A 55,042-nucleotide genomic window follows, 5' to 3' on the forward strand; every position below is an offset into this window, starting at 1 on the left:
AGCTGGATATTGGCGATTGTGTGGTCAATCCGTCCGCCCAACGCACCATATATATGGAACGTGCGCGCGCCATGCCGCCATCCGATCTTCATCGCGGACAGCAGATCGGGATCATCCTTCTCCGTCGGCAACGCGATGGTCCGGTCGTCATGCGTCGGACGCGTGCCGGCGATCGAATCGAAATCGCCCACCAGAAAATCGACGTCGATGCCGAAGGCCTGGGCATGGTCGTAGCCGCCATCCGCGGCGATGACGAAGGCTCCGGACGGAATGGCGGGGGCCTCGTCGTAATAATCGCCTGCGCCGAAAATCACACATGTCTTGGAATTCGTGCTCATGCGAAGATAGTGTACGTGCTCGTCCATACGCTTTTCCGGCATAGCGTATGTATAGTGCATCCGGCGCATCCATCCAGGTCCGGTCTGCAATGATGGCTCCCGAAACACGACACGCGATGTCCGGGTGTGTGGTATTATCTACAAGGCTTGAGAAATCAAGAAAGCGGGATATCCCCACCTGGAAGCCTTTCATGGTCTCGGGTTCAGGCAATCGCCTTTCCACCGATTCGACGGTGAGATGCACTGGCCGCATATGCGGTTTTGCGTGCGCTTTGTTGCGCCTTGGCGATTCATGGACATTCGGGATTTTGGAATACTGCCAATCTGGGGACGTTCCGTTGCATGGAACATGAGGATTGGAGTCATCATCAGCGACGAACCACGTATTAACGACGAGATTCGCGTCTCCCAGGTGCGTCTGATCGGCCCGAACGGCGAGCAGGTGGGAGTCATCGCGACTTCCGTCGCACTGAACCTGGCAAAGGAAGCGAACCTCGATCTCGTCGAGGTGGCGCCCAACGCGAAGCCTCCGGTCGCCAAGCTCATCGATTACGGCAAGTACAAGTACAACGAGAAGATCAAGGCTCGTGAGGCGCGCCGTAACCAGAGCACCGCGGAAATCAAGGAAATCCGCTTCCGCCTGAAGATCGACGACCATGACTTCGAGGTCAAGAAGGGCCACGTTGTGCGCTTCCTGAACGGCGGAGACAAGGTCAAGGTCACCATCATGCTGCGCGGCCGCGAGCAGTCTCGTCCGATTGGCGGCGTCGAGTTGCTGAGGCGTCTTGCCAGCGAGGTGGAGGAGTACGGCACCGTCGAATTCGCCCCGAAGCAGGAAGGCCGCAACATCATCATGACGCTTGCGCCGAAGGGCAAGAAGGTTCACACCCAGTCCGAGCAGCGTCGTCGTGGCGATCAGTCCCGTGCCGAGCGTCAGGCCCGTCAGGCCGCGCGTCTGGCCGCCAAGCAGGAGGCCCAGGCACAGGCGGCAGCCGCAGCCAAGGCAGCCGTGGCGTCCGACAAAACGAAGACTTCCGAATCGAAGTAACAAACAAGGAGGGCAGCAATGCCGAAGATGAAAACTAATTCCGCCGCTTCCAAGCGCGTCCGAGTGACCGGTTCCGGCAAGCTGATGCACGCTGGCTCCGCAATGCGCCACAACCTCGAGCACAAGTCCGCTCGTAAGCGCCGCGAGCTGAAGGCCGACGGTGTTCTGGCCACTTCCCAGAGCAAGAACATGAAGAAGCTGCTCGGTCGCTGAGCATAGCGAGAGCTCATATAACAAAGACTTAACAAGAAAGCTGAGGAATCAAATATGGCACGTGTCAAGCGCGCAGTAAACGCCCACAAGAAGCGTCGCGTCGTTCTCGAGAGGGCTTCCGGCTATCGTGGCCAGCGCTCCCGTCTCTACCGCAAGGCCAAGGAGCAGCTGCTGCACTCCTTTACCTACAACTTCCGCGACCGCAAGGCTCGCAAGGGCGATTTCCGCAAGCTGTGGATTCAGCGCATCAACGCCGCCGTCCGCGCCGAAGGCATCACCTACAACCGCTTCATCCAGGGCCTGCACCTCGCTGGCATCGAACTGGATCGTCGCGCCCTCGCCGAGCTGGCCGTCTCCGATCCGGAGGCCTTCAAGACCATCGTTGAGCAGGCCAAGGCCGCTCTTCCGGCTGACGTGAACGCTCCGAAGGAAGCCTGAGTCTTCCGGCGTTTCGCCTTATATATGTGAGAGAACCCCCGTCCGCATGTCGGACCGGGGGTTCTCACGTATAAGACGTCGAATCGTCATCTTGGTTCGGATGGGCTCGGGTTGATGAGAGTGGTGCAGACCAATATATGGGGGAGGCTTCGATGAATGGCATCGATCAGTTGATCAGGCAGTTCCTCGCGCATATCGACGTGGAACGAGGACTGGCGAAAGCCACGGTATCCGCATACGGCGCCGATTTGCACAAGTACCGTGCTTGGCTTGCCACGCAGGGCATCAGCAGCCTCGGCGAGGTGGATACTCATGACGTGGAACGGTACATCGCTTTTCTTGACGATTCCGGCGAATCGGCGCGCAGCAAGGCTCGTCGGCTCTCAAGCATCCACGAGCTCCATCGATTCGCATTGGGCGAGCATGTGGTCATGGAGGATGTTTCGGCATGCGTCAAGGCGCCAAAGGGCGCGGAAACCCTGCCTGACGTGCTCACCGTGGATGAGGTGGCGAGACTGCTGGACGCGATTCCCGTGTCGCAGAGCCATCCGTCCGGTACGGATTCGCCGGAGGAGCCGGACGATCCGGTGATGCTGCGTGACAAGGCGTTGCTGGAATTCCTGTACGCGACCGGGGCGCGAGTTTCGGAGGCCTGTGGATCGAACCTCGACGACGTCGACCTGGACGAGAAGGTCGCGCGATTGATGGGCAAAGGCTCCAAGCAGCGTCTGGTGCCGGTCGGCGGCTACGCGTGCGAGGCGCTCGCACGGTATCTGCGTGGTGGACGGCCGCAACTTGAGGCGAAGGCGAAAGGTCCAGCCGAACGGCGCGCGCTGTTCCTCAACAAACGTGGCAAACGGTTGTCCAGACAATCGGTGTGGGAGATCATCCGCGCGGCGGGACGGCGCGCGCACATCGACAAGCCTCTGCATCCGCACACGTTGCGCCATTCCTTCGCCACCCATCTGATCCAGGGCGGCGCCGACGTGCGCACCGTGCAGGAGCTGCTCGGACATGCCAGCGTCACCACCACGCAGATCTACACGCACGTGAGCCCGGAGAATCTCATCGAAACGTATCTGACCTCGCATCCGAGGGCGAGATAAGCGTTGCGGGATGTGTTGTTGCCGGTTTCATAGGCGATGATGAGTTAGCATGGAACACAGTGAAATCTTTGACACGAGGATGTTGGTAAGGTAAACGGTATGCCTACGGATTTGCTTGGACGTGATTATGAGACGTTTCCCGCTCCGGAGCCGCTGCAGACGCACGGTCCGGCGAGGGTCATCGCCATGTGCAACCAGAAGGGCGGGGTCGGCAAGACCACCAGTTCCATCAATATCGGCGGTGCGTTGAGCCAATATGGCAGGCGTGTGCTGATCGTCGATTTCGATCCGCAGGGTGCCGCCACGGTGGGACTCGGCATCAATGCCAACGCGGTGGAGGACACCGTGTACACGGCGCTGTTCAATCCGCGCATGGATGTGCATAGCGTGATTCACCATACCGATTTCGAGAACCTCGATATCATGCCGGCCAACATCGACCTGTCCGCGGCCGAAGTGCAGCTGGTCACCGAGGTCGGACGTGAGCAGGTGCTTGCCGGCGTGCTGCGCCAGGTCAAGGACGAATACGACGTGATCATCATCGACTGCCAGCCGTCGCTGGGTCTGCTGACGGTGAACGCGTTGACCGCCGCGGACGGAGTGATCATTCCCGTGGCCGCCGAATTCTTCGCGCTGCGCGGCGTCGCATTGCTCATGCAATCCATCGAGAAGGTCCAGTCGCGTATCAACCCGAGCCTTGAGGTGTATGGAGTGCTGGTGACCATGTACACCAGGACGTTGCATTGCGAGGAGGTGCTGCAGCGCATCTACGAGGCGTTCCAAGGCAAGGTGTTCCATTCCGTGATATCGCGTTCCATCAAGTTACCTGACTCCACGGTGGCGGCCGCGCCGATCACCATCTACGCGCCGAACCACAAGACTGCGAAGGAATACCGTGAAGTGGCCCGCGAGCTGATCGCCAACGACATCGTGGCCTGAATTCCGTTCCAAGCTCCCCATGAGGGGAGCTTTTTGTTTTTTCCACGGCCTTTGTTCCGCTGCGCCCCGCTTCTGCGGATGGATGCGGACAGGACACGCAAGAGACTTATGGTCAAGTTGACCATAAGTGATACACTCATGCCCTGTCGATATTCGGAAGCGATTGGAACAGGGGTATTCCATGATGATGGGCAATGTCTCGGAACGGCGCAAGCAGCCGCCGCAGATCGGCGTGTCCGTAGTCATCCTCGCCTTAGGACCGATGCCGCGGTCCGATGACGGCGGGCGTGCCGAAACCAGACCGTCCGGTGCGGGATCGACGTTGTGGATGCCGCTGGTCAAACGTGTGCGTCAACCGTTCCTCGGCCAATGGGCCCTGCCCGGCGGAGACCTGCGTGCCGACCACTCGTTGGAACAGTCGGCGTATGCCGCGTTGGAATCGACCACATCGCTGCATCCAAGGTATCTCGAGCAGCTGTACACCTTCGGCGACCCCGCGCGCTCGCACGGAGGCCTGCCCATGGTGTCCATCGTCTATTGGGCCTTGGTCGGCGGATCGGACGCGCAGACGGAACCCATCGAAGGAAACAACGTCAAATGGTTTCCCGTCGATGACCTGCCGGAACTCGCCTTCGATCATCGCGCCATCATCGACTACGCCATGAGCCGGTTGCGCGGGAAAATCGAATATCCACAGGTCGTCACGCGTCTGGTCGGAGAACGATTCACCTTGAGCCAGCTGCATGACGTGTATGAGGCGGTCACCGGCGAAGCCATCGATCTGGCGAATTTCCGTCGGAAGATGCTTGCGTCGGGCCAATTGGAGGACACCGGTGAGAAGCTGCGAGTCGGCCGCAATCGTCCTGCCGCCGTGTACCGATACGTGCGAAGCGCTCTTCGGCGGACCACGCCGTGGGATTACGATGCCGACCACTCCGACCTCAAGGAACAGAAGGACGGCGATGACGCGCTGACGGCGTTGACGACCATCTGAAACCGGTACGGCGGATGTGGGAACCGCCGGACATCCATCATCTATATTTCATCAATCCATGGGGGTACCTCCATGGCAAACGGACGACAACAACAAACCAAATGAAGGGAAGGTGCGGTATGGCCGCTACTCTGTCATCGCCATCCGTAGACGAAATCATCGCCCGACTGGGCGCGCAAAGCACATGCGACGCCGGACTGACGCAGGATCCATGGCACTTCGACACCACCAAGCCGAGCTACGGGCCGGGCGCCTCCATGTTCGACCCGTTGCCGAACAACGCTCCCCGGCAGCAGGTGCTGCCCCAGGAATACCGGGACGCCTCCGACGAGGAGCTGCAGGAACGCATCAAAGCGGCCAAATCCCGCCTCGGCGACAAGCTTCTCATCCTCGGCCACTTCTACCAGCGCGACGAGATCATCGTGCACGCCGATTTCGTGGGGGACTCCTTCCAGCTCGCCAAGAATGCGACCGAACGTCCCGACGCCGATCACATCGTGTTCTGCGGTGTGCATTTCATGGCCGAAACCGCCGATATCCTGTCCACTCCGGAACAGACCGTGACGCTGCCGAACCTGTCCGCAGGCTGTTCAATGGCCGATATGGCGAACATCGAACAGGTCGAGGATTGTTGGGAGCAGCTCGGCGAGATCTGCGGCGACAAACCCGACGCAGACGGCAGGCAGCAGATCGTGCCGGTCACGTACATGAACTCGTCCGCCGCCTTGAAGGCGTTCTGTGGACGCCACGGCGGCATCGTCTGCACGTCATCCAACGCGCATGCCGTACTCGAATGGGCGTTCGCGCGTGGCAAGCGAGTGCTGTTCTTCCCGGACCAGCATCTGGGCCGCAACACCGCGCTCGCCATGGGCATGAGCCTTGACCAGATGCCGGTATGGAACCCGTACAAGCCGGCTGGCGGCGCCGAGGACCCATCCGTGTACGCGGACGCGAAGATGATCCTGTGGAAGGGCTTCTGCTCGGTGCATCAGCGCTTCACCGTCGATCAGATTGAACGAGCCCGCAAGGCATATCCGGGCGTCAAGGTCATCGTGCATCCCGAATGCTCGATGGACGTCGTCAACGCGGCGGACGGCACTGGCTCCACCGCGTACATCGTCAAGCAGATCGCCAACGCTCCGGCCGGCTCCGCCATCGCTGTCGGCACGGAAATCAACCTCGTCAACCGTTTGGCCGCGCAGTATCCGGACAAAACCGTGTTCTGCCTCGACCCGGTGGTCTGCCCGTGCTCCACGATGTACCGCATCCATCCGGCCTATCTGGCGTGGGCGTTGGAGAACATCGAACAGGGCAACATCGTCAACCGCATCACCGTGGACGAGGACACTGCACGCGACGCCAAAATCGCATTGCAGCGCATGCTGGAGGTGCACCCATGATCGTTGTGGTCGGAGCGGGCATCGCAGGCTTGTGCGCGGCGCTCGCGGCGGCGGGTGACGAACGTCTCGGCGGCGAGGGACTGGCCGACGGCGGCCGCACGTCTATCGCCGGGAACGGCGGACGTCATTCCCAGGAGGTGCTGCTCGTATGCAAGGACGAGTTCGTCGAATCGAACACATACCACGCCCAAGGAGGCGTGGCCACCGCGATCTTCGATGATGATTCGCCGGCGCTGCATGCGGCCGACACCATGGCAGCGGGCCATGGATTGTGCGACCGCACCGCCGTCGGCATACTGACCGACGAAGGCGCTCGCCGCGTGCGCGAACTCATCGGGGACGGATGGCATGTGGACCGTGATGGTGAAGGCCACGTGCTGCGCGGCCTCGAAGCCGCGCACTGCCGCTCCCGTGTGGTGCACGCCGGAGGGGATGCCACCGGAAAGGTCTTGGAACTCGACGTTTCCGCCATGGTAAAAGCCAATCCGAACATCACCGTGCTCGAGCACGCGTTCCTGAACGACGTGCTGGTGCGCGACGGTCACGTGGCCGGTGTGCGTCTGACGGTGCGGAACGACCAAAACGGCGTCGAGACGCGTGTCGTGGATGCGGACCGTGTGGTGCTCGCCACCGGCGGCGCCGGACGTCTGTACCCGTACACCACCAATCCGTCTGTAGCGACGGGTGACGGACTGGCCGCGGCGATCCGCGCCGGAGCCCAGGTGGCCGATCTGGAGTTCTACCAGTTCCATCCCACGGCCATGGCCGTGGGTGAGCATTTCCTCGTTTCTGAAGCCGTCCGCGGCGAAGGCGCGGTGCTGCTCGATGAGCATGGACACCGTTTCATGACCGACATCGATCCCAAAGCCGAACTCGCGCCGCGCGATGTGGTGGCTCGCGCCAACTTCCGCACCATGCAGGTGCAGGGCGGCAAACCGATCATGCTTGACGTCTCTCCGATGGCCAAGAAGAATCCCGATCTGGCGGAATTCCTACGCCACCGCTTCCCAACCATCGACGCGTACACACGATCCCTCGGCTTTGACTGGAGCAAGGAGCCCATTCCCGTGGCTCCGGCCGCCCATTACTGGATGGGAGGCATCCGCACCGACCTCTTCGGACGATCCAGCATTCCAGGCCTGTACGCGGCCGGCGAATGCGCCCGAACCGGCGTTCAGGGAGCCAACAGGCTCGCTTCGAACTCGCTGCTCGAAGGCATGGTCTACGGATATCGTGCCGGTCTCGCAGCCGCGAATGACGTCGATGATGCTGTGTGGCAACCGCAGGATTTCGACAACAGCGCAATTGAGGGCATGCCGGTCTGCCAACGCCCGATGGAACTGCGCATGCCGGTCGCCGAGACACGGGCGCATGATGTGCGACCGCAGGTATGGGACCGTGCGCGAATCGAAGAAACCATGTGGAAGCATGTCGGCGTGATCCGTGACGGCGAAAGCCTGTCCCAAGGCGTGCGCGAACTTGGCGCCGCGCTCGCCACTGCGAACGCGAAAGACGCTGCGGACACGGCGGAAAACGCCGAACGGCAGACGACATATGCGCAACGGGTCACCACGTGGGAGAACCGCAACCTGCTCACCGTCGGATACGTTGCGGCCGTTGCGGCCGGCAACCGCTGCGAATCGCGTGGCGCGCACACGCGGCAGGATTATCCGACCGCCAATCCGACGATCGCGCATTCCATCGCCTATCGGATGGCGTGACGGCGAAATATCGAAAGGACCATAACCATGCTGACCCGCCAGGTCATTCGCGCGGCCGTCGAAGCCGCGCTTGAGGAGGATGCGCCCAACGGCGACATCACCTGTGAAACCACCATTCCGGCCGAAGCTCGGGGCGCCGCGAGGCTTGTGGCCAGGCAACCAGGCGTGATGAGCGGCCTCGCCGTGTTCGAAGCCGTGTTCGCCGCGCAGAATCCCGAAATCGTCGTGCGCGCGAATATCAAGGACGGCGAACGGTTCGAAGCGGGACAGACCCTTGCTGAAGTCGCTGGTCCCGTGCGTGACCTGCTCACGGCGGAACGCGTGGCGCTGAATTTCACGCAGCGCATGTGCGGAATCGCCACCATGACCTCGGATTTCGTCAAAGCCGCGGCCGAAGCCGTCGGAACGGACGGATATCGAGCCCCGCGCACCTATGCGCGCACCCGCATCGTCGACACGCGCAAGACGACTCCGGGCCTGCGCCCGTTCGAAAAATACGCCGTCACCTGCGGTGGCGGCCATAACCACCGCTATGGCCTGTCCGATGCCGTGATGGTCAAGGACAACCATCTCGCGGCGCTTGCCGAGCAGGGCATCGACATGGCCGGGGCCATCCGTCACATACGCGAACAGGTTGGGCACACCACGCATATCGAAGTGGAGACGGACCGGTTGGAACAGATCGAGGCCGCGCTCGAGGGCGGCGCCGATACCATCATGCTCGACAATTTCTCCCTGGAGGACACCCGCAGGGGAGTGGACGCCATCGCGGGACGTGCCATTGTGGAAGCCAGCGGCAACATGACGTTGGAACGTGTGCCACAGGTGGCCGCCACCGGCGTGGATGTGATTTCCGTCGGCGCGCTCACCCACAGCGTGAGCAGCATCGATCTTGGTCTGGATTGGGACTGACGGGCACCGGAGGACTGATGGAACATCTGTATCTGGACGCGGCTTCGGCCGAACCGGTCGGAACCGACGTCATCAACGCGATGATGCCGTTCCTGACTGAGGCATACGCGAATCCGATGAGCGTGCATGGCGCTGGGAAGACTGCGGCTCGGGCGCTTGAGGCCGCACGCGGGTCGATTGCGGCGGACCTGGGGGCGCGTCCGGATGACGTGATCCTCACCTCCGGCGGTACTGAAGCGGACAATCTTGCGATCAAAGGCATAGCGATGGCCCGCATGCGGCTGCTGCGCGAAGCCTATGGTGAACAGGTGCGTCCGCGTGTCATCGTGTCGTCGATAGAGCATCCCGCGGTGTTGGAATCAGCCCGTTGGATGGAACGTTGGTTCGGATGCGAAGTGGTGGAGATTCCCGTCGACCATCAGGCGCATATCGATGTGGATGCCCTGCGTGAGGAACTGGCGCAAGGGATTCTTGCTGACGGATCCGACGGGGCCGCAGGAATGTCCGCGAAGCCGCGCAACAGCGCCTTGCTGGTGTCGGCGATGCTCGCCAATAACGAGGTGGGCACGGTCGAACCCGTCGATGAAATCGCCCGTATCGCGCACGAATACGGCGTGCCGCTGCATGTGGATGCGGTGCAGGCCGTCGGTCTCATTCCCATCCGTATGCGCGAGTGGGATGTGGACGCGTTGAGCCTGTCCGGGCACAAATTCGGCGCTCCGAAAGGATTGGGCGCTTTGCTGCTTCGATCCAGGGTCCCTGTGGAGCCGTTGATGAGCGGTGGTGGACAGGAACGCTCCCTGCGGTCCGGCACGCAGAATGTGGCCGGAGCCGTCGCATTGGCCGTCGCGCTGCGCGACGCGGACGTGAAAATGCGGGACGCGTGGCGGCGTCTTGCCGCCTCCAGAGACCGTCTCATCGATGCGGTGCTGCGCGTCGAACCCCGGGCGCAACTTACGGGGGATCCTCAACGTCGGCTGCCGGGGCATGCGTCGTTCGTGTTTCCCGGACTGTCCGGCGAGGCGTTGCTGGTCGACCTGGACGCGCGGGGCATCGCCTGCTCATCCGGTTCTGCCTGCGCCGTCGGACGGCACGAGGCACCTGGCACGCTATTGGCTATGGGATATGAGCCGGCGGTCGCGAAATCGGCCATCCGCATGACCTTCCGCGAGCCGCTCGCACCGGAACAGATCAATTGGGTCGCGTCGGTGGTGGAGGAATCCTGCGCCACGTTGCGAGGGGCTTCGGAGGTCAGTGACCCGTCGATCAACATACAGGTGCAACGGGCCGCCGCCTGAACATGGATGGCGAGGTGTCGCAACGCTCCGCTACCATTGGTTCGGTTTGTGTGTAAGGTCGATTTTCCAAGTACCGACAACATGTACGTACCGAACGATTACGCAAGAGAACAGTAATACTAAGAGAGGTTTCGATGGCGGTTCGCGGCGATATTCGAAATGTAGCGATTGTGGCACACGTCGATCACGGTAAGACCACCTTGGTCAACGCGATGCTGGCCCAGTCCCATGTGTTCAACGAGCGTGAGGAAGTCCCGGATCGTGTGATGGACTCCAACGATCTGGAACGCGAGAAGGGCATCACCATCCTCGCCAAGAACACCGCGGTGCAGTACACCGGTCCGCTGGCGGCCAAGTACGGTCATCCGGAAGGCATCACCCTCAACATCATCGATACCCCTGGCCACGCCGATTTCGGTGGCGAGGTGGAACGCGGCATCTCCATGGTCGACGGTGTCGTGTTACTTGTCGACGCGTCCGAAGGCCCGCTGCCGCAGACCCGTTTCGTGCTGCGCAAGGCCCTCGAGGCCAAGCTGCCGGTCATCTTGTGCGTGAACAAGACCGATCGTCCGGATGCGCGTATCTCCGAAGTCGTCGGCGAATCCTCCGATCTGCTGCTCGGCTTGGCCCAGGATGTCATCGAGGAAGGCATCGACCTCGACGAGGACTCCCTGTTCGACCTGCCGGTCATCTACTGCGCGGCGAAGGCCGGTTACGCGTCCGAGAACCAGCCGGAGGACGGCGGTCTGCCGGACAACGACAACCTCGAGCCGCTGTTCGAGGCCATCATCAAGAACATTCCGGCTCCGGAATACGAGGAAGGCGCGCCGTTGCAGGCGCACGTCGCCAACATCGACTCCTCCGACTTCCTTGGCCGACTTGGCCTGGTCCGCATCTACAACGGCACCCTGGAGAAGGGCAAGACCTACGGCCTGAGCCGTGTGGATGGTTCCATCGAGAACTTCCGCGTTTCCGAACTGCTGCGTACGCAGGGCCTGGAGCGCACTCCGGTCGAATCCGCGGGTCCGGGCGACATCGTCGCCGTCGCGGGTGTGAACGATATCATGATCGGCGAAACCATCGTCGACCCGAACGACCCGAAGCCGCTGCCGCTCATCCACGTCGACGATCCGGCCATCTCCATGACCTTCGGCATCAACGATTCCCCGCTCGCGGGCACCGAGGGCAAGGGACACAAGCTCACCGCCCGCATGATCAAGGACCGCCTCGACCGCGAGCTCATCGGCAACGTGTCCATCAAGGTGCTGCCGACCGACCGTCCGGACGCTTGGGAGGTCCAGGGCCGTGGCGAACTCGCGCTGGCCGTGCTCGCCGAGGAAATGCGCCGTGAAGGCTTCGAACTGACCGTCGGCCGTCCTCAGGTGGTCACCAAGACCATCGACGGCGTGGTCAACGAGCCGATGGAGAACACCACCATCGACGTGCCGGAGGAGTACATGGGCGCCGTCACCCAGCTGCTCGCCGACCGTAAGGGCCGTATGGACAACATGACCAACCACGGCACCGGCTGGGTCCGTCTGCAGTTCACCGTCCCGTCCCGTGGCCTGATTGGTTTCCGCACCGCGCTGCTGTCCGCCACTCGCGGCACCGGTATCGCCTCCTCCATCTCCGCCGGCTACGCTCCGTGGGCCGGACAGATCGTGACCCGTCAGAACGGCTCCATGGTCTGCGACCGTCAGGGCATCGCCACCCCGTACGCCATGCAGCGTCTGCAGGCCCGTGGCAACTTCTTCGTCGAGCCGCAGTCTCCGGTGTATGAGGGTCAGGTCGTCGGCATCAACAACAAGCCCGACGAGCTGGACGTGAACATCACGCTGGCCAAGCATATGACCAACATGCGCTCCGCCACCGCAGACGTGCTGGAGACCCTGACCCCGCCGATCAAGATGAGCCTCGAGGAGTCGCTGGACTTCGCCAACGAGGACGAGTGCGTGGAAGTCACCCCGGAATCCATCCGCGTGCGCAAGATCATCCTGAGCCGTGAGGACTGGTACAAGTGGCGCGCCAAGCAGCGTCGCCAGAACAACGCTCAGCAGAACAACAAGTGATTCCAAGCATCGTTCCGACGCTTCGCAGGCACGGCAGCGTGCCATGTGTCTGACTGAGACGATGAGACAAAGAGATACGTGTATCCCACGTATCTCTTTTCTTTTACGCGATGCAAGGAACGTTTGTAAGGAACCTGGGGCATAGTGGAGGATATGACGCAACATATGCAGGAATCGCAACCGAAGACGCAGTCACGGAAAAACGACGATCGCACGCTGATGCCATGGTCACATCGTCTGCCGGCATGGGCGCGTCTTCTGATCGATCTGATCGTCGGCGTCGCGGTCGGCATGATCGGCACCATGGCGCACCGCATGGGCGCGTCGGCGAACATTCCCTACGGACTCGTGCTTGCTTACGTTTTGACGGCCATCGCGACATGGTCCGCCCGTTCCCGTGACGGAGCGACGGGACTCGCCCTGCACCTGATCGGCTCCTCGCTGATGGTCTGGACCGTCATGGCTGGTTACGGTCCCGGCGGAGACGCCATGATTCCCGTCGGCTTCGGCGATTCGGCGTCGCTGCCGTATTTCAGCAACAATGTCGGCTATTTCTGGCTGTATGGCGTGGTGTTGATTCCGCTGGTCATGCTCGCGTTGCCGAAACGGTGGTTCACGATGCCGCCACGCGAAGCGGACGACGCTCCGGAAAATGTGTCGGACGAATCGCAGGAAACGGACAACGCGGCCGACCAACCGGTGGACTAACGCGTCGCACGCCCCAAGGATGCGGTAAGGTGCATAGGTGACCTACAAGGAGGCGAAGGCGTCAATGAGCGTACGAAAGCTGTTCTATCTGGGCCCTCAGGGCACTTTCACGCATCAGGCGGCGGTCGATGCCTCCGAATTGCTGGCCCGTCTTGAGCCGCACGGCTTCGAGCTGGTGCCCATGGACGACGTGCCACAGATTCTCGACGCCGCGCAACGTGGCGACGGTTGGGGTGTCGTGGCATGGGAGAACAACGTCGAAGGCTATGTCGTGCCCAACCTCGATGCGCTGATCGACGCGAGGGACCTCGTCGGATTCGCCCGCATCGGCGTGAACGTATCGTTCGACGCCTACGTGGCGCAAGGGGCCGATTCCGATACGGCTCATGTGGCCACCGCCCATCCGCACGGGCTTGCGCAATGCAAGCGGTTCATCGCCGACCGCCATCTCACGGCACGCCCGGCCTCATCCAACGCGGCCGCCTGCAGGGATCTCAAAACTGGTGAGATCGCCTTCGGACCGGCCATCTGCGGAGAACTGTACGATATCGCCCGCATCGGAACCTCCGTTCAGGACTACCAAGGCGCAGCCACGGACTTCCTTGTGCTCGCGCCGCGTGCGGAAGCCGCACGTCTGCTCGATGAATCGCGCGCCGAATCGGATATCGAATATGAATCAGTGCTTGCCCTCATCCCACTGGCCACTGGTCCGGGCGTGCTCGCCGACTTGCTCGACGTGATTCGCGACGCGGGACTCAACATGACCAGTTTCATCTCACGGCCTATCAAAGGGCGTACCGGCACATACAGCTTCATCGCGACCCTCGATGCGGCCCCTTGGGAGCGGCGTTTCCGTGACGCGCTCGTGGAAATCGCGGAACATGGAGACTGGGCCAAGACGCTTGCCGTATACCCGCGCAGGGAACGACCCAACCCGCCTGTCACATCATGGATGCTGCCCCAAGGCGGCGTGCGGCTGGATGACAGGCATCTGCCGGACCATTGGCAGAATAGTGAAACCGCTGGAAGGGAGCTGATGTGGTGAAGCCGCGCATCGCAATCGTAGGACTCGGCCTGATCGGAGGATCGCTGGCACGTCGGCTTGTGAACGCCGGCTGCGAAGTGATCGCATGGAACCACAACGATCGCCCCTATGCCACGGCCGAAGCCGATGGCATCATATGCAAACCCACGTTGGCGGCGCTCGCCGGAGCGAATCCGGACGTGCTGGTATTGTGCAATCCACTCAAAGCCATGCCCCAGATCCTCGGCGCGTTGAAACCGCTCATCGATCCAGAAACGACCACGCTCACCGACGTGGGCAGCGTCAAAGGCATGGTCCGCGACCAGGTCAAGGCAGTGGGACTCGACGGATGCTATGTCGGCGCGCATCCTATGGCCGGCAATGAACTGTCGGGATGGGAGGCGTCCGATCCCAAGCTGTACGACGGCGCCCTCTGGGCCATCACCGTGGACGACAACACCGAATACCGCCGATTCCTCGCCGTAGCCGACATGATCGTGAACAGATGCGGTAACCGGCTCATCGTGCTCGACGACGCCACGCATGACCGGTGCGCCGCGCTCATCTCGCATATGCCGCACGTCGTCGCCACCGCCATGATCAACGAACTGGTGGCCAATCCGAACCGCAACATTGCGGTGGCGCTCGCCGCTGGATCCTGGCGCGACATGACCCGTGTGGCGTTGACCGACCCGAACCGTACGCGTGCGATGGTCGAGGAGGACGCGGCCAACGTGGAAACACTGCTGCGCGACATGGCCAATAGACTGACGTTGGTGGCCAATGTGCTGCATGACATGGCCGACGCCAATGTCAGACCGACCGAAGGCGACGTGAGGCAGATGGACCGCTTCTTCGCGCAAGGACAGCCGTTCCGCGATTACAAGGCAGCCGTCAAGCAACCGGATTACGCCGAACGGTGCGAAAAGATCAGGTTTGCGATTCCCGAAGACGATTGGCGGCGCACGCTGCTGGAATCCGCTCGCAGAGGCGAGCATATCGTGCGGTTCGAAGGGGATCATGACGTCATCGTCGAAGTGCGTTCCGCCGTGTGACGGCGATTCCACGACAACGTTTTGCAACCGACGTTTCATAGAGGAATCGTAGGAATCATATAAAAAAGACGGACGCTGCCAATCACTGGAAATGCTGTGATCGGCAGCGTCCGTCTTTTGTCTCCACGGCGTTTCCGCTATGGCCGTGGACGTGTCATGGAGCGTTCCGGCACCGGCTTGATCGTCACGATCGCGTCGGCCGGGATGGTGACGCGTTGTTCGGGTCGCGAGCCGTTCGCCGCCGCATCACGCGTCATTTCCAGCTTCTGGCCGTCCCAGGAACGCACGTGTCCCACGTAATCGCGGAATTTCATGCGGTGGTCGGTCGGATCGACGCCTTCCAGAGTACGCGCCACGATGCGTGCTCCTACTGGAATCTCATGGGGAATGGGCATTGCCGCCTCCTTTCGGTGTTCCGTTCCAACTGTTTCACTCGCTCGCCACGGCGTCAAGCACGGGTTGCCTCAACGCGCGGGAGGCGGGGGAGATGCTGGAAACTAGACCCACCACAATCGAAAGCAACAGGAACACCAGAAGCTGCTGCCAAGGAATGGCCAACGTCTCCAATCCTTCGGAAGCGTAGACCGCGCGGATCACCACGCCCGCCGCGACGCCGACGACAAGTCCCATCACCGTGCCGAACACGGAGATGATCGCAGCCTCGATGCCCAGCATGCCACGCACCTGTCCGCGGGATGTGCCGATGGCACGCAGAAGTCCTATCTCCTTGGTGCGTTCCGAAACGCTCAACGCCAAAGTGTTGACGATGCCGAAGATCGCGATGATGATCGACAGCGCCAACAGCGCGTACAGGATCATGAGCATCTGGTTGATCATCGAGCTCATGGTGGATTTGTACTCGTCTCGATCGAACACGGAGATCGTGTAGTACTTCTTGACGGCCTTCTTGATGGCCTTCTTCACCTGGGCCGTGTCGGAGCCCTTCCTGTCGGTGACATAAGCCTGCATGACGAACATGGTCTGCTTGTTGCCGATCTGTTCGGCCAGGTCGTCGTTGATGATCGCGAAATCGCGGTACACGGAATTCGACACGATCGCGCCGATGGTCAATGTCTTCTTGGTATTGACCTTCTTCGTTTTGATCAGTGTCTTCGGGTCGACGTTCTTGGCCTTGGCCGTGTATTGCTCGATTTCCTTGGCCTTGGCCTGCGCTCCGGCCAGATCGCCGGAGGCTGCCAGCTGTTGGGCCTGTGTCTGCAGTTCCTGCGCATGCGCCTTCACCTTGGCCTGGTAATCGGCCTGCGCCTTGGCGGTGGCCTGCTCGTCGACCACCGTGTTCTCGGCGGTGACCTTGACCTTCTGCCCCACATGCCATCCGCGGTCGTCCGCGATGGTTTTGCCGACAAGCAGCTTGCCGTCCTTCAACGCGGATACGGCGTCGCCTTCGGTGGTTTCGGCGGCGAATATCTTGGTGAACAGTTCCGGTTGCGTCGCGAACGTGAACCCGGAAATGGACTTGCCATCGTATTTCACGCCAAGTACCACACGGTTCGACACCACGTGTTTGACGCCGTCGACGTTTTCGATGTCCTTGATCGCCTGGTCGGGAATGCGTCCGCCCGATGCCGACGATATGGCGAAATCGGCTTTGAGTCCGGTATCGATCAGCGAATTGACCGATGCCTTCGCCGACGTGGCCACCACGCCCAGACAGCTCACGATCGCCACGCCCACGAACAGCGCGGCCGCGGTGTTGGACGTGCGCCTCTTCGACCGGGAGATGTTGCGCTGGGCGAGACGTCCCGTCACCGTGAAAATCTTCGACGGCAGCCAGCCAAGCACCGTGCCCGCGGGGGACACGTACGCCGGTCCAGCCACGATCACGCCGATCACGGCCAAGGCGGCGCCGATGCCAAGCGGCCAGCCCACGGAGATGTCGTTGACGGCCTTCCATGGCGTGGGGCCATTGCCGTCGGATCCCGCCAGAGCGCAGGTGAACGCCCAGCACAGGAATCCGAGGATCACCATGACGGTGCCGATGATGCCACGGGCGCGCACCGGTTTCTCCGGATTCACGGTCTCGTTCATCGCTTGGATGGGCGGTGCGAGCGCCGCGTTGCGTGCCGGCAGTGCCGCTCCGATCAGTGTCACCACGAGTCCGACCAGCAGTCCGATGAGCATGTCGGAGACGGATGGGTCGGTGGCTCCCGTCAATGGCATTCCCATGTTTGACAGGCCCGATGCGATGAGTTTGACCATGCCCCAGCCGAGCGCGATGCCCGCGGCCGAACCGACCAGACCCAGCAGCACCGCCTGCACGATCACCGTGGTAAATACCTGCAGGGGGGAAGCGCCGATGGAGCGCAGCAGCGCGTAGCCGCGCATCGATTCACGGACGATCATCGAGAAGGTGTTGGCGATGATGAACGAGCCTACAAACAGCGCGATCACCGCGAATATGAGGATCAGCGGCTGGATGAAGCCAAGCGCGTCCTGCGTGGATTTGGTGGATTCATCACGGTATGCGTCGCCGGTGACGGCATGGGCCTTCGCCGATTTCGGCAGCTTCCGGTTGATGCGGTCGGCCAGCTGTTGCTGCTGCTCGGCGGTCAACGGCGTGGTGGTGTTGCCGTAGACGCTGATGAGGGACGCCTTGTCGGGGTCATCGGATTGCTGATTCGCCTTCTCCTTGGCCGTGGCCGGGTCGATGGCGATGATGATGGCGCCCGCTTGGCTGGCATCGGTGGTGAAGATGCCGCTGACGGTCACGTCACGTGCTCCGTCGGCGTAAACGATTTTCGTCTTGTCGCCGACTTTCAGCTTCGACTGTTCGGCGGCGAAGGAATGCAAGGCGATCTCATCGCCGTTCTTCGGCCAGGTTCCGGCGGTGAATTTCGCGGACCGCCAAGGCTCCGACTTGCCCATGCCCATGGCCACGGTGGGGGATCCGACGGTGGTCACAGCATCGCCGTGCTTGTCAAGAAGCACCACACCGGACAGTCCATACATCACGTGCGCCGAGGAGACGCCGTCGATTTTGGCTATGTCGTCCGCCAGATCGGCGTCGATGGCGTTGTAGCTTTTCGTGGAGCCCATGGACATCGCCGATGAGCTTTTCTTCTCCTGCGAACCCCGTACGTACACGTCGTGGTCCGCATTGGTGGACATCATCTGCGAGACCTGGTTGTCGAGCATTTCTCGGAAGCAGAACGAGCCGACCACGAAGCTCACGCCGAGCGCGATGGCCACGATCGACATGATGAAGCGGCCGAAATGGCTGCGCGCGTCGCGCAATCCTATGCGAATCATGCCTGCTTGCCCTCCGTCTCCGTCGGGGAGACGGCATCCGCGTCATCGTCGCCCGCGAACACCTCGAGAATCTCGTCGTACGTCGGATGTGGCATATCACGGGTGATGTTGCCGTCGGCGAGCACCAGCACACGGTCAGCGAAGGAGGCCGCTCGCGGGTCGTGGGTGACCATGACGATCGACTGTCCATAGTCGCGCACCGAGTCGCGCAGGAAGCCGAGCACCTCCCGGCTGGAACGGGAGTCGAGGTTGCCGGTCGGCTCGTCGGCGAAGATTACGGACGGACGCGCCATGATGGCGCGGGCGCAGGCCACGCGCTGCTGCTGGCCGCCGGAAAGCTGGCTAGGACGGTGGGAGAGACGCTTCTCCAGGCCGACCACCTTGACCACTTGGTTGAACCAGTCGCGGTCGATTGGTCGTTTGGCGATCTGCAGCGGCAGGAGGATGTTCTCTTCGGCGGACAGCGTCGGCACCAGATTGAACGATTGGAAGATGAACCCGATCTGGTTCCGTCGCAGGTCCGTCAGCTGCTTCTGGTTCATCGAGGAGACCTCAAGTCCCTCCACGATCACCCTGCCGGAAGAGGGGGTGTCGAGCCCGGCCATGCAATGCATGAGCGTCGATTTGCCCGAACCGGACGGGCCCATGATGGCGGTCATTTCGCCACGTTTGAACTCAACGTTCACGTGGTTCAATGCCGTCACTTCGTTGTCTTTGGAGCCATAGACCTTGGTCAGGTCGATGGCGCGGGCCACAATCCCATCATCGGGGGTCTTGTCCGTCGTGTGCTGTGTGTCATGGAAGGTATGACGAGCCATGCTACCGCCTATTCATAAGGAATGCCTAATCAATGTAAGTCTATCGGTTCGGGGCATAATGGAAACGTATTGTCCCAAGATCGTCGTCCTCCCAGCACTTGCGGTATTGCGGACGATGTCCAATTTCGTTGGCTGGAAGTTGGCTGGAAGGTTGATGCGTCATGCGTTTCGAAGAGGCGTTGGATGGGTTCGATGCGTATCTGAGGGCCAATCGTGGGCTGAGCGAGAATACGCGCAAAGCGTATAGGAGCGATATCAATGAATGCCTGTCCACGCTGGAAAAGCATGGTTGCAAGGATTTGAACGAGGTCTCCATCGAGGACCTGCGCGTATGGCTGTCTGATTCCTCCAAAGACCATGCTCGCAGCAGCATGGCACGTAAGACAGTGGCGGTTCGGGGGTTCTTCGCATGGGCTCATGATCATGATGTGACGGCTGTCGATCCCGCGGCGATGCTGCGGACGCCGAAAATTCCCGACGTGCTTCCAACTGTGCTGAACGAATCGCAGGCGGAGCGTCTGATGGAACGTGTGGACGAGGATGGCGCGGAGGCGCTGTCGCAGGAACCGGACGCGAAGCGGCGGGCCATCGAGCTGCGGGATGCGGCCATGCTGGAATTGCTGTATGCCACCGGCATGCGTGTGGCGGAATTGGTCGGGCTTGACGTGGCTGACGTTGCGTTCGGCAACCGTACGGTGAAGGTTATGGGCAAGGGGAGCAAGCAGCGCGTCATGCCGTTCGGCGCGCCGGCGGACAGGGCGTTGCGCGCTTGGTTGGAGCATGGTCGTCCGGCATTGGCCGGAAAAGGTTCCGCCGAAGCGCTTTTCTTGGGATTGCGGGGCGGCCGGATCGGCCAGCGCATGGTGCGTGATGTGGTGCATGACCGGGCCAGTGAGGCGGGCGTTCCGGACATCGCTCCCCATGCGTTGCGTCACAGCGCCGCGACACACATGCTCGACGGTGGCGCCGATTTGCGTGAGGTGCAGGAGATGCTGGGACATTCCTCGCTTAAAACCACGCAACGATACACACATGTCTCCATCGAACAGCTGAAGGCACGGTATGGGCAGGCGTTCCCCCGGGCCTGATGATGATGCCATCCAGTATTTTCGCCATCCGCGAACAGACGTCATGCATCCCCGTACACCGGGGTGATTTTCGCGGGATATACGGAATGCAGTGGCACGAAAATATGGCGGCTGATGATGTTCCGTCGCGTCATCGTTTGGAGCCATTTTTTGTGACGAATTGCCTTTGTCCCTCAAATAAGTGATAATGATACTCCGTGAGCAGACATAAGGGGGTATTGGTGCTGCGGCATCCAACCCACTTCTGCTGTGCGCAGGGGCATGCGCCCCAGTATTTCAATGAATAAGGAGAATGATTCTATGAAGAGGAAAGCGTTGGCTCTCGTCGCCACGGCATGCGCATTCGGCATGCTGCTCGGTGGCTGCGGCTCCTCGAACAATTCTGCTTCTTCGGATGGCGGCAAGGACATCATCACCGCCTACAATTCCGAACCGCAGAACCCGCTCATCCCGGGCAACACCAATGAAACCGGCGGCGGCATTCCTGGAGACCTGCTGTTCGCACGCCTGATTTCCTTCGACACGAAGGGCAACGCGAAGAATGAAGTGGCCGAGTCCATCAAGTCCAATGACGATGCCACCCACTTCGACATCAAGCTCAAGGACGGCTGGAAGTTCACCGATGGCACTCCGGTGACCGCCGAATCCTTCACCAAGGCCTGGAGCTACGTGGCCAACGCCAAGAACGCGCAGAAGTGCACCTCGTTCTTCTCCACCATCAAGGGCTATGGCAAGCTGCAGGACGCCAAGAGCCTCAAGGGCGACGAACAGCTCGAAGGCCTCAAGGTCGTCAACGACCACGAGTTCACCGTCGATCTGAACCAGCCTGACTCCGCGTTCGCCATCAAGATCGGTTACCTCGCCTTCGCTCCGCTGCCGGAATCCTTCTACAAGGATCCGAAGGCCTTCGGCGAGAAGCCGGTCAGCAACGGCCCGTACAAGTTCCAGTCCTGGAGCCACAACAAGGAGATCCAGCTCGTCAAGAACCCCGATTACAAGGGCAACGACGTGGCCAAGAACGACGGCGTGACCTTCAAGGTCTACACCGATGACGAGGCCGCATACGCCGACATCCAGGCCGGCAACCTCGACGTGATGCACACCATCCCGGCTTCCGCGTCCAAGACCTTCAAGTCCGATTCCTCCGTCCAGTCTTACAACAAGGCCGGCTCCGTGAGCCAGACGTTCACCATCCCGGCATCGCTGGAGCACTGGCAGACCAACACCGAGGAAGGCCAGCTCCGTCGCCAGGCGCTGTCCATGGCCATCGACCGCAGCGCCATCTGCAAGAAGGTGCTCAATGGTCTGGGCACCCCGGCCGTCGAATTCACCTCCCCGCTCACCCCGGGCTACTCCGCTTCCCTCAAGGGCAGCGAGAACCTGAAGTACAATCCGAAGAAGGCCAAGGAACTGTGGGCCAAGGCTGAGGCCATCTCCCACTATGACGGCAAGCTCACCTTCGCATACAACGCCGATGGCGGTGCGAAGCCGATCTACGATGCCGTGGTGAACTCCGTGAAGAACACCTTGGGCATCGACGTGGCCACCAACCCGATTCCGACCTTCCAGGAATTCCGTGACGATATCACCAACCGTTCCATCAAGGGCGCGTTCCGTACTGGTTGGCAGCCGGACTATCCGTCCCCGGAGAACTACCTCTACCAGCTGTACGACTCCGCCGCGGCCGACGGCAATGGTTCGAACGATGGCGACTACAAGAACGCCGAGTTCGACAAGCTGTGCTCCGAGGCTTCCGCCGCGAAGAGCACCGATGAGGCCAACAAGATCTACCAGCAGGCCCAGGAGCTCCTGCTCAAGGAGCTTCCTGCCTTCCCGCTGTATTACTCCAACGCCAATGGTGTCGCTGCCACTGGTGTGAAGGGCTTCGAGATGGATTGGCAGAACCTGCCGGTCTACACCGAACTCACCAAGTGAGTGCTGCGATAGGTTTCGGCCAATCGTAAGGATTCTGGATAAGGGAGACGGGCTCGTCCCGTTTCCCTTTTTTATTGGGCAAATCGCCTTAAAGTTTCAGAAAAAGAAATGAATTTCAGCCTTTCGACTAGGCTACCGCAACACATAAGTCCGTCATTGCGGTAAACTTACGTGTATTTGATTCCGGTGGGGTTCCTCTACTCATGCCAGTAAGAGCTGGCGTCCGGCCGGAATATGGAATGGAATAAGGAGCAACCAGAAATGGGCAAATATCTTCTGCGCCGCATTCTGCAGATGATTCCAGTGGTTCTCGGCACAACGTTGTTGGTGTATGCTCTTGTTTTCGCCCTTCCGGGAGACCCGGTCAAGGCCATGTTCGGAGACAAGCCCGTCAACCATGCTGTGGAGATGCAGATTCGTGCCGAGTACAATCTCGACAAACCGTTCATCATCCAGTACCTGCTGTTTCTGAAGAACGCGTTGACGCTGAACTTCGGTCAGACGTTCTCCGGCCAGCCGGTCATCGATGAGATCGCGAGCGCGTTCCCGGTCACCATCAAGCTCGGTTTGATGGCTTTCGTGTTCGAGGCCGTGTTCGGTGTCGTGTTCGGTGTGATCGCCGGCCTGAAAAAGGGCAAGTGGTACGATTCCGTGATTCTGATTGTCTCGTTGCTGCTGATTTCCGTTCCGACCTTCGTCACCGGTTTCCTTGGACAGTATTTCCTTGGTGTCAAGTGGCGCATTCTGCCGGTCACCGCCGGCGCCAATCCCGGATTCTTCGATTTGCTGATGCCCGCGATGGTGCTTGGCTCGGTTTCCATGGCTTACATCATCAGACTGTCCCGTACCGAGATTTCCTCCAATATTTCCGAGGACTACGTGCGTACCGCGCGTGCCAAGGGCATGAGCAACAAATCCGTCATGCTGCGCCACGTCCTGCGTAATTCGATGATCCCCGTCGTCACGTACCTCGGCCAGGATTTGGGCGCGCTGATGGGCGGCGCCATGATCACGGAGCAGATCTTCAACATCCACGGCGTGGGATTCCTGACCTATCAGAGCATTCTCAAGGGCGAGGCCAATGTCGTGGTGTCCGTCGTGACGTTGCTGACGCTGATTTTCGTGGTCTGCAACCTGCTGGTCGATTTGCTGTACGCCGCGCTTGATCCGCGCATCCGTTACGCGTGACGGGGGAGGAGTCGTAAACTATCATGACTGATGAGACCAAGATGACCGCCCTTCCCGGGCAGGAACGTTATGTCGCTCCCATTGAGGAGACGCCTTTGCAGACCGTCGACAACGTCGACGATTCCGTGCCCGCCACAAGCATGTGGGCGGACGCGTGGCGAACGCTGCGGAGGAATCCGTTGTTCATCATTTCCGGCTTGCTGATCGTGTTCATCGTGTTCGTGGCGTTGTTCCCCGGCGTGTTCACCAAGCAGGACCCGAATTACTGCACGTTGGAGCATTCCCTCGAACCGGCTTCCGCCGGCCACCCGTTCGGATTCGACGTGCAGGGCTGCGATGTGTACACCCGCGTGGTCTATGGCACGCGTACGTCGTTGAGTGTGGGCATCCTGTCCACCTTGCTGGTGGTGTTGGTAGGCACGCTGGTCGGTGCTATCGCCGGCTTCTTCGGCGGTTGGGTGGATGCGCTGCTGAGCCGCATCATCGATATCTTCATGGCGTTGCCGATGTTGTTGGGCGCCATCGTCGTGCTGCAGATGTTCCGCACCAATTCCTCTATCTGGAAGGTCGTTCTGGTGCTGGCTCTGTTCGGTTGGGTCAGCACGGCGCGTATCGCCCGCGGCGCGGTGATGGAATCGAAGAACTTGGAGTTCAACACCGCCTCGACCGCGTTGGGATCGACTCCGATGCGTAACCTGTTCCGTCACATCCTGCCGAATTCGCTGGCCCCCATCATTGTGGTGGGCACCACCTCCCTCGGTTCCTACATCGTGTCTGAGGCCACGCTGAGCTTCCTTGGCATCGGTCTGCCGACCACCACCGTCAGCTGGGGCGGTGACATTTCCAGCGCGCAGTCCCTGCTGCGTTCCGACCCGATGGTGTTGTTCTACCCGTCCGTCGCGTTGGCAATCACCGTTCTGGCATTCATCATGATGGGTGATGCTGTCAAGGACGCGCTTGATCCGAAGAGCCGCACGGCCTGAGAGTAAGTGAGGAATTCGATGACTGAAATGAATACCGAAGATAAGCTCGAAGCCATGCAGCGCGCCCAAGGGCCGCTTCTGGAGGTCAAGAACCTCCAAGTCGATTTCACGACCGATACCGGTCGCGCGGTGCATGCCGTGCGCAACTCCTCCTTCAGCGTCTACCCGGGACAGTGGGTGGCCATCGTGGGTGAGTCCGGTTCAGGCAAATCCACTTCCGCCATGGCCGTGCTCGGCTTGCTGCCCGGAACCGGCCATGTGGTCGGCGGTTCCATCAAGCTCAATGGTCAGGAGATTTCCGGTCTCAAGCAGAAGGAATACGACAAGCTGCGCGGCTCCAAGATGGGTTTGGTGCCGCAGGATCCTATGAGCAACCTCAATCCGGTGTGGCGTATCGGCACCCAGGTGAAGGAGGCTCTGGTCGCCAACAACATGGACATCGACCATGAGAAGCGTTCGTCGTTGGCCAAGGCTCTGGCCGGTGATGAGGTCGAGCTCAAAGGCAACGACGATGAGACCTTCCTTGGTTCCAAGGAGCTTCCGGAGCTGCTTGCGGCGGCCAAGGAGGCGCTGAGCGGTGTTGGCCTGTCCGGTGACGATCTCGATGCGGCCATGGCGCGCTTCAGCGATGAGTGGGTCCCGGGATCCGAAACCCGTTGGCGCGTGGCCGACGGCCTGATCAAGGCTGGGGTGAAGGACGATGACGCGTGGAGCATCGCCAAGAAGTACGTGGTCGGCTCCACCATGGACGATCGTATCGCCGGGCTGCTGTCCGAGGCCGGTCTGCCCGATGCCGCCACTCGTGCGCGCCAGTTCCCGCATGAATTCTCCGGTGGTATGCGTCAGCGTGCGCTGATTGCCATCGGCTTGGCATGCCGCCCGGAACTGCTGATCGCCGATGAGCCTACGTCGGCTCTCGACGTGACCGTGCAGAAGAAGATCCTCGACCATCTGCACATGCTCACCGACTCCCTGGGCACCGCAGTGCTGTTCATCACCCATGATCTGGGCCTCGCCGCCGAGCGCGCCCAGCACATCGTCGTGATGTACAAGGGCCAGGTCGTCGAGTCCGGTCCGTCGTTGGAGGTGCTGCAGCATCCGCAGCATCCATACACGAAGCGTCTGGTGGCCGCCGCGCCGTCCCTTGCGTCGCAGCGCATCATCTCCGTCAAGGAGCATGGCGGTGACGCCAAGGCGGTGATGGAGCATACGGTCAACGAGGCCTCGCTCAAGAAGGGCGAGCCCATCATCACCGTGGACCATCTCACCAAGGAATTCAAGCTGCCGCGTAAGAAGGAGATGTTCAAGGCCGTCGACGACGTGAGCTTCTCACTGAAGAAGGGCACGACGCTGGCCATCGTGGGCGAGTCCGGTTCGGGCAAATCCACCGTGGCGAACATGGTGCTCCACCTGTTGGAGCCCACTTCCGGCAAAGTGTTCTATCAGGGCCGCGACACCTCCGAGTTCAAGGCGAAGGACCTGCTGGACTTCCGCCGCCACGTGCAGCCGGTGTTCCAGAACCCCTATGGTTCGCTCGACCCGATGTACTCCATCTACCGTTCCATCGAGGAGCCGCTGCGCATCCACGGCATCGGTGACAAGAAGAGCCGTGCCAAGCGCGTGCGTGAGCTGATCGACATGGTGGAGCTTCCGGAATCCGTGATGGGCCGTTATCCGAACGAGCTGTCCGGCGGCCAGCGTCAGCGCATCGCCATCGCGCGAGCCATGGCGCTTGACCCGGATGTGATTGTCTGCGACGAGGCCGTTTCGGCATTGGACGTGCTTGTCCAGGATCAGGTGCTTCGCCTGCTCAACGACCTGCAGGCCGAACGTGGACTGAGCTACCTGTTCATCACCCATGATCTGGCGGTCGTCCGCCAGATCGCCGACGAGGTCGTGGTCATGCAACACGGCAAACTCGTGGAACATGCCACCACCGACGAGGTCTTCGACCATCCGAAGAAGCAGTACACCCGCGATTTGCTGGACGCCATTCCGGGTGGCAAACTGCAGCTCGGACTCGACTGACCGTTTGCCATCCAGAGAACCTCCCTCGTCCATGAGGGAGGTTCTCTTGTATCCGGGCTAGGCTAGGACGCTATGACGATCACGATCACGACTTCGAATGTGAATGGAATCCGCGCGGCGAAACGCAAAGGCATCGAGCAGTGGGCCGCGAAGAACACGCCGGACGTGTGGTGCATGCAGGAGGTACGCGCCCCGCAAAACGAGATCGACCCCATCTTCGACGAATTCGGCTTCGAATATGCCACCGCCGGACGTGTCGCCGACCAAAGCGGACTCGACCGCATGAACGAGATCTGCCGCATCAAAGGACGCGCCGGCGTCGGCCTGCTGTCGGCCCTGCCCGTGGTCGACAAGCGGTATGGACTGCCGGGACTTGAGGAGGACGTCGATTCCGGACGGTGGATCGAAGCGGACGTCAAAACGCCGCAAGGCTACGTCATCACCGTCGTATGCGTGTACGTGCATGCGGGCAACACCGACGACCCGGAGAAGATGAAGCAGAAGTACCGCTTCCTCAACACCATGCTGGAGCGCATGGGCGAACTGCGCGACGAGGCCGCTCACGGTGGCCGGCAGGCCGTATTGTGTGGCGATTTCAACATCGCGCACACGCCGCTCGACATCAAAAACGCGAAAGCCAACGAGAAACACGCCGGTTTCCTTCCCGAGGAACGCGCCTACGTGGACAAATGGCTGGGTGAATTGGAATTCGTGGACGTGATGCGTTCGCTGGCCGGCGACATCCAGGGTCCGTACACGTGGTGGAGCCAGCGCGGACGCGCCTTCGACAACAACGTCGGGTGGAGGATCGACTACCAGTTCGCCACGCCCGAACTCGCCGAATCGGCCCGCGGATTCGTCATCGACAAGGCGTCAACCTACGATATGCGCTGGTCGGACCATGCGCCGCTGAGCATCACCTACGACGTGTGAACGGACGGGCCGGGATGCGCGTGCGGGATGGCACGCCCCGGCTCCCAGCCCATATTAAGCATGGGTGCTAGGCTAGTCACGGTCGCAACCGTAACGAAATGAGGAACATCATGGGACTGTTTGGATTCGGCAAGAAGAGGCATCAGAGCGAGGAAGCCGCTGAAACCGCCGCCGAAGAGAACGACAAGGCCGACGGGGCATCCACCGGGGAAGCGGAGACCGTCTCCACCGACGTCCGGGACATCGTCCTGCCGGAGCCGTCCGACGAATACGTCGGCCGCGGCGACGAGCGCGGTCCATGGGACGTCGATGACGAAAACGTGCCCGATTACGACGAATACCTCGACATGGGCGCCTACTATCTGCCGTTCCTGCAGGGCATCGAACTGCGTGTGAAAGCCAACCGCGCCACCCAGCAGGTGCTCGGCACCACCATCACCTACGGTTCCTCCAGCGTGGAGATCGAAGCCTTCGCGGCTCCGAAGACGCTCGGCCTGTGGGACGATGTCCGCGCCGACCTGCTGGAAGCCAACAAGGACGCCAAGGAGACCGACGGCGTGTTCGGCACCGAGCTGACGCTGCCCGTCGTGGTCAAGGGCGGCCGCAAGGTGGTCACCCGAATCGTCGGCATCGACGGACCGCGATGGATGCTGCGAGGCATCTTCTCCGGCAAGGCCGCCACCGATCCGGACGGCGATGAGGCCAAGGCGCTGAACCAGCTCTTCTCCAACATCGTCGTGGAGCGCGGCGAGGATCCTCTGGCTCCGCGCGATCTGATCCCGATGCATCCGCCGGTCGCCCCCGCCGAACGCAAGGCAGCCAAGGAAGCCGCCGAAGCCAAGGAAGCCGGCAGGAAGATGGACATCCCGGGCCAGCCGAAGGGACCGTTCGATTCCGACCAGCAGGTGGAGGTCAAGACCACGCTGTCCCGTGGCCCGATGTTCTCCGAAGTGCGCTGACGGCGGCACCGACGGAATCGACAGCATGAGCGAAACCGAAACCAAGAAGCGCACCGGCATCGGCGCGCTCGCCGACGCCGGCAGCACCGACGACTTCTCCGTGATCGACGCCATCGGCGGCCCGCGCGGCGTCGTCGAATCGATGCTGCCGGGCGTGGTGTTCGTGGTGATGTTCGTCATCACATCCAACCTGCAGCTGACCATCGGCGTATCCGCCGCGCTCGCCGTATTGCAGGTGATTGTCCGCCTGTGTCAGCGGCAGTCCGTCATGGGAGCCGTCTCCGGACTGCTGGCCGTCGGCATCTGCTTGATTTGGGCGTGGAACAGCCATGAGGCGCGCAACTACTATATGTTCGGCTTCTTGACCAACGCCTTCTACATCGTGTTGCTCACGATCTCGTTGATCGCCCGGGTGCCGGGGCTTGGTCTGGTGATCGAATTCATCCGCACGTTGCCGACCGAGCATTTCCGCGCATGGCTGGCGGATTGGCGGGGCGATCGCGCGCTGAACCGTGCGTACACGATCATCACCGCATTGTGGATAGGGGTGTTCTCCCTGCGATTGGTGGTGCAGGTGCCGTTATACTTGGGCAACCACGTCGGCTGGCTTGGCACCGCGCGTCTGCTGATGGGCATTCCGTTCTGGGCTTTGGCGATATGGGTGTCGTATCTGATCGTCGCCACTCCCATGCACCGGCATAAGACGATGGACGTGGCACAGTCCGAAAGCGTGCCGGAGAAGACATCCGAAACGGAGGAACGACACTGATGGAATCGACCATCCGCATCGAACGGTATGCAGACCAGGGCCGTTGCGTCGGCCACATCGACGGACGGGTAGTGTTCGTGCGATTCGCCTTGCCTGGCGAACTGGTCCGTGTGGTGCTGGACGAGCCGCATGACCGCGAGGACCGTTTTTGGACGGGCGAGGTGGCGGAAGTGCTGGAGGCCAGCGACGACCGCGTCGACCCGGTCTGGCCTCTGGCCGGTCCGCTCGCCATGGGCGGCGGCGTCGGCGGCGCCGATCTGATTCACGTGTCCCTTTCCGGCCAGCTGAAATGGAAGGCCTCGTCCATAGCCGAACAGATGAAAAGACTTGGCCACGTCGACGTCGAAGTGCCGATCGAACGCATGCCCGAGGACGAGGCGGAACAGGGCCTGCATTGGCGCACCCGCATCGAGATGATCGCCGACGACGAAGGCAGGCCATCCATGCGCAGGCGGGGCACCCACGTGCGGGTGCCCATCGACACCATGCCGCTGGCCAGCCGGGCGCTTCTTGAGGTGGCCGAAAAGGAACACGTGTGGGACGGCGGCTTCACGCCCGGATCCCAGATCCGTCTGGCGGTCCCCGAACCGCGCGACGGCGCCGAAATCGCCGGAAACTATGCCGTCCTCGTCGACGGCGAGGTGGCATCGGGCAATCGCGAGCTCGTCGAAAAGGCCACGGTCTGCGGACACGAATTCGAATACGGCGTGGACGCGGGCGGATTCTGGCAGATGCACCGCCACGCGCCTCTCGCATTGACCAACCACGTGATGTCCCTAGTCCACGGCGAGCTTGACGGAGCCGCATCCGCATGCCTGTGGGACCTGTATTCCGGTTCCGGTCTGTTCACGTTGCCGTTGGCCACGTTGAGCGCCGAACGCGTGCGCATGCTGAGCGTCGAAGGCGGCAGAACCGCGGTCAAACACGCGCAGCGCAACTTGAGGGCCATCCACATGGGCAATGTCGACGCCCGCACGGGCGACGTCGCCAAAACCCTCGCCAACGTGCGCAACGACCTGTCCAGACCGGATGTCGTGGTGCTTGATCCGCCACGCGCCGGCGCGCGTGCGAAGGTGTGCGGGCAGGTCGCCGAATCCGGCGCGCGCGCCATCGTATACATCGCCTGCGATCCGGCCTCGCTGGCACGCGACACCGCTACGTTGACGCGGCTCGGATACGCCCTCGCCGACATTCGGGCTTTCGACATCTATCCGTCCACCCACCATGTCGAGACGGTGGCCTTGTTCAGGAAAGACGCGCGGTGAACGGTCACGTGAGGCGCGCGGCCGCCGGCCTCATCGCAGCGGCCTGCATCACCTCCATGCTGTCGGCCTGCACGCCGGGCAATGCCGCGGTGGGGGACACGCAATCCGCCGATGACGCGGTCGCCCACATCACCAAGGACCGCAACAGCCTCAACGTGGCGATGATCGGATCCCAGGACATCCAATCAGACCGTATGGCCATGGAGGCTTTGAAGACGGGCGGTCTCAAACCGGTCTACCTGCCCGTCTCCGGAACCGTCGACGCGCAGGCCACCGCCCGGCAGGGCGTCAAGGACATGACGCAGCGTATGGCCGACATCATCGTCATCGCGGGGATGGACGCGTCCGGCGCGAACCACGACGGCTGGTACGAGATGTTGGACGCGCCAAGACAGGCCGGCATACCGGTCGTGTTGCTCGACCCCATCTCCATGCCGGCCGACAGCGCATTGTTCGCGGCGACGCTCAAAACCAACGATCGCATGACGGATGCCAAGCCGCTCGCCGACGTGGTGGCCGCCATCGCCAACAACGATCCGCATGATCGGGAGATCATCGTCACTACCATGAACCGCAAGACCCGCGGATGATCCGATAAGCATGGGATCCATCCCATCTGATTCCGCTGCTCCGCCGACCGTTTCAGGCTGTGGCACTGTACGTTCCCTGAAAAAACCCTGAATTTTGCCGGAGCGTTACGCAAAAACCCCATGGACGCGGAATCCAAGGCGGTAGGCTGGCAACATGAGTGAAAGCCAATCCATGCCCGAGACCGACGAAAAGGGACTCACCGCCGCCGAAGTCGCCGCCCTTACGGAAAGCGGGCAGACCAACGCCGTCAAATCCTCCACCTCACGTTCGCTCGCCGACATCGTGCGGGCCAACGTCTTCACTCTGTTCAACGGCATCATCTTCGCCGCCATGATCATGGTGCTCATCACCGGTTCATGGAAGGACGCCGTATTCGGCTTCGTCATACTCATCAACACCGGAATCGGCATCGTCACCGAATTGAAAGCCAAGCATACGCTCGACAAGCTGTCGATCCTCGTCGCATCCGACTATCTGGTGCGTCGCGACGGCGAAAACGTCGAGGTTCCGCACAACGAGATCGTGCTTGGCGACCTCATGTGGATCCGTTCCGGCGAGCAGGTGCCCGCCGACGCGCAGATCATACGCACATGGGGATTGGAACTTGACGAATCCATGCTCACCGGCGAATCGCGCACCGTCCGCAAAAACGAAGGCGATGACATCTACTCCGGCTCCACCGCGGTCTCCGGCATGGCTTTGGTGCGCGTCACGGCGGTCGGCGCCCACAGCTACGCCGCCACACTGACCGCGCAGGCGAAGGTCTACAAGAAGACCGTCTCCGACATCAACAAGGGCATCAACACCATCCTCAAATTCATGACCTTCCTCGTCGTGCCGCTGTGCGTGCTGCTCATATGGTCGCAGGTGCACGCCGTCGGAGGCTGGAATGTCGCCGTCGCCACCGGACAATGGCGTTCCGCGGTCGTGTCCGCGGTGGCCGGCGTGGTCGGCATGATCCCCGAAGGCCTCGTGCTGCTCACCTCGCTCAACTTCGCGCTCGCAGCCATCCGTCTGGCACGCAAGAATACGCTCGTGCAGGAACTCGAATCCGTGGAGACCCTCGCACGTGTGGACTGCCTGAACCTCGACAAAACCGGCACCGTCACCGACGGTGGCATCGTGCTTAACGAAGTGCGCATGCTGGATGGTTCCGATGCCGGCGCCGAAGCCGCGCGCGCCGTGAAACAGGCACTGTACGACCTGTCGAACGAAGGACAGCCGAACGGCACGGGACAGGCGATTCTCGCCGGACTCGGCGAACAAGGCTTCACGGCGGGCGTCGTCAGGGAGCGTGTGCCGTTCTCATCGGCCCGCAAATGGAGTTCGATCGACGATGGGGGCGCGGTATGGACGATGGGTGCCCCGGAAGTCGTCATATCCCATCTGCAGGGCGATTACGCCGATGTGCTCAAGCAGGTCAACGATTTCGCGAACGACGGCAACCGTGTGCTGCTGATCGCGCGGCACGACGGATCCGCTCCGGCCGATTACGAAAGCGATCCCGCGATCGATCCCGCTTCACGGCCGGTCGCGCTGGTGCTATGCTCCGAACATATCCGCGACGACGCCGAGGCGACGCTCGCATGGTTCCGCGAGCAAGGCGTCCGCTGCCGCATCATCTCCGGCGACAATCCCGTCACCGTAGGCGCGATCGCAAGAAAAGTGCGGCTTACCGGAGATGCGGAGCCGCGTTTCATGGATGCGCGCGAACTGCCATCCGACATCACGGAGCTGGCGAGGACGCTGGAGGACGTGGACGTGCTCGGCCGTGTACTGCCCGACCAGAAAAAGGCGATCGTCCAGGCGTTGCATCTGGGGGAGCATGTCGTGGCGATGACCGGTGACGGCGTGAACGACGCGCTCGCCATCAAGGAGGCCGACCTCGGCATCGCGATGGGCAACGCGGCCCCCGCCACCAAAGCCGTGGCGCAAGTGGTGCTCGTCGATTCGAGGTTCTCGCACCTCCCCGACGTGGTCGCGCGCGGACGCCAGGTCATGGCCAACATGGAACGTGTGGCCAGCCTGTTCCTCGTCAAAACCGTATATTCCGCGCTGATTTCGCTCGGCGTGGTCCTGACGCAGATCCCCTTCCCGTACCTGCCCCGCCATATCACGTACATCGGCGCCTTGACCATCGGCATGCCGGCGTTCATCCTGGCGCTCGCTCCGAACACGCGCCGTTACATTCCCGGATTCCTCGGACGAGTGGTGCGGTTCGCGCTGCCCGGAGGCATCGCCACGGCTCTGGCGATACTCGCCAATTCGTGGATTCTGCCGATGATCATGGGCTGGGACGTCCGCCGATCCGCCTCGCAGCTGGGCATGCTCCGCGGAGTCAACGCGATCATCCTGCTGATGATGGGCATCTTCGTGCTGGCGCGCGTGGCCCGGCCGCTCAACTCGTGGAGAGGCGGTCTCGTGCTGACGTTCGCGGCGGCGGGCGTGGCGGGCATGTTCGTTCCGCTCGTCGCGAGGTTCTTCGCGCTCATGGTGCCGGCCGGCGAAATGCTCGCGGCGACGTTCGCCGCGCTTGCCCTGTCCGCCATCGTCTTCGCGCTGTGCCTATGGTGCGTTCCGAAAATGGTCGGTATTTTCTCACGTTTCAAGAAGACACGCCAGAGCTGATACGACGTCGCGGTATCGTTGAAACGGATAATCGACTGTTGCAAAGCAGTTCAAGCAGCCATAAAGCTCGGAGGTAGCATGTCTGTGCGCGATGACCAGCTCGACACCCTGAAGGTGGGCGGCAAGGATTACGACTATTACCGTATCGCGGATTTGCCGGGCATCGATCATCTTCCGTATTCGTTGAAGGTTCTCGTCGAGAATCTGGTGCGCAACATTGATGGCGCCAACATCACGGATGATCATGTCAAGGCACTGTTGGATTGGGATCCGGCTGCGCAGCCGAGCCACGAGATTCAGTTCACGCCGTCCCGAGTGGTGATGCAGGACTTCACCGGCGTGCCGTGCATCGTCGACCTTGCTACCATGCGTGACGCGGTCAAGGAGCTTGGGGGAGACCCGGAGGTCATCAACCCTCAGGTCCAGTCGGATATGGTGATCGATCACTCCGTGCAGATCGACAAGTATGGCGTCGCCGATGCCGTCGAGCAGAACATGGACATCGAATACCAGCGCAACGGCGAACGCTACCAGTTCCTGCGTTGGGGCCAGCAGGCCTTCCGCAACTTCCGCGTGGTACCGCCGGGAACCGGCATCATCCACCAGGTCAACATCGAATACCTCGCCAAGGTCGTCATGACCAAGGCGGAACAGAACGGCAACATCCTCGCATACCTCGACTCCTGCGTCGGCACCGACTCGCACACCACCACCGTCAACGGTCTGGGCGTGCTCGGATGGGGTGTGGGCGGCATCGAAGCCGAAGCCGCCATGCTCGGACAACCGATTTCCATGCTCGTGCCGCGCGTCGTCGGCTTCAAGCTCACCGGCTCCATCCCCGAAGGCGTCACCGCCACCGACGTGGTGCTCACCATCACCGACATGCTGCGTCAGCACGGCGTGGTCGGCAAGTTCGTCGAATTCTACGGCGAAGGCATCGCCTCCGTACCGCTGGCCAACCGTGCGACCATCGGCAACATGGGTCCGGAATTCGGTTCCACCTGCGGCATCTTCCCGATCGACGGCGTCACGCTCGACTACCTGCGTCTGACCGGTCGCTCCGAAGAGCAGATCGCCCTCGTCGAAGCCTATGCCAAGGCCAACAAGCTGTGGGGCGACACCACCGACCCGAACTACGTGGAACCGCAGTATTCCGAATACCTCGAACTCGACCTCGGCACCGTCGTGCCGTCCATCGCAGGCCCGAAGCGTCCGCAGGACCGCATCAAGCTGAGCGAATCCAAGACGAAGTTCGAAGCCACCCTGCCGGATTACGAGACCGACAAGACCGTGCAGAAGCCAGTCGCCGTCTCCACCGACTTCCGTGGCGACTTCGACATCAAGAACGGTGATGTGGCCATCGCATCCATCACCTCCTGCACCAACACCTCCAACCCGTCCGTCATGATCGCGGCCGGCCTCATCGCCCGCAACGCGCACGCCAAGGGACTCAAGCCCAAGCCGTGGGTCAAGACCTCGCTTGCACCAGGTTCCCAGGTCGTGGCCGACTACCTCAAGGCCGCCGGCCTGCAGGATGACCTCGACGCGCTTGGCTACCAGCTCGTCGGCTTCGGCTGCGCCACCTGCATCGGCAACTCCGGCCCGCTGCTGTCCGAAATCTCCGAAGCCATCAACGCCAACGACTTGACCGTCACCTCCGTGTTGAGCGGCAACCGCAACTTCGAAGGCCGCATCAGCCCCGACGTCAAGATGAACTATCTGGCATCCCCGCCGCTCGTCATCGTCTACGCGCTCGCCGGCACCATGGACTTCGACTTCGAAACCCAGCCGCTTGGCAAGGACAACGAAGGCAACGACGTGTACCTCAAGGACATCTGGCCGACCAACGAGGAGGTCGCTGCGGTCGTCGACGGCACCGTCAGCCGCGAGATGTTCCTCAAGGACTATGCCTCCGTATTCGAAGGCGACCGCCGTTGGAAGGGACTCGATGTACCGGAAGGCGAACTGTTCGCCTGGGACGAGAACTCCACCTACGTGCGCAAGCAGACCTTCTTCGACGGCATGAAAGCCACCCCGGATCCGGTCAAGGACATCCACGGCGCCCGCGTGCTCGCATTGCTTGGCGACTCCGTGACCACCGACCACATCTCCCCGGCAGGCGCGTTCAAGGCCTCCAGTCCGGCAGGCAAGTACCTCACCGAGCACGGCGTCGAACCGAAGAACTTCAACTCCTACGGTTCCCGCCGAGGCAACCACGAAGTCATGGTCCGCGGCACGTTCGGCAACATCCGCCTGCGCAATCAGCTGCTCGCCTCCGTCGGCGAGGAAGTCACCCCTGGCGGCTTCACCTACGACTTCCTCAGCAAGAAGCCGACCACCATCTTCGAAGCATCCCGCGACTACATCGACCATGACGTGCCGCTCGTCGTGCTCGCCGGCAAGGAATACGGCACCGGCTCCTCCCGTGACTGGGCCGCCAAGGGCACCGTCATGCTGGGCGTCAAAGCCGTCATCACCGAAAGCTTCGAACGCATCCACCGCTCCAACCTCATCGGCATGGGTGTGCTCCCGCTGCAGTTCCCCGAAGGCGAATCCTACGAAAGCCTCGGATTGAACGGCACCGAAACCTACGACATCTCCGGCATCGAAGCGCTCAACAGCGGATCCACCCCGAAGACCGTCCACGTCACCGCCACCCATGATGACGGTTCCAAGACCGAATTCGACGCGGTCGTGCGCATCGATACGCCGGGCGAAGCCGACTACTACCGTAACGGAGGTATTCTCCAGTACGTCCTGCGCAACCTGATGAAATAGCCGAAGGACGGAGCGTCGGCTGCGTTGCTCGGAACTCGACGTACCTTCGTACGCCTTCGTTCCGTGCGCCTTGCCGACGCACACGTCCTTCGACTATTTCCAGAGGAGCGTTTTCTGCGCTGATCCGCTTAGCAGATCAGCGCGTGAGGCAGAATTCGACGCAATGATGAGTGGGCCGGAATCGCGAGGTTCCGGCCCACTCTCGTATCAGCGCTAGGGTAGAGGCATGCTTGATCACATCACTCTTCATGCTTCGGACGCGAAGCGGAGCATCGCGTTCTATACCAAGGCCCTAGCGCCACTCGGCTACATTCCCAAAGCGCATCACGAGCCGACCATCGGATTCGGCGTCGATGACGGCACGCCGCGATCCGACTTCTACGTCTCGCCGATGGACAAGCCCGGCCAAACTCCCGTTCCCACGCATATCGCATTCCGTGCCGACAGCGAGCAGACCGTACGCGACTTCCACGAAGCGGCACTCGCCGCCGGTGGAACCGACAACGGCAAGCCGGGACCACGCGCCTACCATCCCGGCTATTACGCCGCTTTCGTGCTCGACCCGGACGGCAACAACATCGAAGCCGTCACCGACTGGTCGCACGCCGTCAGTCGGTAAGCGAATCCTTCCAAGCGTGGTATTCAGCGGCCTTGGCCTGCCAGTAGTTGCGGTCGTCGTTCGTGATCGGACGGATCACATGGCACGGATTGCCCACGGCCACCGAATGCGACGGGATGTCCTTGACCACCACGGAACCGGCACCAATCACCACGTCATCGCCGATGGTCACGCCAGGGCCGACCACCACATTGCCGCCGAACCACACATCATTGCCGATGGTGATGGGACGTGCGCCTTCCGGTCCGGAAGCCCGTACCTCGGCGTCGATCGGATGGTAAGGGGTGTACAGTCCCACGCGCGGACCGAAGAACACACGGTCGCCGATGGTGATTCTGGCCACGTCGAGGAAGATGCAATCCATGTTGGCGTAGAAATTGTCGCCGATGTACGTGTTGCAGCCGTAGTCGCAGTTGAATGGCGGCTCCAAGAACGCTCCCTTGCCGAGCGAGCCGAACAGTTCGCGGAAGAGACGGTCACGTTCCTCAAAAGCGTCGTATGCCGACGTGTTGATGGCCTGCACCAGGCGACGCTTGCGCATGTTCATCTCGCGTTGCTTCGGGCTGTCCGCCACATACAGCTCGCCGGACAGCATACGCTCCCACTCGTTCGCGGGAGTCTCGGCAGGGGTTTGTGCAATGGGATTTTCACGGTCTTCCGTCATATGGACTCCTTTTATGGAACCGTCGATCGCGATGCGCCGGTTTTTATGAACGGCGTCCGCGGAAAGGAAACGGGGCGAGCCCTATTATACGATTTGCCTCCTGTGCCGCACGCCGTTCATCGGAATCGGCATACGATTCACTTGGCCAACTGTGTGGTGGCGGGGGAGGCCAACGTCGGACGCATGCGGCGAATGCGCCCCAATGCCAAGCCCAGGCAGATGAACGCGACACCGAACAACGCGACCAGACCGATCGACGACGCCCAAGAGCCGTAATCCACTCCGGTCACAGACGCTGTACCAAGCCCGAACACATCATCGATGGACGCGCACAGCCACCAACCGGGCAGCAGCTTGCCAATCATGATCATCGGTTCGGGCATCATATCCACGGGGAACGCCATGCCGGACGTGAACATGCACAACAGGCCGAATACGTTGGCAAACGCGTTGACCGCCATTTCGGAGCATCCGACCGACCCCAGCAGGAATCCGCAGGCGACCGACATCAAGGTGTAGACGAACAGCGAGATGAACGACAATCCCACATTCACAGGCGTCAACCCGTCGAACGGCACTCCGGCCATCGCCAGCAATGCCAACGTGGCCGCGGTGTATCCGACGCACACCACCAGACCGAGCGTTGCGCAGGCGAGCAGCTCCTGCATTCCCGTCGATACCAGCCGTGCGGGCGACGAATACAGACGCCGACGGATCTCACCGTCGTTGAACGCGCCGACCACCAGGAACGTGCAGATCGGCATGACCAGCAGCAGCGGATACAGGCCTGTTTTGATGGTGCCGGCGAACGCGGAAGCGGCCGGCGTCACGTTTCCGTCACCATCGGAAGGCGACTGCACCACCGCGATCTTCGATGATTTGGCATCGGTTTCCGCGGTTTCCAATACCGTCCGCATGGCCGTGCCCAGTGACTGTCGCATACCCGCCTGACCCAGATATGCGGTGCGCGTCAGCGACAGGAATTCATTGACTTCCAACTGGGAAAGCGAACCCGCGCCGGAAGTGTAGCTGACGACGGTCTCGACCGTCGGCTGGCTCTCCGACGAGTCATCCAGATACTTCTGGTAATCCGAAGCGAAACCATGCGGCACAATCGCTATCAAATCGACGTAATTCGATGCGACCGCCTGCTGCAGTGCCTCGGAATCGTCCTCGACGTCCACCATCTCGCCATCCAACGCAAGATAGGAACGCAGCGCCGACGAGACGCCATCGGCATCGCCATCGCGGTCGATCACCGCCACCCGCGCCGTATCGGGACGGAACACCGCATCGCCGCTCATGGCCGAGCCACGCATGATCTGCCAGCTGATGGCGAACATCATGATGCCGATGAGCCCCAGATAGATGACCAGGTACATCTTGCGTGATTTCAGGATCCTCAGCGCGGTCCTACAGGTATTCATAGCGTTGCCTCCTCAACAGAACGGTCGCCACGGCAAGGCAGACCAAGCTCATCGCGGTGAGAATGCCGGCGGTGGTGAAGAAAGGTTTGAGATTGTCGTAATACAGGATGTCGTAGAACAGGTTCGTGATCTGCTGCGCCGGATTGATGAGGCTCAGCACGGGCGCCTGCCGGGCGATCCGGTCGCTGAGCTGCATGGCGAACTGTCCATAAAGTCCGGAGAACAAGGACAGGATGCAGGCAAGAGCCGTGCACAGGCCATGTTTGGCACCCGTAGGAATCTTCGGCAACGCTCCCAGCAGCGTGCCGAACGCGCTCGCGGCGAACGATGCCACCAGGCACGCGCCGACCGCGGCCCATTCCCGTCCACCCAGAGAAATCCGGCAGCCGAAGCGGATGTAGAGCATCGCCACGGTCAGACTCAGGAACGAGCACAGCCAGCTCGACAGGAATCCGGCCAGCAACTGCCTCAGCTTCGGCAAAGGCGAAACGGAACGACGGACACCCAAGGCGGAAAGATTCGCCTGCGTCATCGTCACCGCATTGATGGCGAAGCTCATGGCCATCAACGCGGCCAAGCCCAGCAGCGCGTAATAATAGCGCGCGGTGCCGCTCGGCTTGAAATTCGTCAGCTGAATCTCCTTCGTATAGCCGCTCGCCGAGCCGATGCTGCCGGTCAACGCGCCATCCATAAGCGCGGCCGGATTGTGTCTGGCGATGTCCGTGACGACATCGGCGTTGCGATTGTACAGATCCACGATATTGCCCAACACGGTCAGCGAGATATCCAATCCGCTGCTCGACGCCATCACATCCGACGCGGACGACTGCGTCGACTGCGATACGGAGAACCTCAGCCTGCCGTCGACGACCTGCAGCATGCCCTGCACGTTGCCATCCGCCAAAAGCCGTTCCGCCTGCGCGACCGAATCCACCTTCGTCGCATTGACGAGCTTCGAACCGCCATCCGGATCCACCTTCGCGTACCCATTGCTGCCGGACGCCGACGAATCGGACGAAATGCCGTCGACCAGCACTTGCGCGCCGTAGGACGTCTTCCACGCGGTATCCTCGACCACAGCCACGTCAAGCGTGTGCAACTCGAAGCTGTCAGCGATGTTGCCGAACATGCCGTTGAACATGGTGGCCAGGATGATGGGAAAGGCGAACAGCCAGAACAGCTGCGTCTTCTCCCGCAAATGCAGTTTGAGATTGACCAAGAACGTTTGCCACATGATGTCACATGCCTTTCGATTGCCTTCGGGAATGCCGAAAGCGGTTCAGTCGCGCAACGCGGTGCCGGTCAGCTCAAGGAACACGTCATTGAGCGTCGGCTGACGACTGGAAAGATGACCGATATTCGTGCCATCGTGTTCCAACAGCTGCAGCACATCGATGAGATTGTGGTCGCCTCTACGGCAATTCACCCTCAACTCATGCCCGTCATAATCGGCGCCGATCACGAACGGCAACGCGCGCAGCCGCTCAAGCGTGGCGTCGGCCGCGTCCGCATGTCCTCCCAGGTCGTCGGTCTCGATGCTGATGCGCTCGCCGGTATCAATCATCGCCTTGAGCTCGTCGGCGGTGCCGAGCGCCAGATGCCGGCCATGGTCCATGATGAGGATTCGGTCGCAGATCTGCTCGACCTCCTCCATGTAATGACTGGTGTAGATCACCGTCGCACCCTCCCGATTGAGCCGTTGGATGCCTTCGAGAATCGCATTGCGGCTCTGTGGATCGACGGCGACGGTAGGTTCGTCGAAGAAGATCAGATCAGGCTGGTGCGCGATGCCGCATGCGATGTTGAGCCGTCGTAGCAGACCGCCGGACAGCTTCGCCGGACGGTACTTGCGATAACCGGCCAAACCCACGAAATCCAACGCCTCCTCAACCAACACACGTCGTTTCGCCTTGTCTGGAACATACAGCGAGCAGAAGTAATCGATGTTCTCCTCGACGGTCAGTTCATTGAACACGGCGACGTTCTGCGGCACGATGCCGATACGGCGTTTCAACGCATAGCTGGTGGGAGTGATGCGCTCGCCGAACATGCGTACGGTGCCCTCGTCGAAGGTGAGCAGCGCGAGCATGCAGTTGATGGCGGTGGTCTTGCCCGAACCGTTGGGACCCAGCAGACCGAAGATCTCACCCTGCTTCACGTCGAGGTCAAAATAGTCGAGGGCCACCATGTCCCCATAGCGTTTCACCAGTTTCGAGACGGTGACCGCGCTCGCCACGCCGTTCGTGTGCCCATCCATGGCTTGCTCCTTTCCCATATGCGTCATGTTTCCATTGTCCCGTCGTCCGGTGCCCCCGACATAGTGTCCGCAGTCATGATTGCCTCGGCAAGGCCGTTTCCAGGCATGACAAATGTCATTTTCTTCCATACCGTCGTATGGGCGCAGCACGTGTGCATTACTCTTGAAAAAGACGAAGACCATGACGATATGACGGACGGGAGGCGGTATGCAACGACTGCTGTTCCAAGCCGTGTTCCTGGTCATGGGCATGATCGTTGGCATGCATGCATCCGGCGATGTCGGCCCCGGACTGGTGTGTGGGGCGCTTGTGGCGGTGTGCTGCGCCGCGGTGGGGGAATATGCCGGCGGCTCATGCCTCACTGCGGCGATGCTTGTCGTATTCGATGGCATGGCATGTCTCGTGCCGTCCTGGTATCCGATGCTGCCGATTTTCGCGTTCACCGCGGCTTCGCTCCCCAAAGCCGGCAAACGCCCTTTGTTCGTGGCGTCACGCTGGCTATGGTTGTCTCCCATGGTCGTGTCGCCGTTGCGTTCCGGATTTTCAGCAATGGTCGTCGCGATGACGGCATTGCTGACGATTCTGGGATTCGCGGTGGGTATGCTCTGCGCACACGAAACACGGCTCGCCGGCGAGGTGCGGCGATTGCAGGATTCCCGACGCGACCAGATACGTAGGTTGCGTTCCCGTCTCGCCGAGAATGACGAGGACCGTGCTTTGGCGGTGCGCACAGCCACGCTCGCCGAGCGTACACGCATAGCCCGTGAGATTCATGACAACGTCGGCCATATGCTGACGCGGGCCATCATGCAGACCGAAGCGGCGCAGGTGGTGGCACGGGTTTCCGGACAGGAGCAGTCAGCACGACGTTTTTCCGAAATCCATGGCACGGTGAACGAGGCGATGACCCTGGTGCGTCGCGCCGTCCATGATCTCAAGGACGAGGGCGTGGATTTCACCGCACAGATCATGGCGGCTGCGCACAGCATGGATGACGCAGGACGGCTGTGTGTGGAGCTCGACAACGGTGTTTCCACGGCGCCGGCCGCGGTGGCCCGCTGCTTTGCCACCACCATCCGCGAAGCATTGAACAATACGGTCAGCCACAGCCAGGCAAGGAACGTCTCGATCGTATTGCGTGATTTCCCCGCACTGTGGCAGCTGCGCGTGCAGGATGACGGTGCCAGATGGAGCCCTGCCGGCGGTACCTCCACTGCGGAGGCTGCGCGTCCAGGCGATTCCACAGGCATAGGCGTCGCGGACATCGAGGAACGCGCTCGTGCGCTGGGCGGCTCCGCGGTGTGCGGGCCATACCATGAGGGTTGGCGCGTGTTCGTGTCCATTCCCAAAACAGTGTCTCGAACGGCAGCGGGAATAGGTGTGCAGTCATGCAAACAGGCGCAACAGGCAAGGAAAGGAGAACGATGATGCGCGTGGCCATCGCCGATGACGATCCGATTGTCTGCTCGTCATTGTCCACGATTCTCGAGGCCACCGGCACCGCCGACGTGGCGTGGACCGCCAATACGGGCGCGGACACCGTAATCCGGTATCGGGAAGATGTCCCCGACGTGTTGCTGGTCGATGTGCAGATGCCCGGAATGAACGGATTGGAGGCATCGGAATCGATTCTCAATGCGTATCCGGATGCGCGAATACTTGTGCTCACCACGTTCGCCGATGAAAGCTACATCGCCAAGGCGTTGGAAATCGGCACGAAAGGCTACCTGATCAAACAGGATGTCTCCTCCGTCATCCCCGCAGTGCAGGCCGTCATGGCGGGGCAGGTTGTCATGGGTGCCGAAGTGCTGGGCAAACTGCGCGCCGGAATCCAGCCATCGGCAATGAAGACGCCGCCGGATTCCAGCGACATCGCCGTCGGTGGAATCGCTGAACGTTTCAAGAGCCTCACCGAACGCGAGCGTGAGGTGCTGGACCTGGTGGCCGAAGGATTGGACAATCGTGAGATCGCGGCGCGGCTGTTTCTGAGCGAAGGCACGGTGCGTAATCGCATCAGTGGCATTCTTGCCAAAACCAATATTTCCAATCGCACCAAACTCGCCGTCGAATGGCTTGCCTGCCGTTGACTCGTCGGGTTGATTGGGCTGGCCGGGGTTGATTGCGGACTGTGTTGCGCGTTCGTCCCTAGTGTCTGCGCAGACGGTATGCCTTCCAGACATCGCTGAGCCTTTGCCCGTTCGACGTGCGTTTCCATACAGTGAGTCCCGCAGAGGAGCCTCCGACCGCGCGTGCCGCTGCGGTGGGGGTGGCGTATTCCTTGCCGTCGTCCATGCGTAGTTTGCCTCCCGCGGTGACGGTCGCCACCCAGCGTTCGCCCTTGCGTGGCCGCTCCCATACCAAGGTCTCTCCGGGGATGAGCAGTCCGGCTTCGAGCACTTGGGCGATGCTGACGCGTTTGGAGGTCGGGGAGTGCGCCGCGGTTTTCGCGGTGAGTGTCTCCTCGTTCAGCGTCGACAGGTCCGTGTTGTCGGCGTCATATCGGATGTTCCAATGGTCGGCGATGAGCCGTACGGTCTCGTCCTGTCGGTATTGCAGGGTCTGCGGCGTGCATTCGGCGATGTCGGCGAGCTCGGCGGTCAAGGGGAATCGTTTGGAGCTTGCTGAAAGCAGCATGCGGTCGCGGCGTTGCGCGAAGGTGGCGAGCGGCGCGACCTGGTTTTCGTTGGCTTGGCTGAGTGCCAGATTGCCGATGCGATTGGTCCAATGGTCCCGCACGGATTCCGGCCAGGCGGCGAAATCAGATTTCGCTACAACCTGTTCGGGCAGGATCGGCAGGGCTTTGAGGCTACGTGGGCGGATGATACGGTGGCCGGCCTTCTGTTCGTTGGCTCGGATGAGCAGAAGTTTCTTCATGGCGGGACTGGTTTGCAGTTCGCCGCGCAGATGCGCGAGCGCCGACCTTCGATCCTCGTCGGTGATGAGGAAGCCGCGGATTTGCTGGAGGGTGTGTCCTTTGTCGAGGTCGCGTATGGCGCTGGCGGCGCGGGTCCGTCTTGCGAGGGGGCTTTGCCTGTTGAGGCTGTCGACGCCGGTGACGCGTTCGAGCGCGCTGAGCACGTCGTGGAGCCTGTCGATGTCGTGCAGTTGGAGTTTCTCGTCGCGTTTGTCCGTGGTGACGTTGTCGGGCGCGTGGAATCCTGGGGTGGCGAACACTTGGGCGTTGGCGCTGCCGAGGTTGCGGATGGAGTTGACCAGCGCCCACATGGCCACGGGTTTCCAGTCAGTGGTCTGGTAGTCGGCGAGCGAGACGAGCAGGGCCACGATGCCATCGGGCAGATTGGCGTCGGTCGGACGGCTGAGGATGAGCCACGCGTTGGCGTAGGGGGCGAGTAGGTCGTCGATGAAGGAGATCACGTTCTGCTGTTTCACGTAGGGTTTGAGCACGTCCTTGCGGAATTCCTCAAGCAGCTGCGTGCAGACGGCCTTGTGCGAGACAATCAGATGCAGGTCGGCGAAGAATTCCTCGAGCGTGTGCGCGTCGTCGCCGAGCGGATCCATGATGTCGTCCCATCGGGTGGCGTAGGCGTTGCGTGCGGCCGGGGATATTTCCGCTATGGTCTTCGCTTTGAACACGTCGGATGCGGTCAGTGGAACGCCGCGCATGTTCATCACGTCGAAGATACGGTGCGCGCCGGCGAGGTCATCGGTGGTGACGATGACGAGGGTGACGCCGTTGACCAGGTATGAGGCGAACCTGCGGCGGTCCTTGGTTTCCATGGCGGCGAGCGCGTCGAATACCCGTCGGGTGTTGATGGCGATGTTGCGTTGCGCGTGGGAGGCTATGTCGTTGTCTCTCAGGTCGAACAGGCCTTCCAGATCGCCTTCCTGCACGTACATGCGGAAGAAGTCGGTGTCGCGTTCGCGTAGTCTGAGCCGTGGCTCGGCTTTGATGCCGCGTAGTTTGTCTCCCGGTTCCAGGATGAGGTCGTTGAGGCTGTCGATGAGGTCGGGGTCGTCCTCCAGTTCGCGCAGTACGGAGATGATGATCGACAGGGAGATGAGGCGTTGCTGTCCGTCGATGACCTGGTATTGGGTGGGGCCGTCCTTGACGAGGATGAGTGATCCGAGGAAGTAGGGCGTGTCCGGGTCGGCACAGGCGTCCTGCAGGTCGTTGACGAGCTGTTCTATGTTCTCCGCTTGCCAGGTGTATGCGCGTTGGAATGAGGGGATGGTGAACTGGTAGTCGGAGGTGAACACCTTGCCCAAGGGTTTTTCCGTCGCGCTGATTGCCATTTCGACCGCCGTTCCTCGTTGATAACGTTTGCGCCTTGTTCGCGGCGCATCACCTCCACTTTATGATAGGGGGTGCCCTGGCATTTTTACGGCCGTAGTCTCGGACGCTGGCTTTGTTCGTGTCTTCGCGTCACAGCCGTTCCGGCAGATCCGCGCGTTCCACGAGTCTCGCCATCTGCACGCGTCCCATGCGCAATCTGTCCGCGGCCGAGGAGATATGCGCCTTGACGGTACGTTCTGAGATGAACATGCGTTCCGCGATTTCGGCATTGGTGAATCCGTCGGCTGCGAGAACCACCGCCTCACGTTCTCGTTCGGGCAACGCGTCCAGCATGGCGCGGGCCTCATCGCGGCGTGATTGCGGCTGCTGCGCGCCGAGATCGCTGATGAGTTGCCGTTGGCTGGCCGGATTGAATTGGGGCAGTCCGTCGCATACGGCCGTGACGCGGCGGATGATGTCCTCCGGCGCGTCGGTTTTGGAGACGAAGCCTTCGGCTCCGGCCTCGACGGCCCGTTCCACGGTTCTATTCGGGCTCAGGGACGTCAGTATCAGCACGTGCGGCGGGCGGGGCAGCGCGCGCAGTCTTCGCGTCGTTTCGATGCCGTCCATGCCTGGCATGGCGATATCCATCAGGACCACATCGGGATGTGTTTTTTCGGTCTCGTCGATTGCTTGGCATCCATCGGTGCAGGTGAAGACGACATTGAGCCCGCCATTGGAGTAGTCTTCGAGAATCAGCCGCATGGCTTGGCATATCATCGGATCGTCATCGATCACGCCGACTGTCGTCGGCTTGTCGTCCCTGCTCTCTTCGCTGCTCACTCAACCCATGGTAGCCGCACGTCCATGTGGAACGTGTGTCGTGAGTCAAAACCGAACCGGCATGTTCCGCCGGCCTGTCGCACGCGTTCCGCCAGTCCAGGCAATCCGGCGCCGGTCCGGACCGTCTTCGTGGAATTTTCCTCCGGTGGTGTGACGTCGGACGTGACCGTCGGATTGGAGACGTGCGCGTGCACGCCCTGGGACGGGTTCACGGTAAGTTCCAACGATACCGGCGTGTTCGGCGCGTGACGGCTCGCGTTGGTCAGTCCCTCCTGAAGGGCGCGGTATGCGATTTTGCCGGTTTCCTTGCTGAGCCGTCCCAGTTGCTGGATGTCGATCCATGTGTCGAGCCGCATACCGGCCGCGCGTGCGTCGCCGATGAGCGTTTCCAAGGATTCGCGAGTCAATGAGGTCTCATCGGATGGAGCCAGCTGCTCCCGTGCCTGTTCCGGATGCCGCAGCATGTCGATGACGCTGTGCGCCTCATCCAATGCTCCCGCGGCCTGTTTTCTGATCTCATCCGTCTTGTCCGCGATCCGTTCGGCTTGTTCGGCCAGCCGTCCGGCATCCACGGCGTTTGCCTCGGCGGCGAGTTTTTTCGATTCGGCCTGCAGCGCACCCGCATTCAACGCCAGTAGGGAGAGGGAATGGGCAAGCGTGTCATGCGCCTCGGCCGCTATCGCATCGGCAAGCTGCTGGCTGTCGATGGTGGTCCTAAGCTGTGCCGCCCGCGCGTCCGCCGCGTCCGCCTTGGCCGAAGCCAGTGTTGCCAGAGCTCGCGATCGGATGTGCAATCCCGCCAGAGTCGCGATGGTCAGTTCAAGCAATGCCGCCACTACCGCGGTGATGACGATGGTGCGTTCGTCGGCGAGCATGACCAGATCGGTGCCGTATTGGCTGCCGGTGTTCGGCTTGACGAACACCATATGCCATAGCGACGCTTCCGGCGGTTGCGTCGCGTCGCGCACTTGAGAGACGATGGCGACGATTCCCCCTGCCGTGATTGCGCGGATGCTCATCCGCGCATCGTTGCGCCGGGCCAGCAAGGCGGCCAATGCCATCAATTCGATGGCGGGATCATAGGGGAGGAGCAGAACGGCGATGCAGGCGGCGACGAACGTGGCGCGCGGGTAACGGGAACGGCCGAGTAGCAGGAATCCCGCCGCGAACGACAGCAGCGTGCAGAACACCATCCACGCATATGCGGCGGAATCCTGGTCGAATCGTTGCGCGGCAAACGCGGTCTGCGCCATGCACATGAAATCCGAGCAGACCACCATCACCGCGGTGCACCAGGTTTTGGTGCGTACCGGCACATCGATTGCGTCTGGTGCGTTCGTCGTCTCGCTCATGGTCCCCATTATCGGCCCCACACGGAGAATACGCCATTGTTCTTCCGTGCGTTTCCCCTATGCCCCAAAAGGCGGTGTTGAATGTCCTTTCGTCCAATACCGTCGAAGCGCGAAATTCCGTACTCTCGAAAATATCCCAACCGCTTCGAGAAGAAGGAACGATCATGAGTGGTTATATCGCCCCGCAACAGCCCATCCAACCCCAGGCCCCAATGCAGCCTGTCCAGCCGACGGTGAAGGCGAAAAAGCCTCTGTACAAGCGTGTGTGGTTCTGGATAATTGTCGTGGTGGCGATACTGGTAGTTGCCGGAACCATGGGAGGCAACGGATCGTCGGCGGATGGAGTCAAGACAACGACGGCCACGCAGTCCCAACAGACGACGGATACGAAGAAGGACGAGCAGAAGAAGCAGGAGGATTCGGTTCCTCCGGAATACAAGTCGGCTCTTCGCCAAGCCGACACCTATGCCAACATCATGCATATGTCCAAGGCTGGTCTGTTGAAGCAGCTGACCAGCGAATACGGCGGGAAGTTCTCGCAGGAAGCGGCCCAATACGCTGTCGACAACGTCCAGACCGACTGGAATGCCAACGCGCTCGCCAAGGCGAAGTCTTATCAAGAGAATATGGCCATGTCGCCCGAGGCGATTCATGACCAGCTGACCAGCGAATACGGAGATCAGTTCACTCAGGAGGAAGCTGATTACGCCATCCAGCATTTGAACGATTGACGAGATGGTGCCGGCGGCCGTATGTCCGGCACCTTTTCGGGGCTTTCATGAAACGGTCAGAAAAATGCCGTACTATGGTGCGTAATCGAGTTAAGGAGCGATTATGACATTCGGTCAGCAGCCCCAGGGCAACAGCGCCAATGGATTCAACGGCCAGCCGTATGGCCAGAACCAGTACAACCAGAATTCGTACGTCCAGAACCAGTATCAGTATGCGCCGCAAGGGGCCTATGCGCAGTCCGTGCCGGCCCAGGCAACCTATTCCTATGAGCACGCCGAACGAGTTTCCGTCACCCGCGCCTATGGTGAGATGACCATCGGCCTGCTCGTCACCGCCGTGGTGGCCATCCTCACCCAGGTCACCGGTGCCTACATCGCCCTCATCCAGGCTCTTGGTGTCATCGGCGTGTGGGCGCCGCTCGTCGTCGAAGTCGTGCTCGCCATCTATCTCGCCGCGCGCATCGAGAAAATCACTCCGACCACCGCTCGTGTCATGTTCTATGTGTACGCCGCGATCATGGGCTTCTCGCTGAGCACCATCTTCATGGCATACGATCTCGGCACCATCGGCATCTCGCTGGCCCTGTGCGCGGGCTTCTTCTTCGCGCTGACCATGCTCGGCATGACCACCAAGGTCAATGTGCTCAAGGCTGGACCGGTTCTGATGGTTGGTCTTATCGTGCTGATCGTCGCCGAGGTGCTGCTCATGATCTTCGCCCCCGGACAGACCACTTTGATGCTGGTCTCCGCCATCGGACTCGTGCTGTTCGCCGGCATGACCGTCTACGATGCCCAGTCCACCCGCGCGCTGTTCGCCCAGTATGCGGGCCAGGGCGAGGAGATGATCAAGAAGGTCTCCATCATCTGCGCGCTGAACCTGTATTTGGACTTCGTGAACATCTTCCTGTATGTCCTTCAGCTTCTGGGAGATAGGGACTGATTCCGCACTTGTGGACGCGGCATTTGTGCCCATTCATCCAAGGCCTGACCAGAATATGGTCAGGCCTTTTCGTATGCAAGAAGCTCGCCGTAGGGTAGTGGCTCATGCGGAGGAAAGAGATAGGCGGCATGGCCTGCCTGGTGTTGACGGCCATGATCTGGGGGTTCGCGTTCGTATCCCAAGTGCAGGGCATGACATCCATGAGCCCCCTGTTCTTTGGTGCCACACGATTCACGTTGGGGGCATTGTCGCTGGTGTCGCTGCTTTGGTTCCGTCGCGGCACCATAACCGAGCAGGAGCGGCGCCGTCGTGAATCGCAGGAGAATCCGACCATCACACTTGGCGACGGCAGAATCGTGGCCATGCCGAAATGGACGGGCAATCCCGTGGTCGTCAGCATCATATGCGGCATCGTGCTGTTCACCGCCAGCACCGTCCAACAGTACGGCGTGCTCTATTCCGGATCAGCCGGACGTTCCGGCTTCATCACGGCGCTGTACATCGTCATGACGCCGCTGCTCGCCTTCCTCACCCTGCGCCGCCGCGTGACGGCGAACGTCATCGTCAGCGTCGCCATCGCCGTGGTCGGCTTCTATCTGCTGTGCATCACCAACGGCTTCGGATCGATAACTCTCGCCGATGTGGTGCTGCTGTTCACCGCCGTGCTGTTCGCCGGGCACATCCTCGTGATTGACACGTTCGGACGGCATATGGATCCGATTCTGCTGTCTTTCGGACAGATCTCCACCACCGCGGTCCTCAGCTGGATAGGCTCCCTGTTCGAAGGCTCCGTCGATTGGGCCGGCGCGATGCAGAGCTGGTTCCCGATCGTATACGCGGGCGTGGGCTCGGCGGGCGTGGCCTACACGCTGCAGGTGATAGGACAGCAGCTCGTGCCGCCATCCCGCGCCGCGGTGATCATGTCGCTGGAATCGTTCTTCTCCGCGGTGGGTGGCGCGCTGCTGCTCGGAGAGGTCATGACCGCGCGCGGCTACGTCGGATGCGCGTTGATCTTCGCCGGAACCATACTCGCGCAGATTCCGGTGAAGGTGCCGAAGCTCCTCAGACGCGAATGACGGGGCGGGGCGGCCCCAAGGAGCGTCAGCTCGTCTGCGGAGCCTCGCCCGCCTGAGGCGCGCTGTTGATGTCGCGGTGGATGTTCTGCATCTGCGTCTCGATGTTCTGTAGACTGCGCGCACAGTCGAGCAACGTCTGGGAATGCTCGGCGAGCTTCGCGTCCGGCAGATCGGTCTTGTATCGAAGCGCATGCTCCAGACTCGCCCAGTAATCCATGGCGATGGTGCGCAGCTGCACCTCCACCGGCGTGTAATGCGGGCCGGAGGAAAGGAACACCGGCACCGCGTAGATGACATGCAGCGACCGGTACCCGTTCTGCTTCGGATTCTTGATGTAGTCCTTGACCCGCAGCACCTGGATGTCGCTCTGAGCCGACAGATAGTTCGCCACGGAATACACGTCGTCGCGATAGTTGCAGATCACGCGGACGCCTGCGACGTCGAACAGGTTGTCCTTGATCGCGTCGACGGTCAGCGGAAGATTCCGCCGCTGCAGTTTGCCGATGATCGAATTGATCGATTTGAGACGACGTTCCATATGATGGATCGGATTATGGGAGAAGCGGACCTGGAACTCCGAATCGAGGATTTCCAGTTTTGTGCTTATTTCGTACATCGCGCCCTCATACACCTGCATCTGGTCGATGAACTCGGTGATCTGCTCAGGGGCGAGAGGACCCTGCCCGAGGTCGATGTTCTTCAGATGCGTCTGCAATTCCGTGGTGTTGATGCGGTTCTGTCTATCAAGTATCACAGGAGAACAGTGTACCTTTCCGCGTGTCGCGAAACTGGACGTGCGCTGTGAACGAGCCCCGCGTAACGGGTGTTTCCTGGGTGCGGGGCTTTCCGAAACGCCTGTGCCGCCCTGCCGATAGCATGGTTTCTTATGAACGAAGACATGATGACCGAGGCGGAGCGCGCCTCGAAGCTGGCCGAGCCGGCCGGGAACGGCACTTCCACGCGAGGCAAGGGCGTGTTCTACGTGCATACGCTCGGATGCCAGATGAACGTGCACGATTCCGAACGCATCGCCGGCGTGCTCGAGGCCGACGGCTACGTGCCCGCCACCGAGGAACAGTATCTCGACCATGATGTCGATCTGATCGTCATGAACACCTGCGCGGTGCGTGAGAACGCCGCCGAGCGCATGTACGGCACCATCGGACTATGGGCGGAGATGAAAAGGGAGCGGCCGAATCTGCAGATCGCCGTTGGCGGCTGCATGGCCCAGCTCGACCGTGAGAAGATCGCAAAGAAGGCCCCTTGGGTCGATGCCGTGTTCGGCACCAAGAACATTGGGTCCCTGCCGCAGCTGCTCGACCAGGCCCGCATCGAAGGACACGCGCAGGTGAAGGTCAAGGAGGAACTCAACTACTTCCCGAGCCAGCTGCCTACGGACCGTGCGTCGAAGGTGTCGAGTTGGGTGTCCATCTCCGTCGGGTGCAACAACACCTGCACCTTCTGCATCGTGCCCACCACCCGAGGCAAGGAGCATGACCGCCGTCCGGGCGACATCCTCGCCGAGATCCGCCAATGCGTCGATGAGGGGGCCAAGGAGGTCACGCTGCTTGGGCAGAACGTGAACTCCTTCGGTTACGGCATCGGCGACCGTTTCGCCTTCTCCAAGCTGTTGCGCGCCTGCGGCAAGATCGAAGGATTGGAACGAGTGCGATTCACCTCGCCACATCCGGCCGCCTTCACCGATGACGTGATCGCCGCGATGGCCGAGACGCCGAACGTCATGCATCAGCTGCATTTCCCGTTGCAGTCGGGTTCCGATCGGATTCTGCGGGCGATGCGCCGCTCATACCGTTCCGCCAAATTCCTTGACATTCTGCGCAAGATCCGTGAGGCCATGCCCGACGCGCAGATCTCCACCGACATCATTGTCGGCTTCCCGGGCGAGACGGAGGAGGATTTTCAGGAGACGCTTCGCGTGGTGGAGGAGGCCCGGTTCGCCTCCGCGTTCACCTTCATCTATTCCCCTCGCCCCGGCACGCCGGCCGCGTCGATGGAACAGTTGCCGCACGACGTGGTACAGGATCGTTTCGAACGGCTCGTCGCCTTGCAGGAGCGCATCACTGAGGAGAACCTCAAAACCTTCGAAGGACGTGACGTCGAGGTGATGGTCACCGGCGCGTCCGGCAAAAAGGATGCCGCCACCCACCGTGTCACCGGCCGCGAGAAGACCGGCGTGCTGGTCCATGTCGGCGTTCCGGAAGGCGAGCCGACACCGCAGGTCGGCGATTTCGTGACCGCCACCGTCACGCATGCCGGCCGTCACAACCTCATCGCCGACCCTGATCCGAAAGCGGGGCAGACCTATGCCGTCCGACACTGAGCGGATTTCTGAGCAAACGGAACGGAACGGCGGACGCAAGGTCGTCTCCATCGTCGGACCCACCGCGTCCGGCAAGACGGGACTTGGCATCGCCATCGCCAAAGCGCTGGCGGCCAAAGGCGAACGGGCGGAGATCATCAACGCCGACGCCTACCAGATGTACAAGGGCATGGACATCGGCACCGCCAAGGCAAGCCCCGAGGAACAGGCCGAGGTCAAGCATCACCTCATCGACATCATCGAGCCGGATGATGCCATGTCCGTGGCGCGTTTCCAAGAATTGGCCCGCGACAAAATCGCCGAATTGCATGACAGGGGAGTGCGTCCGATTCTGGTGGGCGGCTCCGGTCTCTATGCCCGTGCCGCCATCGACGACATCTCCTTTCCCGGCACCGATCCCGAGGTGCGCAAGCGTCTCGAGGAGCGGGAGAAGACCGAGGGGGCCGGCGCGCTGTTCGACGAGCTCAAGGCGAAGGATCCCGAAGCCGCCGCGCGTATGGATCCGCACAATCCGCGTCGCACTATCCGCGCCTTGGAGGTCATCGAGGTGACGGGCCGGCCATATTCGGCCAGCCTGCCGCATTACCGGTACGTGATCCCCACCGTGCAGATCGGCCTCGACCTGCCACGTGAGGAACTCGATCGCCGCATCGATGTCAGAACCAAACACATGCTGGAAAACGGTTTCGTTGAGGAAGTGGAACGTATCCGGCCCAGACTCGGCATCACCGCGGGCAAGGCGCTCGGATACCAACAGGTGATCGACTATCTGGACGGCCTGTGCGACCTGAACGACACCTTCATGAGCATCGCGCAGAAGACCAAGCGTCTTGCACGCAAGCAAATGGGATGGTTCGGCCGCGACCCCCGCATCCACTGGCTGCAGGCGCTCAATCCCGCATTGCTCGACAACGCCATGGCAATCATCGAGCATGCGGACGCAGGCGACTATGACGCCATCGACGCCCAGGCCGACGCCTACACGCAGCATCATCTCGGCGATATCTCATAATCGGAACGCCGACGCCATACGAGCATGCGCGAATCCGTCGGCGATACAAGAAAATGTCGTGCCATGGCGGTGCCCATGGGTAAAATCATGTCTGTTATGGCACGAACAGCATCTTCCACCCCGAAATCAAGCGGCAAGTCAAACGGCAAGGGATCCGCAGGTAAATCGCGTTCCGGCGATACCAAGGTCATGGACGAGACCGAACCGTCGGCGATGGCGGTCATACTGCGCAAATACCGCCGCGACATCGCATGTTTCATCATGGCCATTCTCGCGGTGCTGTTTTGCGCATCCGAATGGTTCCGGGTCCAAGGCGCCTTCGGCCAGGTGTTGCACGCCATGGCATCGGGACTGTTCGGCCTGACCAGTGTGATTCTGCCGGTCTTCCTCGCGCTTGTGGTGTTCAGCCTGATGCGCAAAACCCAGAACCGGAACGAGAACCTCCATATGGCGCTCGGATGGCTCATGATTCTATGGTCCGTCTGCTCGATTCTCGACGCGGCCATCGCCTCCGATTCCACGACTTTCGACATGGCTTTGCTGCAGCGCGCCGGAGGATTGCTCGGCTATGTGCTGGGATGTCCGTTGGCATGGGGACTTTCCAAAGGTTTTTCGATCGCGATTTTCGTGGTCGTCATCCTTTTCGCACTGCTGCTGATCACCCATACGCGCGTCACGCAGATTCCCGACAAGGTGGGGACGTTGGCATCGAGGTTCTTAGGCACGTCGAAGCAACGTGATGACACCGTCGACGAGACGGAGCAATTCCCCAACGAAGTGCGTGTCGGCGATACGACGCTCGCTTTCGCCGAAGGGGTCCCGTCGCATGACGGCACTGATGAGAATGATGACGACGTCAAACCGGGTCTGTTCGCCCGTATGAGGCAACGGCTTTCGTCCCGCAAAGCCAAGCATGATGAGGACGGCGATCTCGATCATTACGCCGGCGACGAAGCGTTCCTTAACGCGGCCGATCGCCATGGGCAGATTGCGGAAACCATGGTGGACGATTCCGGACGACGCGACACGTCGCCGCGGAGCATATCCTC

47 protein-coding genes are annotated in these 55,042 nt (G+C 61.3%); 35 read left to right on the plus strand and 12 right to left on the minus strand.

What is annotated here, in order from left to right; all coding sequences use genetic code 11:
- Positions 1-338 (minus strand): thiamine diphosphokinase (locus ACR0P8_RS00575; RefSeq protein ID WP_432622756.1); only part of this gene is annotated, 338 nt, incomplete at its 3' end.
- Between the two features lie 349 nt (positions 339-687).
- Between ACR0P8_RS00575 and infC the strand changes: the two genes are divergently transcribed.
- From infC to ACR0P8_RS00645, 14 genes are all read left to right on the plus strand, one after another.
- Positions 688-1,386 (plus strand): translation initiation factor IF-3, encoded by a 699-nt coding sequence (gene infC / locus ACR0P8_RS00580; protein WP_026646166.1) that lies wholly within the window; start codon positions 688-690, stop codon positions 1,384-1,386.
- An 18-nt stretch (positions 1,387-1,404) separates the two neighbouring features.
- Complete coding sequence (gene rpmI / locus ACR0P8_RS00585; RefSeq protein WP_003810699.1) at positions 1,405-1,599, plus strand: 50S ribosomal protein L35; 195 nt, start codon at positions 1,405-1,407, stop codon at positions 1,597-1,599.
- A gap of 54 nt (positions 1,600-1,653) precedes the next feature.
- A complete protein-coding gene (rplT, locus tag ACR0P8_RS00590) occupies positions 1,654-2,037 on the plus strand; it encodes a 50S ribosomal protein L20 (protein WP_055680021.1) in 384 nt (127 codons plus the stop codon).
- A 152-nt stretch (positions 2,038-2,189) separates the two neighbouring features.
- Positions 2,190-3,143, plus strand: coding sequence for a site-specific tyrosine recombinase XerD (gene xerD / locus ACR0P8_RS00595; protein WP_432622676.1), 954 nt, complete (start codon positions 2,190-2,192; stop codon positions 3,141-3,143).
- A 99-nt stretch (positions 3,144-3,242) separates the two neighbouring features.
- The gene (locus ACR0P8_RS00600) at positions 3,243-4,082 is read left to right on the plus strand and encodes a ParA family protein (RefSeq protein ID WP_011743425.1); all 840 of its coding nucleotides are present in this window, start codon (positions 3,243-3,245) and stop codon (positions 4,080-4,082) included.
- A gap of 181 nt (positions 4,083-4,263) precedes the next feature.
- Entirely contained in the window at positions 4,264-5,076 is an 813-nt protein-coding gene (locus ACR0P8_RS00605; RefSeq protein ID WP_432622679.1) for an NUDIX hydrolase, read from the plus strand.
- A 119-nt stretch (positions 5,077-5,195) separates the two neighbouring features.
- On the plus strand, positions 5,196-6,476 hold the full coding sequence (gene nadA, locus ACR0P8_RS00610; protein WP_432622681.1) for a quinolinate synthase NadA: 1,281 nt from the start codon (positions 5,196-5,198) through the stop codon (positions 6,474-6,476).
- Positions 6,473-8,197: an L-aspartate oxidase gene (gene nadB / locus ACR0P8_RS00615; RefSeq protein ID WP_432622683.1), complete on the plus strand. Its 1,725-nt coding sequence runs from the start codon at positions 6,473-6,475 to the stop codon at positions 8,195-8,197. Before nadA ends, nadB begins: the two co-directional genes overlap by 4 nt.
- A gap of 27 nt (positions 8,198-8,224) precedes the next feature.
- A complete protein-coding gene (nadC, locus tag ACR0P8_RS00620) occupies positions 8,225-9,109 on the plus strand; it encodes a carboxylating nicotinate-nucleotide diphosphorylase (protein WP_432622685.1) in 885 nt (294 codons plus the stop codon).
- A 17-nt stretch (positions 9,110-9,126) separates the two neighbouring features.
- A complete protein-coding gene (locus ACR0P8_RS00625) occupies positions 9,127-10,407 on the plus strand; it encodes a cysteine desulfurase family protein (RefSeq protein WP_432622687.1) in 1,281 nt (426 codons plus the stop codon).
- A gap of 134 nt (positions 10,408-10,541) precedes the next feature.
- The gene (typA, locus tag ACR0P8_RS00630) at positions 10,542-12,476 is read left to right on the plus strand and encodes a translational GTPase TypA (protein WP_432622689.1); all 1,935 of its coding nucleotides are present in this window, start codon (positions 10,542-10,544) and stop codon (positions 12,474-12,476) included.
- Between the two features lie 153 nt (positions 12,477-12,629).
- Positions 12,630-13,184: a hypothetical protein gene (locus ACR0P8_RS00635; protein ID WP_432622691.1), complete on the plus strand. Its 555-nt coding sequence runs from the start codon at positions 12,630-12,632 to the stop codon at positions 13,182-13,184.
- A 64-nt stretch (positions 13,185-13,248) separates the two neighbouring features.
- Positions 13,249-14,229 carry a prephenate dehydratase domain-containing protein gene (locus tag ACR0P8_RS00640; protein WP_432622693.1) on the plus strand — a complete coding sequence of 327 codons (981 nt, stop codon included), beginning with the start codon at positions 13,249-13,251 and terminating at the stop codon, positions 14,227-14,229.
- A complete protein-coding gene (locus tag ACR0P8_RS00645; RefSeq protein ID WP_432622759.1) occupies positions 14,226-15,263 on the plus strand; it encodes a prephenate dehydrogenase in 1,038 nt (345 codons plus the stop codon). Before ACR0P8_RS00640 ends, ACR0P8_RS00645 begins: the two co-directional genes overlap by 4 nt.
- Before the next feature lie 137 nt (positions 15,264-15,400).
- Here ACR0P8_RS00645 and ACR0P8_RS00650 read toward each other — a convergent pair whose 3' ends face one another.
- Genes ACR0P8_RS00650 through ACR0P8_RS00660 form a run of 3 tightly spaced genes read right to left on the minus strand, consistent with a single transcriptional unit; the run spans position 15,401 to position 19,351 of the window.
- On the minus strand, positions 15,401-15,658 hold the full coding sequence (locus ACR0P8_RS00650; RefSeq protein WP_432622695.1) for a DUF6725 family protein: 258 nt from the start codon (positions 15,656-15,658) through the stop codon (positions 15,401-15,403).
- A gap of 34 nt (positions 15,659-15,692) precedes the next feature.
- Positions 15,693-18,533: an ABC transporter permease gene (locus tag ACR0P8_RS00655; protein WP_432622697.1), complete on the minus strand. Its 2,841-nt coding sequence runs from the start codon at positions 18,531-18,533 to the stop codon at positions 15,693-15,695.
- Positions 18,530-19,351 carry an ABC transporter ATP-binding protein gene (locus ACR0P8_RS00660; RefSeq protein ID WP_432622699.1) on the minus strand — a complete coding sequence of 274 codons (822 nt, stop codon included), beginning with the start codon at positions 19,349-19,351 and terminating at the stop codon, positions 18,530-18,532. Before ACR0P8_RS00660 ends, ACR0P8_RS00655 begins: the two co-directional genes overlap by 4 nt.
- A 161-nt stretch (positions 19,352-19,512) precedes the next feature.
- Here ACR0P8_RS00660 and ACR0P8_RS00665 point away from each other — a divergent pair, with 161 nt between their 5' ends.
- From ACR0P8_RS00665 to ACR0P8_RS00725, 13 genes are all read left to right on the plus strand, one after another.
- Entirely contained in the window at positions 19,513-20,439 is a 927-nt protein-coding gene (locus ACR0P8_RS00665; RefSeq protein ID WP_432622701.1) for a tyrosine recombinase XerC, read from the plus strand.
- Positions 20,440-20,739: 300 nt separating this feature from the next.
- Complete coding sequence (locus ACR0P8_RS00670; RefSeq protein WP_432622703.1) at positions 20,740-22,374, plus strand: peptide ABC transporter substrate-binding protein; 1,635 nt, start codon at positions 20,740-20,742, stop codon at positions 22,372-22,374.
- A gap of 261 nt (positions 22,375-22,635) precedes the next feature.
- Positions 22,636-23,562, plus strand: a complete 927-nt coding sequence (locus tag ACR0P8_RS00675; protein ID WP_432622705.1) for an ABC transporter permease — start codon at positions 22,636-22,638, stop codon at positions 23,560-23,562.
- Between the two features lie 23 nt (positions 23,563-23,585).
- The gene (locus ACR0P8_RS00680; protein WP_432622707.1) at positions 23,586-24,545 is read left to right on the plus strand and encodes an ABC transporter permease; all 960 of its coding nucleotides are present in this window, start codon (positions 23,586-23,588) and stop codon (positions 24,543-24,545) included.
- A gap of 18 nt (positions 24,546-24,563) precedes the next feature.
- On the plus strand, positions 24,564-26,573 hold the full coding sequence (locus ACR0P8_RS00685; protein WP_432622709.1) for a dipeptide ABC transporter ATP-binding protein: 2,010 nt from the start codon (positions 24,564-24,566) through the stop codon (positions 26,571-26,573).
- A 72-nt stretch (positions 26,574-26,645) separates the two neighbouring features.
- Entirely contained in the window at positions 26,646-27,506 is an 861-nt protein-coding gene (locus ACR0P8_RS00690; protein WP_432622711.1) for an exodeoxyribonuclease III, read from the plus strand.
- Between the two features lie 110 nt (positions 27,507-27,616).
- Positions 27,617-28,465: a DUF3710 domain-containing protein gene (locus ACR0P8_RS00695; protein ID WP_432622713.1), complete on the plus strand. Its 849-nt coding sequence runs from the start codon at positions 27,617-27,619 to the stop codon at positions 28,463-28,465.
- Between the two features lie 25 nt (positions 28,466-28,490).
- Positions 28,491-29,234, plus strand: coding sequence for a DUF3159 domain-containing protein (locus ACR0P8_RS00700; protein WP_432622715.1), 744 nt, complete (start codon positions 28,491-28,493; stop codon positions 29,232-29,234).
- Positions 29,234-30,499 carry a class I SAM-dependent RNA methyltransferase gene (locus ACR0P8_RS00705; RefSeq protein WP_432622717.1) on the plus strand — a complete coding sequence of 422 codons (1,266 nt, stop codon included), beginning with the start codon at positions 29,234-29,236 and terminating at the stop codon, positions 30,497-30,499. Before ACR0P8_RS00700 ends, ACR0P8_RS00705 begins: the two co-directional genes overlap by 1 nt.
- Complete coding sequence (locus ACR0P8_RS00710; RefSeq protein ID WP_432622719.1) at positions 30,496-31,089, plus strand: sugar ABC transporter substrate-binding protein; 594 nt, start codon at positions 30,496-30,498, stop codon at positions 31,087-31,089. Before ACR0P8_RS00705 ends, ACR0P8_RS00710 begins: the two co-directional genes overlap by 4 nt.
- A 154-nt stretch (positions 31,090-31,243) precedes the next feature.
- The gene (locus ACR0P8_RS00715) at positions 31,244-33,718 is read left to right on the plus strand and encodes an HAD-IC family P-type ATPase (RefSeq protein WP_432622721.1); all 2,475 of its coding nucleotides are present in this window, start codon (positions 31,244-31,246) and stop codon (positions 33,716-33,718) included.
- 78 nt (positions 33,719-33,796) lie between these two features.
- Positions 33,797-36,496: an aconitate hydratase AcnA gene (acnA, locus tag ACR0P8_RS00720; protein WP_432622723.1), complete on the plus strand. Its 2,700-nt coding sequence runs from the start codon at positions 33,797-33,799 to the stop codon at positions 36,494-36,496.
- Positions 36,497-36,722: 226 nt separating this feature from the next.
- Positions 36,723-37,115 carry a VOC family protein gene (locus tag ACR0P8_RS00725; protein WP_432622725.1) on the plus strand — a complete coding sequence of 131 codons (393 nt, stop codon included), beginning with the start codon at positions 36,723-36,725 and terminating at the stop codon, positions 37,113-37,115.
- Here ACR0P8_RS00725 and ACR0P8_RS00730 read toward each other — a convergent pair.
- The 4 genes from ACR0P8_RS00730 to ACR0P8_RS00745 all read right to left on the minus strand — a co-directional run bounded on the left by ACR0P8_RS00730 (position 37,105) and on the right by ACR0P8_RS00745 (position 41,481).
- Positions 37,105-37,779 (minus strand): sugar O-acetyltransferase, encoded by a 675-nt coding sequence (locus tag ACR0P8_RS00730; RefSeq protein ID WP_432622727.1) that lies wholly within the window; start codon positions 37,777-37,779, stop codon positions 37,105-37,107. The genes ACR0P8_RS00725 and ACR0P8_RS00730 overlap by 11 nt on opposite strands.
- A 137-nt stretch (positions 37,780-37,916) precedes the next feature.
- Positions 37,917-39,206 (minus strand): ABC transporter permease, encoded by a 1,290-nt coding sequence (locus tag ACR0P8_RS00735; RefSeq protein WP_432622730.1) that lies wholly within the window; start codon positions 39,204-39,206, stop codon positions 37,917-37,919.
- On the minus strand, positions 39,193-40,440 hold the full coding sequence (locus ACR0P8_RS00740; RefSeq protein WP_432622732.1) for an ABC transporter permease: 1,248 nt from the start codon (positions 40,438-40,440) through the stop codon (positions 39,193-39,195). The genes ACR0P8_RS00735 and ACR0P8_RS00740 overlap by 14 nt, the downstream gene beginning before the upstream one ends.
- 45 nt (positions 40,441-40,485) lie before the next feature.
- The gene (locus ACR0P8_RS00745; protein WP_432622734.1) at positions 40,486-41,481 is read right to left on the minus strand and encodes an ABC transporter ATP-binding protein; all 996 of its coding nucleotides are present in this window, start codon (positions 41,479-41,481) and stop codon (positions 40,486-40,488) included.
- Positions 41,482-41,671: 190 nt separating this feature from the next.
- Here ACR0P8_RS00745 and ACR0P8_RS00750 point away from each other — a divergent pair, with 190 nt between their 5' ends.
- A complete protein-coding gene (locus ACR0P8_RS00750) occupies positions 41,672-42,892 on the plus strand; it encodes a sensor histidine kinase (RefSeq protein ID WP_432622736.1) in 1,221 nt (406 codons plus the stop codon).
- Positions 42,892-43,551, plus strand: coding sequence for a response regulator (locus tag ACR0P8_RS00755; RefSeq protein ID WP_432622761.1), 660 nt, complete (start codon positions 42,892-42,894; stop codon positions 43,549-43,551). Before ACR0P8_RS00750 ends, ACR0P8_RS00755 begins: the two co-directional genes overlap by 1 nt.
- Positions 43,552-43,609: 58 nt before the next feature.
- Here ACR0P8_RS00755 and ACR0P8_RS00760 read toward each other — a convergent pair whose 3' ends face one another.
- From ACR0P8_RS00760 to ACR0P8_RS00770, 3 genes are all read right to left on the minus strand, one after another.
- Positions 43,610-45,718, minus strand: a complete 2,109-nt coding sequence (locus ACR0P8_RS00760; RefSeq protein WP_432622738.1) for a GmrSD restriction endonuclease domain-containing protein — start codon at positions 45,716-45,718, stop codon at positions 43,610-43,612.
- Positions 45,719-45,848: 130 nt separating this feature from the next.
- A complete protein-coding gene (locus ACR0P8_RS00765) occupies positions 45,849-46,541 on the minus strand; it encodes a response regulator transcription factor (RefSeq protein ID WP_432622740.1) in 693 nt (230 codons plus the stop codon).
- Positions 46,538-47,821 (minus strand): sensor histidine kinase, encoded by a 1,284-nt coding sequence (locus ACR0P8_RS00770; RefSeq protein ID WP_432622763.1) that lies wholly within the window; start codon positions 47,819-47,821, stop codon positions 46,538-46,540. Before ACR0P8_RS00770 ends, ACR0P8_RS00765 begins: the two co-directional genes overlap by 4 nt.
- Positions 47,822-48,057: 236 nt before the next feature.
- Here ACR0P8_RS00770 and ACR0P8_RS00775 point away from each other — a divergent pair, with 236 nt between their 5' ends.
- From ACR0P8_RS00775 to ACR0P8_RS00785, 3 genes are all read left to right on the plus strand, one after another.
- Positions 48,058-48,624 carry an Ltp family lipoprotein gene (locus ACR0P8_RS00775; RefSeq protein WP_432622742.1) on the plus strand — a complete coding sequence of 189 codons (567 nt, stop codon included), beginning with the start codon at positions 48,058-48,060 and terminating at the stop codon, positions 48,622-48,624.
- A gap of 103 nt (positions 48,625-48,727) precedes the next feature.
- On the plus strand, positions 48,728-49,564 hold the full coding sequence (locus ACR0P8_RS00780) for a Bax inhibitor-1/YccA family protein (RefSeq protein WP_432622744.1): 837 nt from the start codon (positions 48,728-48,730) through the stop codon (positions 49,562-49,564).
- A gap of 104 nt (positions 49,565-49,668) precedes the next feature.
- Positions 49,669-50,640: a DMT family transporter gene (locus ACR0P8_RS00785; protein ID WP_432622746.1), complete on the plus strand. Its 972-nt coding sequence runs from the start codon at positions 49,669-49,671 to the stop codon at positions 50,638-50,640.
- Positions 50,641-50,665: 25 nt separating this feature from the next.
- On the opposite strand, the gene ACR0P8_RS00790 is transcribed toward ACR0P8_RS00785, so the two are convergent.
- Complete coding sequence (locus ACR0P8_RS00790; protein ID WP_432622748.1) at positions 50,666-51,394, minus strand: GTP pyrophosphokinase; 729 nt, start codon at positions 51,392-51,394, stop codon at positions 50,666-50,668.
- Positions 51,395-51,526: 132 nt separating this feature from the next.
- On the opposite strand from ACR0P8_RS00790, the gene miaB reads away from it, so the two are divergent.
- From miaB to ACR0P8_RS00805, 3 genes are all read left to right on the plus strand, one after another.
- Positions 51,527-52,981 (plus strand): tRNA (N6-isopentenyl adenosine(37)-C2)-methylthiotransferase MiaB, encoded by a 1,455-nt coding sequence (miaB, locus tag ACR0P8_RS00795; RefSeq protein ID WP_432622750.1) that lies wholly within the window; start codon positions 51,527-51,529, stop codon positions 52,979-52,981.
- Positions 52,965-53,993: a tRNA (adenosine(37)-N6)-dimethylallyltransferase MiaA gene (gene miaA / locus ACR0P8_RS00800; protein WP_432622752.1), complete on the plus strand. Its 1,029-nt coding sequence runs from the start codon at positions 52,965-52,967 to the stop codon at positions 53,991-53,993. Before miaB ends, miaA begins: the two co-directional genes overlap by 17 nt.
- Positions 53,994-54,089: 96 nt before the next feature.
- Positions 54,090-55,042 (plus strand): DNA translocase FtsK 4TM domain-containing protein (locus ACR0P8_RS00805; RefSeq protein ID WP_432622754.1); only part of this gene is annotated, 953 nt, incomplete at its 3' end.

It is taken from the genome of Bifidobacterium sp. (assembly GCF_050874245.1).
In the GTDB taxonomy this organism is placed as follows: domain Bacteria; phylum Actinomycetota; class Actinomycetes; order Actinomycetales; family Bifidobacteriaceae; genus Bifidobacterium.

What these genes read in the sequence shown, in the direction of transcription:
- ACR0P8_RS00735 (WP_432622730.1), bottom strand. Translation starts at nt 39,206, where the DNA reads ATGAATACCTGTAGGACCGCGCTGAGGATCCTGAAATCACGCAAGATG.
- xerD (WP_432622676.1), top strand. Translation starts at nt 2,190, where the DNA reads ATGAATGGCATCGATCAGTTGATCAGGCAGTTCCTCGCGCATATCGAC.
- ACR0P8_RS00665 (WP_432622701.1), top strand. Translation starts at nt 19,513, where the DNA reads ATGCGTTTCGAAGAGGCGTTGGATGGGTTCGATGCGTATCTGAGGGCC.
- ACR0P8_RS00770 (WP_432622763.1), bottom strand. Translation starts at nt 47,821, where the DNA reads ATGGTGGTCTGCTCGGATTTCATGTGCATGGCGCAGACCGCGTTTGCC.
- ACR0P8_RS00675 (WP_432622705.1), top strand. Translation starts at nt 22,636, where the DNA reads ATGGGCAAATATCTTCTGCGCCGCATTCTGCAGATGATTCCAGTGGTT.
- nadA (WP_432622681.1), top strand. Translation starts at nt 5,196, where the DNA reads ATGGCCGCTACTCTGTCATCGCCATCCGTAGACGAAATCATCGCCCGA.
- ACR0P8_RS00660 (WP_432622699.1), bottom strand. Translation starts at nt 19,351, where the DNA reads ATGGCTCGTCATACCTTCCATGACACACAGCACACGACGGACAAGACC.
- nadC (WP_432622685.1), top strand. Translation starts at nt 8,225, where the DNA reads ATGCTGACCCGCCAGGTCATTCGCGCGGCCGTCGAAGCCGCGCTTGAG.
- ACR0P8_RS00600 (WP_011743425.1), top strand. Translation starts at nt 3,243, where the DNA reads ATGCCTACGGATTTGCTTGGACGTGATTATGAGACGTTTCCCGCTCCG.
- typA (WP_432622689.1), top strand. Translation starts at nt 10,542, where the DNA reads ATGGCGGTTCGCGGCGATATTCGAAATGTAGCGATTGTGGCACACGTC.
- ACR0P8_RS00690 (WP_432622711.1), top strand. Translation starts at nt 26,646, where the DNA reads ATGACGATCACGATCACGACTTCGAATGTGAATGGAATCCGCGCGGCG.
- nadB (WP_432622683.1), top strand. Translation starts at nt 6,473, where the DNA reads ATGATCGTTGTGGTCGGAGCGGGCATCGCAGGCTTGTGCGCGGCGCTC.
- ACR0P8_RS00685 (WP_432622709.1), top strand. Translation starts at nt 24,564, where the DNA reads ATGACTGAAATGAATACCGAAGATAAGCTCGAAGCCATGCAGCGCGCC.
- ACR0P8_RS00755 (WP_432622761.1), top strand. Translation starts at nt 42,892, where the DNA reads ATGCGCGTGGCCATCGCCGATGACGATCCGATTGTCTGCTCGTCATTG.
- ACR0P8_RS00625 (WP_432622687.1), top strand. Translation starts at nt 9,127, where the DNA reads ATGGAACATCTGTATCTGGACGCGGCTTCGGCCGAACCGGTCGGAACC.
- infC (WP_026646166.1), top strand. Translation starts at nt 688, where the DNA reads ATGAGGATTGGAGTCATCATCAGCGACGAACCACGTATTAACGACGAG.
- ACR0P8_RS00700 (WP_432622715.1), top strand. Translation starts at nt 28,491, where the DNA reads ATGAGCGAAACCGAAACCAAGAAGCGCACCGGCATCGGCGCGCTCGCC.
- acnA (WP_432622723.1), top strand. Translation starts at nt 33,797, where the DNA reads ATGTCTGTGCGCGATGACCAGCTCGACACCCTGAAGGTGGGCGGCAAG.
- ACR0P8_RS00775 (WP_432622742.1), top strand. Translation starts at nt 48,058, where the DNA reads ATGAGTGGTTATATCGCCCCGCAACAGCCCATCCAACCCCAGGCCCCA.
- ACR0P8_RS00730 (WP_432622727.1), bottom strand. Translation starts at nt 37,779, where the DNA reads ATGACGGAAGACCGTGAAAATCCCATTGCACAAACCCCTGCCGAGACT.
- rplT (WP_055680021.1), top strand. Translation starts at nt 1,654, where the DNA reads ATGGCACGTGTCAAGCGCGCAGTAAACGCCCACAAGAAGCGTCGCGTC.
- miaA (WP_432622752.1), top strand. Translation starts at nt 52,965, where the DNA reads ATGCCGTCCGACACTGAGCGGATTTCTGAGCAAACGGAACGGAACGGC.
- ACR0P8_RS00695 (WP_432622713.1), top strand. Translation starts at nt 27,617, where the DNA reads ATGGGACTGTTTGGATTCGGCAAGAAGAGGCATCAGAGCGAGGAAGCC.
- ACR0P8_RS00780 (WP_432622744.1), top strand. Translation starts at nt 48,728, where the DNA reads ATGACATTCGGTCAGCAGCCCCAGGGCAACAGCGCCAATGGATTCAAC.
- ACR0P8_RS00760 (WP_432622738.1), bottom strand. Translation starts at nt 45,718, where the DNA reads ATGGCAATCAGCGCGACGGAAAAACCCTTGGGCAAGGTGTTCACCTCC.
- ACR0P8_RS00725 (WP_432622725.1), top strand. Translation starts at nt 36,723, where the DNA reads ATGCTTGATCACATCACTCTTCATGCTTCGGACGCGAAGCGGAGCATC.
- ACR0P8_RS00705 (WP_432622717.1), top strand. Translation starts at nt 29,234, where the DNA reads ATGGAATCGACCATCCGCATCGAACGGTATGCAGACCAGGGCCGTTGC.
- ACR0P8_RS00655 (WP_432622697.1), bottom strand. Translation starts at nt 18,533, where the DNA reads ATGATTCGCATAGGATTGCGCGACGCGCGCAGCCATTTCGGCCGCTTC.
- ACR0P8_RS00785 (WP_432622746.1), top strand. Translation starts at nt 49,669, where the DNA reads ATGCGGAGGAAAGAGATAGGCGGCATGGCCTGCCTGGTGTTGACGGCC.
- ACR0P8_RS00650 (WP_432622695.1), bottom strand. Translation starts at nt 15,658, where the DNA reads ATGCCCATTCCCCATGAGATTCCAGTAGGAGCACGCATCGTGGCGCGT.
- ACR0P8_RS00750 (WP_432622736.1), top strand. Translation starts at nt 41,672, where the DNA reads ATGCAACGACTGCTGTTCCAAGCCGTGTTCCTGGTCATGGGCATGATC.
- miaB (WP_432622750.1), top strand. Translation starts at nt 51,527, where the DNA reads ATGAACGAAGACATGATGACCGAGGCGGAGCGCGCCTCGAAGCTGGCC.
- ACR0P8_RS00640 (WP_432622693.1), top strand. Translation starts at nt 13,249, where the DNA reads ATGAGCGTACGAAAGCTGTTCTATCTGGGCCCTCAGGGCACTTTCACG.
- ACR0P8_RS00715 (WP_432622721.1), top strand. Translation starts at nt 31,244, where the DNA reads ATGAGTGAAAGCCAATCCATGCCCGAGACCGACGAAAAGGGACTCACC.
- ACR0P8_RS00605 (WP_432622679.1), top strand. Translation starts at nt 4,264, where the DNA reads ATGATGATGGGCAATGTCTCGGAACGGCGCAAGCAGCCGCCGCAGATC.
- ACR0P8_RS00740 (WP_432622732.1), bottom strand. Translation starts at nt 40,440, where the DNA reads ATGTGGCAAACGTTCTTGGTCAATCTCAAACTGCATTTGCGGGAGAAG.
- ACR0P8_RS00670 (WP_432622703.1), top strand. Translation starts at nt 20,740, where the DNA reads ATGAAGAGGAAAGCGTTGGCTCTCGTCGCCACGGCATGCGCATTCGGC.
- ACR0P8_RS00745 (WP_432622734.1), bottom strand. Translation starts at nt 41,481, where the DNA reads ATGGGAAAGGAGCAAGCCATGGATGGGCACACGAACGGCGTGGCGAGC.
- rpmI (WP_003810699.1), top strand. Translation starts at nt 1,405, where the DNA reads ATGCCGAAGATGAAAACTAATTCCGCCGCTTCCAAGCGCGTCCGAGTG.
- ACR0P8_RS00680 (WP_432622707.1), top strand. Translation starts at nt 23,586, where the DNA reads ATGACTGATGAGACCAAGATGACCGCCCTTCCCGGGCAGGAACGTTAT.
- ACR0P8_RS00635 (WP_432622691.1), top strand. Translation starts at nt 12,630, where the DNA reads ATGACGCAACATATGCAGGAATCGCAACCGAAGACGCAGTCACGGAAA.